Genomic DNA, 57,671 nt, shown 5'->3' with positions numbered 1-57,671 from the left:
GAAGAGAAGCTCCGAATTTTCTTTGTTTCCGTTGGTATGGCTGCGGGCGTTCTAGTTCCAGCATACAAAATGATTCAAAAACGAGCCGCATCCACGTTGACCTATGTCATAGGCTATTTTTATCTGATCATCTTTGCGTTTCTTGTAATTAGGGCTATCTGTGCCTTATTCTTCGATACATTGTTAAGCTACTATCACATTAACGGTAATCAGACGATGGTGCTGTTAGCCCAATATTTCGTTATGATTGCGGGAAATACGGGATTCTTTCTCTTGATGAAAGAACAAACAGACCAAGCCCTGCTGCGGCTAGCTAATTATGACGATTTAACCGGTACACTGAACCGCAGGACGTTCGTCTCACGTACCAATCAATACCTTGCCGCCTATACGAAGAAAAAGAAACCGATCAGCCTGCTGCTTTTTGATATCGACAATTTCAAATCGATTAATGATTCATTCGGTCACGATGTGGGAGATCGCGTGCTTGTTGATCTCACCACACGACTGAAGGAGAACTTGGGCTCAGATGATCTTTTCGCTAGATATGGCGGGGACGAATTTGCCATAATCTTGCCAGGCATGGATGAAACGGAATCATCGCGTTATGCTGAACGGCTTAGACAAGCCGCGGAGGAGGCGCAGATTCCTGGATTAGCTCTCACTTATACAATCAGTTTGGGTATTCTTACGAGTATCCCGGATGAAGAGACACATCTCGAAGAGCTTTACTCCACTTGTGACAAAGCCCTCTATCGCGCCAAAAGAAACGGTCGCAACGGCGTGCTTCGAGGATATGTGGACAGACAGGGTATGCATGCTTAAGAGCAATCATTAAATAGATTTGAAGGAAAAGGCTGTCGCTGTTGCGGTGGCCTTTTTGTGCTTCGCTCCATCATTGCCGACTAGCCTCCTCATGGAAATGCCGACGGCCTGACCGATGATTGTGACAAACTGTTTAACATTTCCTTTTTCATTAACTTGGACGACAATTTTCCTGATACTTTTCATTCCATTCTTGTTAACTTAATTCTAAACACAAATAACCCTGACAGAGAGTAGGTAGGTAAGATGATTTCTCTAAATGATAAGCCCATGTATCTAACACAATTCGCAAAGCTAATTCAGATGGATGAGCATCGGCTATTTCGCATATGCAAGGGAATCGAGGAGAATGGGTATCGATTTAACCGTAACGAACACGGGCATATCGATCTATCGGAGAATGATATTACGGTCGTGTTAAGTTTTTGTTGGTAAGGAAAACGCTCCTTGGTGCTGTGAAAAATGTAAAAGTGCATCCTTTTGCATCACATGAGCCTCCCCATCTGAAATGCTTGCAAAAGCGCAACTATTTCTGCCAGCACTCCTCATTTTGGCACCTCTCGGTCTTAAAGGATGCCTTTTTGCACTAATTGAATCATATTTAGCCGTTTCCCCCGAAAATGAGTGCGCTTGAGCATCTTTGACCATTCCCGCTTCTAGACAAATTGAAAAAAGGAGCTAAGCGCAAACACGCTCTTAGCCCCTTTTCCATGCCAATATTGGCCTTTCTTAGATTTAGACCAGTATCTTCAACATCATTTATGATCTTTCGGATCTTTCGGATCTTTCGGATCCTTTGGTTTCTTAGGCTTCTTCGGTTTCTTGTCGTGGTGCTTGTCGGTGTAGTCGACATTAGGCGCCTTCAACCCTCCAGCAAGAACAGTCTCTCTAATGTCTTCGCCGAGGTAGAAACTTAAATGCGGCGGCTGATTGTACGCTGTGTTCTGCCATGCGATGCCATTTCTGTAAACAGGGTCATGCATGAGCGTATAAATCCGGTACTCCGTTGGAATCGTCGTGCTGAAGATTCTCAGCTCCGAGCTGTCTATTGTAGGCAAAAGAACTTCTTCACGCCAGTCGCCTAAGATATCGGCCTGTAAGGTCGGAGTTGCCTTCGTTCCATTGTTGCTGACGACATCCGCGAAGCTTTTCAAAGGCTCTGCTTTCTTCGTAACTTGATTAAACTTCGTTATCGATATATTATCCAGCAATTCATTTAGCAAATCGCCGTCCCAGTGAAGGGCGAAGTTCACGGACACGCCTGCCGTTCTAAAGCTATCGGCTGCCACCTGGCCCTGTACGTTGTAAATGCCTCCGCCTGATGCTGGCGTTGTACCGCCAGTTCCCCAGAATTCAAATCCAGGGCCACCCGTAATATTAGCCGCCAGTCCACGTCCTGTATCCACGTAACCATTGTAGGACATCAGTGTTTCCCCAGTTGCAGCATCATGCAGCTCTACAGATGCAACAGATGGGACTTCATGTACCGCCATGACCTGAAGACCTTCCCGCGCAGGGTCGAATGCCCCTACATGAAGTGCGTCACCGTGTGAACCTTGTTCACGCTGCATTTCGCCATCCATTTCATACAGAATGGTGCCATCTTGGTCAAGGGTCAGCGAACCTGCAATGATTTCGTCAAAGCCGTCATTGTCCACATCTGCCGTGGCCAGATTGTGGAAGCCTAAGCCTGCGCCTCTTCCCGCTTCAGCGGAGTCAAATGTCCACTCCTCTTTGAGCTTGCCGTGTACTAAGCTGTATGCTACATACGTGGTCCGTTCATAATAGCCCCTACCGTATATGGCGCTAGGCTTCTTGCCGTCCAAATAAGCTAATCCCGCAAGGAAACGGTCCGAACGGTTATGCCAAGTGTCTCCCCATGATGCAACATCCCCTAGCGGGAATGCATAATCAATCGTGTCGATCTCCTTACCGGTGTCACCCTTGAAAACGGAAATATATTCAGGCCCGCCGAAAATATGGCCGAACTCATTCACCCATTTGCCATTATCCGTCGCATTGCCGATGACGCTAATTACCTTGCTGCTATCGAATTTCCCATCTGTTGTCCCGTAGACCGTTGTTGCATCCGCGGTTTTGATGAGGAATTCGCTTTTGCCGTCCCCATCGTAATCTGCGATGATAAATTGATGATAATGGGCTCCAGATGTGAGGTTAAGCCCCATATTCATCCGCCACAACAGCGTGCCGTCCATTTTATAAGCATCAAAAATCGTCGGCCCTGTCATCGCATTCTGTGAACTGTCGATGGCGTTGGATGGGTACCATTTCACAACAACCTCGTACTCACCATCACCGTCCAAATCTCCTACACCAGCGTCATTGACACTATACGTGTAGCTGCCCGTGGCCGTTGTTCCTCCTTCAGGCTTTTGCATCGGGATAGCAAGATAATCGGTAGCGGCTGCTACAGTTTCGTCTGTATCATCTGAAACTCCCTGAACAAGTGTCTCCACTTCATAGGTGTCCCCAGCAACGCCAGCCGTATCTGCATAGTTGGTCACAGACAATGGTGCCGCATTCAGCTTTTGCCCATTGCGATAAACATTGAATTTCACATCTCGCTGATATTCATCTGCAAGCAAGCGCCAGCTTACAAATACACCTTCGGTCGATTTGAGCGCAATTACGCCTCTATCCAACCACTCTATCTGCCGTGCCTTATCTGAAGGAGTCAGACGGTTGTAGACATATTGGGTGGCATATCTGCCAAAGCCATTCTCCAAGCTCGCAGGAACGGCAAGCTCCCCCTTAAACGTGTAAACGCCAGGTTCATGGGGATTCCAAGGCTTTCCAACGTTCACCCACTCGCTTACAGGTACATTTACCTTACTATTATTCGCTATGGTAACACTTACGGATTGCGGTAAACCGATAGAATGGATGTCCGTCGTGGTTTGATCAACATACACGGTATGATACCGTAATCTATCCACTTTCGTAATTCGATTGTCGGGAATCGGCTTATGATACACACCGAAATTATCAAGGTACGTCGTCCAGGCAATATTATTACCCGATGTCCGCATCCCCACTAATTTGACCGAGGCCACTGACCCGTCAAAAGCTACCCCATTCAATGATGACGTAAATTCTTGGCTTGTCCCGGCTGCTTTATCGGTCAGCTTGAATTTGACGACCTCATTTTCCACATCCAGATTAACCCCTACCGTATACCACGCTTGGGGATTCATAATGCCCGTGCTAGCGGCAGGCTGCTTGCCGGCAAAATATTGCAATGGCGCAAGATTCGTGTTGTTTACCGTAAATACCGTATTCCCAGTGCTATCGAGGATCCTGAACTCGCCGCCGTTCTCGCTAGGATTGCTGGCTGCTTTATCATTCACCTTCCCGGGGTACCAGTCGAATTGAACGAGAATCTGGCTGCCCTTTACTGACGTGCCAAAATTCTTCGTTGCCACACGTCCTCCGCTTTGGTTCGTCTGGGTGAACTGAAGCATCGGGGTGTTGTTCCCGGCCACTCCATATGTATTAATCGATACGGTAGCATTCGCTGTTGTAAATCCCCAGAATGCTGGGTCCAACGCAGCCGTATCCCCAAAATCACTATAATAAACACTGTCGAGATCAGCCCCAGTACTCCCCTCAGCAGCAGACGCCACCAACCCGTTCGGAATCAAGAGAGCGCTTGCAAGAAGTAACGAAACGACTTTTCTCCATGGTTTGCTAGTTCGCATTGTTATTTTCACTCCTTCTGTTTGAGCTATGAGAGGATCTTGCATACTCTCGGTAATTCCTTATCGTGCATGGTTTTGCATATCCTAAGAATCACTTTCTGCCATCCATCAGAACCGTTCCTTACCATCCCCTTCCGTCAAAAAAAATCCATTACAATGACCCGTACAGTTCATGCTTGTTGGTACGATTGGCCTGTGTACTAACTGTAGGACTTGACCGGCTGCGCCGTCTATTAGACATTTTTTCAAGAATGAAATTCTCTTGTTGAAAGCCATTTGACAGATATATGACATTTTTGACTAAACTTCTCTTTTCTTGATCCCGCATGTAAAAAAGTAATAAAACCATGAAAAATAGACCTCCTTAGCCAATGAAGGCAAGTAAGGTCTATTTCTTAGTAATCCCTAGCGACTACTTTGTATTCGCAAGCTCGAGCATTTTCCGCTGTGACTCCTTAAATATACGTACCAGCGATTGCACCTTATCAAATTCCTCGTCACCAGGACCATAGTTATCCATAAACATTTTCTTCAACAAATCTGCGTAAAAGGTAACTCTTTGCTCAAGCAAATCATGCTCAATTTGAATAATTTCCTCAATGGAATGATTACCAATGAATTCTTCGGTTTCATCGACGGGATCTTGCCATTGGCCTCCCCTGCGCTCTGCAGGATTAAACGCCCCTGGCTCTGCCAATTGTTCTAAATCAATGGAGGTTCTTAAACCCGAGAATGCTATATTTTCTTTGGCCAGCATAATTTGAAAATGTTTATTTTTAAATAGATCAATGATGACGAGTCTGCAAAGCTCACGATTATGGAGGAGGATGCCGTCAAAAGGGTGGATCGTCCAGTACCCATTTTTCAGAAATAGATTTAGCTTGAACAGTTCGCTGCCATACACATATTCAATGCTAATATTGGAATCCGAGAATATTTCAAAAGAGAATTCTAACATAGGCTAACCTCCTGAAACAATAACCTCGTGGAGCTCCGACGATTTGTTTACTTACTTGCTTTGCCCCACTTTAAACCCCAGTTATACGCTTTGTCCAACTCGAGATGCCCCTGAAAATGTCGGACGATTCTTTCAATACTAAACGTTTCGTTATTTACATTTTGGATCAAAGCAATGGCACACATCGGGAGCGAGTTGTCGTGCTCATCCAGTTTAACAATAATGTCTGGACCGCCATTTTGTTTGAGGGTGACAACCCCGTCCGCCTCTGACCATCTAGAGACACCCTCATAAATGAACGTAAAAATAAGGATACGTTTGAATTCCGAAATTTTGCTGCCATTAATCCGTATATTCTCGCCTGTTTTAATAGCACCTGTACGATCATCGCCATCGAGCGCAATATAAGGTTCTCGCGTTAATGATCCGAATGTCCCGCCAAGCGCCTGAATTAAACCTTTGGTACCATCCTTGAGCTCATATAGGCAAGCTAAATCAAGATCGGCCCCCTTAGGTGCGTTATTCCAGAATCCACGGTTCGTTGCTGTTTGTTGATTCCAGTTCAGGTTGATTAAGATTTCCCCTAGACCGCCCGATTTCTTCTCAAGGTTGATCTTATCGCCCTTTTTCGTTAATTCAATTTTGGAAAGGTTAATGACCGGTTGTACCTTTTCCTGCTTCGGCACAGGCGGAGGGATCACAACTTCTTGTGCTTGTATCGGTTGCGGCTCATCCTTCACCACAATACCGTAGCTCTCACAAAGCGCATGAAGTCCACCCGCATAGCCAGCACCGATGGCATTGAACTTCCATTCACCGTTGTATCTATATAATTCTCCGATTACGATCGCCGATTCTACGGAGAAGCTGTTTCCCAAGTCGTAACGAAGTATTTCTTGCCCTGTTGTTTGATTACTGAAACGGATATATACGTTACCGACCCTGCTAAAGTTTTGACGCCTTGCTTCACTTTCATAAATCGTAAGTGTAAAAGCAATCTTCTCGACTGCAGGCAACACGCGTTTCAGTTCGATTTGAAATTGTCTTTCATTGGCCTGTTTCTCTATGTAGGTAATAAAGCTATTGCTAGGGTTCCCGTAAAATATGAGATCGTCATCACCGCTTACCTTACCGTTCTGTGCAAGCAAAAAGGCTGAAGAATCGAGTTTAATGTCATTCGGAGCCTGCCAACCGATACTTACTGTTAGATTGGAAAGTCCTGAATGCGCTTTCGTTAGCTCTACCTTTTGTCCTTTGACAACAGCAACAACGGTCATGTTAACTTCCCCCTTCTTTCTAGCCTATTTAAACATCAAGGGGGCAACCTGAGTTCCCCCCTTACAAGATTATCTAGCTCAAGCCATAATTCGTAACCAGCGCTGCCAAGCCACCTGCGAAGCCACTGCCAACAGCCTGGAATTTCCAGTCACTACCATGACGGTAGAATTCACAGAAGACGACAGCTGTTTCGATTGAGAAATCTTCTCCCAAATCGTAGCGAAGAATCTCATTCTTATTAGCTTCATTCACTACCCTTACGAATGCGTGACTAACCTGTCCAAAATTTTGAGCACGTTGCTGCCCATCGTGAATCGTAACCGTAATGCCAATCCGAGAGATGGATGGTGGGACTTTGGCAAAATCGATGATAATCTTCTCATCATCACCATCGCCTTCACCCGTACGATTATCTCCCGTATGAACAACAGCGCCATCATAGGCTTTGAGATTATTGTAGAAAACAAAGTCCGCTGCTGATTTCGCTTTGCCATCTTCATGAAGAAGGAACGCAGAGGCATCGAGATCGAAATCTCCACCGCCATTATATTTATTGGTATCCCAACCAAGCCCTACAATGATTTTCGTTAGACCTGGGTTTGTTTTGGTTAGGTCAATTCGTTGACCTTTGGATAAATCAATCGACATCGTTATCTCACCTTTCAGATCAAATAGTAGACATGGATCATTGGCCTTAAAGCTAGTATATAGGGTTGCCTACATGATCTGCAACGATTCGACTCCTAAATATTTCCTTAAGAGGCACATGTCCGAGCCTATTGACTAATCAGCGGTCATTTCTTCCCATGCAATTATGTTTTCTTATACCCGTTTCCTGAAAAGCCGATTGTAAAAGCCAGTTATGAACTCTTTCTGTTCGTCACACGCTCGTCCCCCCGCTCGGCCATAGTGAAACTCTATCCAGTAACAGCCCATCGGATCCTTTATTTTCGCCTGTAACGAAGTCTTTCATGTAATACGAAAGGTAATCGCCATATCCACTGTCTGTTTGAGACAACAGTTCATCAACAAAATAAATACCTTTAGGAATTTCATCAAGCAGTAGTGTGGATATAGCTCCATAGATGCCGCATGCTACCTGGAAATAGGTGGCGTTCGTCTTGAACTCGGCAAATACGCTTTGATTACTCATGACGTTGTACATAAATCGTTCCTTATCTTTATACACGAGCAGTACACCTACCAAATCTTCCCCATCCAGCTCGGCTTCTGCAGGGTCTAACACCTTATGATTCCATTTCCAAAGCTCGTCAGCTTTGCTGAAATTTGCACGGAGTAATTCCGTTGTAACGTCATTCACCCGATATATAAAGCCTGCCTCCATGTCATATGCTTTTCCCAGCGTAATTACCTCTTCATGTGGCATCAAACATCCATAGAACTGTTTGTTTCCGAGAGATACCTTAAACGCCAGCTCATACACATCGTTATAAAGAAATACAGGCATATATCGCTTCATAAACATAGGATAGTTCAATATGGCTTCATCCAAGAAGCATTCAGGAGACCATGTGGTATAAATCGTTTTTTCCTGAGCTAATGACTGATCGACATAAAATGAATTATCATGCTCGACGATATAGCAGCCAAGCGGCGTTTCTTCTGGAGCTTGCTTCATCAGTTTCAAAGCCATCCATTGTACGACACCTGGATTCATGCCGGATCCGATAATCGCTTTCATATTAGTGAATCGTCCCCTATTTTCTTGAAAAATACGGTATCGTTCCAATAATGTAAATCCTTCTAGTTCTTCGGTCTCGTCCACCCATGTATTCTCTAAAGCAGAATTAATATACGGAATGCACAATTCATCGCAGCATTGCAGCATCTCAACGGTATCTGCCCACGAGATATCGATGACAAGCGTTGTCTTCGTACGGGTTAAATGCTGTCGAAACATTTTTAGACTACTTAAATCAAACTGATGTAACGTAATTGCATGGCTTAAATGGGGGAGCATTGATTCGTAATAGGTCACGTCCTTTTGCTTCACATCGATTAAATGAATGTCGCACCCACTGATAAATTGATGGATAGGGTCATTGACGTCTTGAAACGACTTATCTAATATGGCAAATACGGATTTAGCCACCCCTCCAGCGCTTCCAAGTATACTTATAGTTAATTTCTGGTTGTCCACATCTACTCATCTCCTATTTCTCCAACATACAATATAGTAACGATTACCATACGCGACCCCTTTCCTTCTATTTTTTGTGTCTATCATTGATAGAATATGTAGATTAATCATAGTTTGACAGAGTCAGCTATCTTGTAAGGGGTGTCATTCGACATGGATTTTTTATGACAAAATGTCAGTGACATACTCGTTGTCAAAAGGGGCCTTTCTACTTGTCGAGCTGATGCCGAATTGATGGGCTTTACCCGTTTGAGCTCCGAATTATCTCCTAGTGCACTGGTGCAATTTCTAAATCGTGTTTTCCTGCTGTTTGATGAGTTAATTGCTCGTTATCAATTAGAGAAAATCAAAACCATTGGCGATGCCTATATGGTTGTTGGCGGCATCCCTTATCCCTCGGCTACACAAACGAAGCGCATCGCAGATATGGCTCTAGAGATGATCGATGCCTTTCAAGCCATTTCGATGGAAATGTCCCGAACGGTAGGTATTCGTATCGGAATTCACTGTGGAACAGCCATCGCAGGGGTCATTGGTTCTAGCAAGTTCTCCTATGACATTTGGGGAGACACCGTCAATTTAGCAAGCCGCATGGAATCGAATAGTGATAGCGGAGCGATTCACGTGACAGAAGCGGTCTATCATGTGCTCAAGAATAGCTATGCATTCAAGCATCGCGGCCGTATGGAGATCAAGGGGAAGGGCGAGATGAGTACTTATTTTTTGGTGGGGAAAAAGCAATGATGAAAAGCAAAAAGCACCCCGGGCGGGTGCTTTTTCTCGTTATCGTGGTACGCCACGGTACCGCAACTACTTTTTGAGCGCTTTAACAATGGCATCGACGCCGTACGCTCTACTGATCGGACCGTAGCCAAAAGCAATCGAACCGTCAATTTTGTACACATGATTTTGCTTCACGGCTTTGAGCGATTTCCATACGTCCGATTTCTCCCATTCGTCCGCTAGAGCAGGCAGAGACTTATCCGTGTAATTAAAGTATCCTAGGAAAATATGATCCGGATTGATCTTGGTTAAGCCTTCAAGGCTAAGCTCTGCGCCCTCGCCCTTCGCTTGCTCCGGCGCCTTCAGGCCCAGCGGCTCATAGTAATGACCAGCGTATTGGGTGCCCTGCAGCCACATATTTTTTTCCCTGACCTGCGCATAGACAACGTTTCCTTCAACGCTTTTCAGCTGATCCTTTGCTTGATTGAACGTCGCTGAGAATTTATCGATCGCTTGCTTCGCAACATCCTCTTGCCCCAGCATTTCACCGAACTTCGTCATGACACCCTGCCAGTCATTCCAAACATCGATCTTCGTTTCGTCCAGAACAACCGTCGTCCCAATCTTCGACAATTGATCAATCACTTTTTTGTTAGTTTCCGTACCAGCGATAATGAGATCAGGTCCGTATTGCAGTAATTTTTCTAAATTAACTTCCGTATTCTCACCAACAATCGTCATTTCCTTGTATTTGCTCGTATACGGCTTGTACAATTCACTGCCTAATTGTGATTGCTTCTCGGTAAAAGGAAGCGCAACACCAATCGATGAGATATTAAAACTCAACAGGTCCTCGGTTAACCCCCAATGAACTAGAGCTACTTTTTCCGGCTTCTTAGTAATGGTTACTTGCCCGTTGGCACTGGCTACCGTTCTTGGAAAGCTTGAACTGGCAGGCGATGCGTTTGGTGAAGCTGTCGCGGCTGGACTAGCGCTCTCACTATTCGACTTCCCCGTACTGGAGCATGCGCTAATTAGTAAAAGGATAGCCACCAGCAAAGAAGCTGTCAGCAGTGGCATAACACGTTTTCTCATCATAATCTTCCTCTCGTTAATCCCGATATTTAAATGATAACGATTATCATTATCGAAGATAATCTTACCACCGCGATTAACTTGCGGAAATAGATAATTTCCCGATTACAGGATGGATATATTCTTCATTCACTCATCTTGAGAGAAGTCGGCGACATGCCGTAGTGCTTTTTGAACAACCTGCTAAAGTAATAGGCATCCGAATACCCCACACTTCCCGCGATGTCCCGTACCGAAAAAGGGCTCGTCATCAGCAACTCATGAGCCACCTTCATGCGGTATTGAATCAAATAATGGATAGGGCCTGTCCCTGTGTACTTCTGAAAGATGTGCGAAAAATATTTAGCTTTCATCTGATGCTGCTCTGCCAAGCTTTCCAACGTGATCGGCTCCATATAATGCTGCCGAATGTACTCGATCGTCTGCTCCATCATCGAATGACTTTCGCTATTTTGCAAATAGCGTTCATATGTCAACGTCCTATTCACCAGCTGGTAGAATAACGTTTTCTTCTCAAGCAGCTCAATATGACCCAGCTCGGTCGCATACCTCCTCAATTGCTTCATGACTTGCAGCAGCGTTGCGTCCAACTCGATATGAAGCAGATGGACCTCCCTTACAAGCAGCGACTGCCCCTGATCATGGGCTACCGGCAAATAATGAACAAGAAAATACTCAAACTCGGCAGTATGTACGAACATCTCAAAATGACGATTATACCCACCGATCATCGCCTTGCCCGGGCTCATCGTATAGCTGATGCCGTCGTATATAAAATCAGCTTCGCCCTTTAGGGCGATAAGTATCGCGCTTTTGGTCGTAGGCTGCGACTTATGTCCTTGATGCAAGCCTTCCCGAACAACGGATTGGTATACACCGTGTATATCTATAGGCACCTGCAGGAAAAAGGCGGCTAACGCATCGTATTGATTTTCCATACAGTCCCCCCTCTAATTGAGCGTTTATTTCCTTATTGTAAACTAGAAGTGGGGGTTGCTCAATGTTGGTTTGGGGTCTCTTTTGCCTTATGGGATAAACGATTCATTTCCAAGATAAATAACTGAAAGACTCGCGGCATGCCAAAAATCACAAAACCAAAAATAATAAATGGTTCAAGTGCTAGCGAGTCGCTTGCTTCACCGGCTTGGGTTACATATAACTGTTGGGCAACGAACCACGTCACATATCCCCAATAGAGGAAAAGTCGTCCCACTCCTGCTCCACCCGTGCGCTTTTTAAATGATAGAAGATCCCATACAAGTGCAACTGCAATTACTACATTTCCAACCAGATTCGCTATATCAACAGGAATATTCAAATGCCACACACTCTGAATCAAAATACCTACTACCACAAGTAATAAAAGATAGCTCGGCCATGCAGGCTTCTTCTTAAAGATGAGCTGACGAACAAACAGATATATCATCGCTTGTAGGAACAAGTAAAGATCCGCCACGGCAATCTTGTGGTTCATGAATAGATCCAGCACATATCCGCAATTCAAAAAGAAAGTCACTGTAAGCGCAAGTGATATAAATCTGGAGGTTTTTCTTTTAATTAAAAGATAACTACTCCATACGACAAAGAGGACCGCCATTCCAGCGTCCAACTCCCATAGATCAATGCCCTGCCCCTGATGTCCCAACACCAGTGAACTTAAGGATGTAACACCTAGGCTTAGTAGAACCCAACTTCCAGATAGTGCTGCGAAAAATGCAAATTTATACGCTTTGAAAACAAGTGCTAGGATGACAGCCGAAATAAGCCAAATCGGGCCTATGGAACCAAAGAGAATCTCTCCTATTATTTTCCCATCGATAGATCTACCAATAATTCCAATCATCATGATTGCAAAAGTAGGAACAAGCAGTATAAGGCCCGCGAGGAGGAGCCAATGCTTAAATTGAGGGGAGAAATCAAGTAAATGTCTGGGGATGAACTTCACACAACCGATCAGAACTATAAGGAACAGGACCAATGCAATCCAACTACTATCCAGAATGAGTTTACCCTTCCCGCTCCTCCAAACGTAATATCCTACTTTCATTAGAGAAACCGCTAAAAGAACAATAACAGCCCATCGATCACCTATTTTTGTAATAGTTGCACTGAGCTTGCTAGAGATCGTCTCGGATACTTCTGCGAGGTCTAGTCCGGATAGTAATAATAGAGGTACTGTCAAAAAAATAGTTTTAAAAATTAAATGATTGCTAAGGAAGTATAACCCCCGAAAGTTGCCTAAGCTTAGAGATCGTATTTCGAATACTGTCACCAAAAACCCAGCAGCAAGTACGCAAAGTGTAATAATCAAAATATGTTTATATTCAGGGAATTGCTGCCTCGTTTTTTTTCCACGCCAAAACAGCCAGTGCCAGACCTTACTGCACATTACTCCCGCTAAGATATAGATAATTGCGCTGATTAACAGATAAGTCATCAATACAATAATGGATGGTGAGTGGCTGATTTCATGGTTCTTGCTAAATAATGAAAGAGAAATACGTCCCCCAGCTCCTCCAACAAAAGCGGAAAGGATCATGCAGACCACTAACTGAATAAGTCCGTATATCAAAAGTAAACGATGATGTTTATGCAAGGAGGAAAACATTTGAAGCAACCTCAAGCTTCTTTCATTCGGCGTATCCTGATCCATATGAACCCCCCGCATACTCATTAAGTTCAATAAACTAATATTCGTTTCGAAGAGAATCTATTCCTTAACCTGCAGAGGCACAAGTGAGGGGAGTACACCCTTGAGGGTTCAACTCCCTGCTCACACACCAAAAACAAGAGACACCCGAAAGGGTGTCTCTTGTTTTTCAGTTTAATCTGCTAAAAGAGCATTGGCAATCAGTCTGTCGAACTTGCGGATATCTACACCTTTTTGCAACTTCACTTTGATATGACCTGCCCTTGTCCACAACTCAACCTCAGCATTGAAATCAAGAAAGCCACCAGCGTTCTCTGTGGACCACATATTGATAGAGGAGTAAGGCAAGGAGTATATCTCCACCTTTTTGCCTGTAAGACCTTGGGCATCTCTCACAATCAACCTTTTATTAGTGAAAATTGCACTGTCCCGAAAGGTTTTATAAGCAGCTACTGCTACTTCCCCAGTAACCAATAAAGCTTCAACATCTTGCGGAATAGGACATTCCGATACCAATGTCCATTCCAACATACTTTTAGTTTCTGCCGCCATCCAAATTTGCCTCCCAATGATCTGATGCTATAACAACTAATTATTCAACATTTTACCTAGTTTTCCTTTTTTTAAAATTTTCACTGTTACGAAGAAGCACCCTCAACGGGTGCTTCTTTCTCTTGTATGGAGGTGAGGGGAGTATTGAAATGTCCATTTAACTTACTAACGATGCCTATTCATCGATGACTACCCTAGCGGTACATTTCAATGCCGTGCTCCCTCCGCTCACGCTCCAGTCCGCGCGGGCGAACCTCGAGGGGGTCAACTCCCTGCTTTCATCTCCATACAAAGAAAAAAGCACCCTTAACGGGTGCTTCTTTCTCTTGTATGGAGGTGAGGGGAGTCGAACCCCTGTCCGAAAATATTGCCACACAGGCATCTACGGGTGTAGTCACAGTTTTGATGTCACCCGAGCATCGCCCCGTAACCGGCTATGCGTTGGGTCAGCCTGATTGTCTTCCTACGTCCGACCCCAGGCGGAGACCAAACGTCGTATCCCACTATAGTTGAGCCCCTATCCCAGTCACATGGGCGATGCTGAGTAGAAGCACGCTAACAGGTTATTAAGCTGCTAAAGCGTAGTTGTTTTGTGTTTTGCCATTTAATAGGCTTTAGCGTTTTATAGTGGACGCGGCCCCACTACCCGCAACCCGCGCTCAAACTATCCCCGTCGAATCCAAGAACACCCCCGGATTGCCTTCGTAACCGCCAGAGACGGTGAAGGTTAAAAGGACAAGCTGTAGAGCCAAGTTACACTTGAAATCTCTTCGTTACAGTTATTAGTATACCATAAGTACGAGAAATATGAACCCTAGGTTCATGGAAGACAAGGTGTTACCTTCCAATACAACCAAGCTATCTAGCAATCTTCTGCTTCTCACGCAATGCGCGTTGGATATCGCGTTGTGCGTCTTTCTTCGCAGCGGATTCGCGCTTGTCGTATTGTTTCTTCCCTTTACCAATACCAATCAATAGCTTCGCATAACCATTCCGGATGTACACCTTTAATGGAACAACGGTATACCCTTCTTGCTTAGCCTGACCTAATATCTTGGCGATTTGCACCTTTTTCAACAAAAGCTTTCGCGTCCGAGTTGGATCTTCCGGATTGCTGCGATTGCCTTGTTCGAAAGGGCTAATATGCATATTGTGTACAAAAGCTTCGCCATTCCGAATCGTCGAAAAGCTATCGCCAATATTGGCTTTACCTGCCCGTAAGGATTTGATCTCCGTGCCGGTCAGGACAAGACCGCATTCATACGTATCTTCAATGAAATAATCGTGTGAAGCCTTTTTATTCTGGGCGAGTAGTTTGCCATCGGCCTTCTTAGTTGCCACGTGAGATCCTCCTCCCGCACGCGAAAATGCAGGTAAATCTTGCTACAATGTGCAACCTATTGTAGCAAGATCAAGCCCGAAAAGCAAGAACCGGCGACTATCTCCGCCGCTTCTTGCTCCCATCGCCGTCGTCACTCCGACGACGACCACCCTTGGCGAGCGCGTTAACGCCGCTCGCCCAATCCATGCCGCTGCGCTCCGCAGCAGCGCCGGTACCACCGCCCGCTTGGGCTTCGCCCCCAAGCGAAACCCCACGGCTGCGCTCGCCGCCGCGCCCCGCACCGCTGTCAGTCCGCCCTGCGCCGACTGCCTGCAATCGCTGGCTTAAGCTGCCGCCTTCGCCAATCTTTCCGCCTTTGCCGCGTTTGTCGCTCCAAGGCTTACTGCCACCCTTGCCACGGCGCGACTTCCCTTGACCTTCTCCCGTTCCTATGCCGGCAATGTTCTCTGCCTTACTATCTCCGCCTCCAGCAAAGCCATCAGCTCTACCTTGGCCTTGACCTTGCCTTTGTCCTTCACCTTGGCCTTGCCCTCTGCCTCTAGATCTTCTACGGCCTTGCTCTGTTCCTGCCGATCCTTCTGTTCCAGCAGTACCTTCAGACTTCCCGCGAGCCGCCATCTCAATTCGACGAGCCGCACCGCTATCGGCACGCCCACGTTTCTTCCCTTGATCTGTCCCTGAGCCTCCACGTTCTTGCCCTTGAGTTCCCTCGCCTTGCCCCACTGCAGGCTGCGCCTTGGCAAAGCCGCCTCTCCCTTTGTAACCGCCCTTGCCTTTCTCCGCTCTACCCCTGCCTTTATCGGATCCGCCCTTATCTTTTCCTCCAGCACCAGGCTTGCCACGGAAACCTTTAAACCCGCCTGCGCCGTTGAACTTGCCTCCACCACCGCCGCCGCGGCTATATCCGCCCTCTTTACGAGGCTTCATATCCAGCAACTCAAAATCAATCGTATGATCATCCATATTCACGCGAGCAACCCGCACCTTAATGCTGTCACCTAGTCGATAGATTTTGGAGGTGCGCTCACCAATTAACGCATGCTGCTTCTCGTGATGATTGTAGTAATCATCGGTCAAATCACTCAGACGAATTAAGCCTTCAACCGTGTTGTCTAATTCAATGAACATCCCAAAACCCGTTACGCTCGAGATAATACCCTCGAACTCTTCGCCGACTTTATCAAGCATATACTGTGCTTTCTTCAACGCCTCTGTCTCGCGCTCCGCATCAACAGCAATACGTTCCCGTTCAGAGGATTGCTGCGCGATATCATTCATGCGCGAAGCCAAATAATCGTGACGTTGATCCGACAACGTACCGCCATTCTCCAGCACTTCACGAATCACACGATGAATAATTAAATCCGGATAGCGACGAATCGGTGAGGTGAAATGAGAATAATACTCCGCCGCTAGGCCGAAATGGCCCAAACTTTGCGCATCATACTTAGCCTGCTTCATCGAGCGCAGCATCACTTTACTAATCACCGTTTCTTCTGGCGATCCCTTGATATCTTCTAATAACGCCTGCAAGGAACGTGCATGGATCGCTCCCCCCTTGCCTCCTCGCATCGCATAGCCGAACGTAGTTACAAACTCCATGAAATTCATCAATTTCTCGGAATCCGGGTCTTCATGCACACGATACAGGAAAGGAACTTTTAGCCAAGTGAAATGCTCCGCAACGGTCTCATTCGCGGCTAGCATGAACTCTTCGATCATCATTTCCGCGACAGAGCGCTCTCTTTTCACAATATCGGTAGGCTTACCGTCAGCATCTACAAGGATCTTGGACTCTTCAAAGTCAAAATCAATTGCTCCACGCTTCATCCGTCTTGAACGCAGCCTGGCTGCGAGCTCCTCCATGCGTTTGAAGTCTTCCATTAAATACGCATATTTCTCCACGATTTCTGGTTCTGCCTCACCTGTCAGCAGCTTGCGTACGTTCGTATAGGTCATTCGTTCACTTGTTTTGATCACACTGGTGAAAATCTCATGATTAACGACCTTCAAATCCTGATCGAATTCCATCTCACAAGACATCGTCAACCGGTCTACACGCGGGTTTAAGGAACAAATCCCGTTGGAGAGACGGTGCGGCAACATCGGAATCACACGATCGGTCAAATACACCGAGCATCCGCGGTTATACGCTTCAATATCAAGCGCGGTACCTTCCCGCACATAGTAGCTCACATCGGCAATATGCACGCCAAGTCGAACGTTTCCATTTTCCAACAGCTCCACATTAACCGCATCATCCAAATCCTTGGCATCTTCACCGTCGATGGTCACAATCGTTTTCGAACGAAGATCACGACGACCTTGACCGATGATTTCTTCTTCCGTTATCGAATCTGGTGCGGCTTCTCCTTCCGCTAGAACCTCCGGTTGAAAAGCCTCTGGCAACTGGTGTTTACGTATAATGGCCAAAATATCTACACCCGGATCATCTTTATGACCCAGAATCTCAATAATTTCACCCTCAGCCGCGGAACGGCCTTCTGGATAGTTTACGATCTTCACAACAACCTTTTGGCCCGAGACGGCTCCCATAAAAGCATGCTGCGGAATGAAAATATCACGATTCATCCTTTTATCATCTGCAATAACGAAGGCGTACGTTTCTTGGCTTTGGAAAACCCCCACCACTTGCGTATTCGCCCGCGTGATGACACGCACAACTTCGCCTTCCAGACGGCCGCCGCCTTGGCTTCGCGCTGTAACCTTCACGAACACAATATCACCGTTCATTGCCGTATTCAGGTCGTTCGCATTGATGTATACGTCCGGATGCTCGCGATCTTCAGGAATGAGGAAAGCAAAACCCTTCGCATGGGCCTGCAGCTTGCCTCGCACCAAATTCATCCGTTCCGGAACGCCATAACGATCATTGGGGCTCCGTACGATATGGCCGCTTTCTTCTAATTTATTAAGCATTTTGATAAAATCTTTAAACTCATTCGCGCTTCCAATCCCAAAATGCTTCTCAAGCTCTTTATAGGACATAGGCTTATACGCCTCTTCTTGCATCAAACTTACAATTTCATTCTCTTTTATCATGAATCCATTCACCTTCTTGTTGTTGTTCTAGTCCGCCGTTCTCAAGTCCCTTACTCCATAGTATGCCACTTGCAGCGAAAGGATAAACGCAGAAATATCCGCATAAATCTGCTCCCGCTCTTGATCCAGCAATAAACCATGGGAGGATTCCTTATAAAAATGCAATTCCGATACCTGTGATCTTACGCTATTCTGAATAAACGCTGCGCTGCTAGGATGGACGACGCCATCCTTATTCCCCTGCCCGATCCAGATCGGGGCATCTACCCGAGGCAGCAACTTCTTTACTTCTTTAACTAGCTTTCTTAAGCTGACGACACAGCGAATCGGCGTTTTGGTATATGCACATGACTCGTCTAACAATGTGGAGATCTTCTTGGGTTTTTTCTCTATGTATGGCATGACATACTGCATAACCCCAGCTAGCGCCAATTTCCTTGTCGTAAAGAAAAACGGTGTAGCCAGTGAGATAATGCCCGCCGCAGCGCGCTCTCCACCCAACTTCAAAGCGAGCAGTCCGCCCATGGAATGCCCCATGATAACAACTCGCTTACAACGAGCGGCAAGCTCATCGTAACTCTCCAGCACATGCCCATACCAATCCGTCCATCCGGTGCGTCTCATATCCTCAGGCGAAGTACCATGCCCTGGCAACCTGACCGCTTGAATCGTGTACCCCTCATCTCGCAAGGTGTAGCCAATTCTTCTGAATTCCGAAGGAGAGCCTGTGAAGCCATGAATCATCAAAATGCCAGTTCCTTGGTTCTCTCCATGACCGTTCCAGTAGAAGGGCTCTGTCGACTTATAAATCCGTTCTTCGATAATGATGACTCATCCTTTCACCAACACTTGTACAAAAATGAAAAAACAGCAGGAGTATAGTTCCCCTGCTGTTATCGTTTTATGTGTGTTAGCTTTTCACTACGTAGGCTACGACAATGGAAAGAATAAAGAATGCAGCAGCAAGACCCATTGTTGCGCGCGACAAAAATAGTTCCAAACCACGAGCTTTTTGTTTACCAAATAAGTGCTCTGCGCCACCGGAAATGGCACCGGACAAGCCTGCGCTTTTCCCTTTTTGTAAAAGGACAATCGCGATTAATCCAACCGAAGCTATGATTAACAAAATTTTCATAAAGATTAACATATTAGCACCCCAATTGCCTATTCTTTGCCTTATACAACTAGCATGAGTATTTTAACATAGTTCGTCCACGAATACAACCAGAAGGCCTAATCGATGCCTCCGGTACTAATCGCGATATGATCCCAACGCAGTAGGTCCACTTGCACGTCTAGCTCTCTTGCTTCGCCCTAAGAAGGCACCAACCGCTCGCTTCGCACACCACAGCGCAAATAGCGTAAACCCGATCGCCCACACAATAGCGGGTATTCCCGTGTGGTTCGCCAGATTAGTCGCGTCACCAGCGCTCCGACTGTTTTGCAGCGCATATACGATCAATGACGCCGGACCAAACACCGACTCCTCCAAACATAAGAAGGCAAGCAGCAGGTAGTAGAAGTCACGCAGCCATTTCGGTGTTAGCGCCAGCACGACAACCGTCAGAACAATAAAACCAACCAAAAACATAACACCAAACCCATTACGTACGAATAGTACCAAGGACAGAATAGACACGGCAGCCGTCACCTGCAAGCCAAGCCGTTGCTTCCCTCTTGCGTAGGCCGAGAATAGAAACCAAGCAAATACGGAAGCCGTCATATAGCCTGCCAAGGATACGGGGATGACTGCCCATGACTTCGTCATTGTAGATAAAGTAACGCCGCTATGATCCCTATACAGCTCAATATACATAACCTTACCAGACAGCGCCAAGGTAGCCACCGCGTGCCCGAACTCATGCACCATCGTGTCAAGGTTCCGAAAAAAGGAAGAAGGGAGCCAGTGCGTGAGCACCGCAGAACCTATCAAAAATAAAATAGTTTTCACCCAGTTGCTCATACAGCCGACGCCCCCTTGATTACATAAACGAGCAGGTGACTGAATCACCTGCTCGCTAATGATCTTATTTAATTAGTAATACGAACCAACTTACTTGAAGTTTCTCAAGTTGTAGAATGCTTTTTTACCAGCGTATTGAGCTACAGTGAACAACTCGTCTTCGATACGAAGAAGTTGGTTGTATTTCGCTACACGGTCCGTACGGGACGGAGCACCTGTTTTGATTTGACCAGCGTTCGTAGCAACCGCGATATCAGCGATTGTGCTGTCTTCGCTCTCACCGGAACGGTGGGAGATAACTGCTGTATAACCAGCGCGTTTTGCCATTTCGATCGCATCAAAAGTCTCAGTAAGTGTACCGATTTGGTTAACTTTAACCAAGATGGAGTTACCGATGTTTTCTTCGATTCCGCGGGATAGACGCTCAGTGTTCGTAACGAACAAGTCATCACCAACGAGTTGAATTTTGTTACCCAATTTCTCAGTAAGCAATTTCCAACCTTCCCAATCGTCTTCGGAGCAGCCATCTTCAACTGTGATGATTGGGTATTTATCAACCCATGCAGCCAAGAAGTCAACCCACTCAGCGGATGTGAAGGATTTGCCTTCGCCTTCAAGGTGGTATTTACCATCTTTAAAGAACTCAGTGGAAGCAACGTCCATACCCAAGAATACGTCAACACCTGGTTTGTAACCAGCGTTTTCGATAGCTGTAAGGATTGTAGTGATTGCTTCTTCGTTGGATTTGAAGTTAGGAGCGAATCCGCCTTCGTCGCCAACTGCTGTGTTAAGGCCTTTTTCTTTCAATACGGATTTCAAGCTATGGAAAATCTCAGCGCCGATGCGAAGAGCTTCTTTGAAAGTTGGAGCGCCTACAGGAAGAACCATGAACTCTTGAACGTCAACATTGTTGTCAGCGTGTGCCCCACCGTTGATGATGTTCATCATTGGAACTGGAAGCGTTTTGGCGTTGAATCCACCAAGGTAAACGTATAATGGCACGTCTAGAGCGTCAGCAGCTGCGCGAGCAACAGCCATGGAAACAGCTAGAATCGCGTTAGCGCCTAGTTTAGCTTTGTTAGGAGTACCGTCAAGCTCGATCATTTTGTTGTCGATGCCAACTTGATCAAGCGCGTCTAGACCAATGATTTCAGGAGCGATGATTTCATTTACGTTCTCAACAGCTTTCAGAACGCCTTTACCAAGGTAACGGCCTTTGTCACCATCACGAAGCTCAACAGCCTCGTATGCGCCTGTGGAAGCGCCTGAAGGGACGATAGCACGGCCGAATGCACCGGACTCTAGGTATACTTCTACTTCAACAGTCGGATTACCGCGGGAATCCAATACTTCGCGTGCGTAAACATCAGAAATAATTGTCATTGTGAAAAACACTCCTTTAATAATATGAATTTAGTTTTTTATTTCTTAAGGATTGTTGCACCAGTCATTTGCTCCGGTTGCTTCACTTCTAAGAAGTCTAGCATTGTTGGTGCAATATCTGCCAGAATACCGCCATCTCTTAGTGTAACAGATTTGTCTGTCACAATAAAAGGAACCGGATTCGTTGTATGTGCTGTGTTGCGTGAGCCGTCTGCATTCGTAACCACATCTGCGTTGCCGTGATCCGCTGTGATGCAGACTACGCCGCCTTTGGCTAGGACCGCTTCTACCACTTTACCAAGACACTCATCTGTCGCTTCGATCGCTTTCACCGTTGGCTCAAGCAAACCAGAGTGACCTACCATGTCAGGGTTAGCAAAGTTCAAAATGATAACATCATGACGCTCCGCTTCTACTTCTTTAACCACTGCATCCGCTAATTCATAAGCGCTCATTTCCGGTTGCAAATCGTACGTCGCAACTTTCGGTGAAGGAATCAGCAAGCGAGTTTCGCCTGGTAACTCAGCATCACGACCACCGCTGAAGAAGAAGGTTACGTGTGGATATTTCTCGGTTTCAGCTGCACGAAGCTGTTTCAGACCGTTCTGAGCTAGCACTTCGCCAAGCGTGTTATCGAGATTTTTTGGTTTGTACGCTACGAAACCGTCTACAGACTCGCTGAACAGAGTCAGACACACGTAATACAGGTTCTTAGCCACTTTAGGACCACGATCGAAGCCGCGGAAGTCTTCATTCGTGAAGACTTGGGACAGCTGAATCGCGCGGTCTGGACGGAAGTTGAAGAAGATCACCGCATCGCCTGATTCTACAAGTCCTACCGGCTGACCATCGTCACCAACAATAACTGTTGGCATAACGAACTCGTCGTAGACGGATTTCTCGTAGGATTCAACGATCGCTTTCATCGGATCCGTGTAGGTTGGACCATCGCCATACACCATGGCGCGGTAGGATTTCTCCGTACGCTCCCAGCGCTTGTCGCGATCCATCGCATAATAGCGGCCTTGTACAGTCGCAATTTGGCCTACGCCGACTTCTTTGATTTTGTTCAGAAGCTCTTCCATGTACCCCTTCGCAGAATCCGGAGCCACGTCGCGGCCATCTAGAAATGCGTGGATGTACACATCATTGAATTCTTCTTTTTTCGCCAAGTCCAATAGAGCAAATAAATGCTTAATGTGACTGTGTACGCCGCCGTCCGAAAGCAAACCGTACAGGTGAAGCTTCTTGCCGTTCTCTTTGGCATGACGCACAGCGCCTACAATCGTTTCATTATCGTAAAATTCACCATCACGAATGGATTTCGAAATCCGCGTTAGATCCTGATACACGATACGGCCTGCGCCGATGTTCAGGTGACCTACCTCAGAATTCCCCATTTGACCTTCCGGCAAACCTACAGCCTCACCGCAAGCCGTGAGGGTTGTATGAGGAAACGTTGACCAGTAACGGTCGTAGTTCGGCTTTTTAGCATGAGCAACCGCATTCCCCTGCTCTTCTGAGCGGAGTCCGAAGCCATCGAGAATGATGAGTGCTACCGGTTTCGGTCTGGACATGTTACTTCGCCCCCTGGACGAGTTGGATGTAGGAAGCTGACTCTAAGCTCGCTCCGCCTACAAGTGCGCCATCGATGTCAGGCTGTGCCATGTACTCAGCAATGTTGTTCGGCTTCACGCTGCCGCCGTATTGGATACGAACGACATCAGCCACTGCTGCGCCGTAAAGTCCGCTCACCAATGTACGGATGTAACCGATCACGTCTTGTGCATCTTCCGCAGTGGAGGATTTACCTGTACCGATCGCCCAGATTGGCTCATAAGCGATTACTACTTGTGCCGCTTGCTCTGCGCTAAGACCAGCAAAAGCAGCTTCTGTTTGTACTTTACAAACGTCTTTCGTTTGACCCGCTTCACGCTCTTCCAACTTCTCGCCTACGCAAAGAATTGGTTTCAAGCCGTGTTTGAAAGCCGCAACGACTTTCTTGTTTACGATTTCGTCGGACTCAGCGAAGTAAGCTCTACGCTCAGAGTGACCGATGATGACATACTCAACGCCAAGGTCTTTCAGCATCACGCCGCTGATTTCACCTGTGAACGCGCCATTATCTTCAAAGTGAAGGTTTTGTGCGCCAACATGAACGTCTGTACCTTTTGTAGCTTCAACAAGCGCAGGAAGGTTCGTGAACGGGGAGCAAATTACGCTCTCCACGCCATCAACTGTGCTGCCTTTTACTTCGTTTACGAAGCTGATCGCTTCGGAAACCGTTTTGAACATTTTCCAGTTACCCGCGATAATCGGTGTTCTGCTCATAGTTAGACTCCTTTTTATGAAAAAATAATTTCTTATTTGTCGTTTAGTGCTACTACGCCTGGCAATGCTTTACCTTCCATAAACTCCAAGGAAGCTCCGCCGCCTGTGGACATGTGGTTCATTTGCTCAGCCAAATGGAATTTCTCCGTTGCTGCAGCAGAATCGCCACCGCCGATAACGGTGTAACCCTCAGTTGTAGCACAAGCTTGTGCTACAGCGCGAGTACCATGGGAGAAAGGCTCAATTTCGAATACGCCCATCGGTCCGTTCCAAACTACTAGCTTGGATTTCGCGATAACGTCGGCATAAAGCTCACGTGTTTTCGGTCCGATGTCAATGCCTTCCCAATCAGCAGGAATGCTGTCGATGTCAACGATTTGTGTGTTCGCATCTGCGCTGAATTTATCCGTAACTACGATATCTACTGGAAGAAGGAAGTTCACACCTTTTTCTTTTGCTTTTGCAATAAAGCTAAGCGCTAGATCAAGTTTCGAGTTATCCAAAAGTGATTTACCGATTTCATAACCTTGTGCTTTCAAGAATGTATAGGACAGACCGCCGCCAATCAAGACGTTGTCTGCAATGTTCAGGAGGTTTTCAATCACGGCAATTTTATCTTTTACTTTGGATCCGCCAACGATCGCTGTGAAAGGACGCTCTGGGTTGTTCAACGCTTTCCCTAGTACATCAAGCTCTTTCTCCATCAATAGACCGGAAACAGCTGGAATATACGCTGCAATGCCTGAAGTCGAAGCATGTGCACGGTGAGCAGCACCGAAAGCATCATTTACGAACAGATCAGCTAGATCAGCGAAAGCCTTGGACAACTCAGGATCATTCTTCTCTTCACCTTCGTTGAAACGAACGTTTTCAAGCAAAAGTACATCGCCATTTTCAAGCGCATCCACTTGGGCTTTCACGATTTCACCAACGGATTGATCCGCTTTGATCACGTTTTGACCAAGAAGCTCAGCCAATTTCGCAGCAACTGGCGTCAAACGAAGCTCTTCAACCACTTGTCCGTTAGGACGACCGAAATGGGCAGCTAGAATAACTTTAGCGCCTTGCTCTACTAAGAATTTAATCGTAGGAAGCGTTTCTCTGATACGTGTATCGTCGGTGATTTGACCGTTTTCTACAGGCACGTTGAAATCAACGCGAACAAATACTCTTTTACCAGCTACTTCAACATCGCGAACACTTTTCTTATTCATCGTAAAAGCCTCCTAAAAGTTTTCGTCAGAAAACTGACTTCGTAAGCATAAGCTCTCTGGCATGTATGATTTTCTTCCGGTTCTATCCTTTTACTGGGTAAATCGCACATAAAGAGGAGAATCGCTTCTCCCCTTCATGTGGTTTTCCAGTTGATGCTTTATGAAATTACAGACCTTTTTTCGCGATGAAAGATACCAAGTCAACAACACGGTTGGAGTAGCCCCACTCGTTATCGTACCAGGAAACAACTTTCAACATGTTGTCGCCAACTACCATTGTGGACAAAGCGTCGATTGTGGAAGAAGCTGGGTCACCATTGAAGTCGCTGGATACAAGAGCATCTTCTGTGTAGTTAAGAATGCCTTTAAGAGGGCCTTCGGAAGCTGCTTTCAAAGCTGCGTTTACTTCGTCAACAGTTACGTTAACTTTCAACTCAACAACCAAATCAGTTACGGATACGTTAGGTGTAGGAACACGCATAGCCATACCGTTCAATTTGCCTTTAAGCTCAGGAAGAACTAGACCGATTGCTTTTGCTGCGCCAGTGCTGGAAGGAATGATGTTCTCAGCTGCTGCACGAGCACGACGAAGGTCTTTATGTGGAACGTCAAGTACGGATTGGTCATTTGTGTACGAGTGAACAGTTGTCATCATACCTTTTACGATTCCGAAGCTATCGTTGATAACTTTCGCGAAAGGAGCTAGACAGTTCGTTGTACAAGAAGCGTTGGAGATGATTGTGTGTGCAGCTGGATCGTATTTGTCTTCATTAACACCAAGTACGATTGTGATATCTTCGTCAGAAGCAGGAGCGGAAATGATAACTTTCTTAGCTCCACCTTTCAAGTGAAGAGCTGCTTTTTCTTTTGCTGTGAAAATACCAGTGGATTCGATTACGATTTCAGCGCCTACAGAAGCCCATGGCAGGTTCCCAGGGTCACGCTCAGCAAAAACCTTGATGGAACGACCGTTAACGATCAATTCGCCTTCGCCAGCTTCAACTGTAGCGTCTAGTTTACCGTGAGTAGTGTCATATTTAAGCAAGTGAGCCAATGTTTTAACGTCTGTCAAATCGTTTACTGCCACGATTTGTACATCTGCGTTGTTCAATGCTGCGCGGAATACGTTACGACCAATACGTCCGAAACCGTTAATACCTACTTTTGTTGTCATAGTCAGTTCCTCCTAAGATTACTTGCATATTTTTATATTTCAAAACGCAGCCGATAAGGGCAAACGTTATGATGTCTAACTTCTTCGTTATACATGCTTCATAATTTCTAGGGCTGCTGCTTCATCTGTTACAAGCACGTCTTCTTGTCCATGTCTCAGTACCGAAGCGATCGCTTCACCCTTGCTCTTCCCGCCAGCAACACCAATCACAACCTCAACACGCTGCAGATCTTCCAGCCGTAGTCCGACTGTCGGCATCTTATGAACCACATTCCCTTGACGGTCAAAATAATACCCAAGCGCCTCAGCAAGTGCCCCATCGGCTCTCAGACTGCCCGTAGTCTCCGCATCTACTTTACGTCTGCGTGCCATGACCATAGCATCTCCGATACCATGTACAACAATGCGACAACTGCGCACTGCGTTCACAACTTCTTGAATCTGCGGATCTTGTATCAGCGATTGATACGCCTCTTCCCCAAGATGATCTGGCACATGCAGCAGTCGGTATTTCCCGCCTGTTTTCTTGGCCATAATGGAAGCAATCGTGTTCGCTTGCATATCCACACTTTCGCCAAGTCCACCGCGTGCAGGGACGAACCAGCTGCCTTTCATCGAAGAAGATATCGCCAAGTTATTGGCAATCTGCGCCATGGTCGATCCACCCGTTACCGCGATGATATCATCTTTGGCGACATATTTACGTAAGGCGGCCGCACCAGCGCGTCCAAGCTCTTTTTTCGTAAATACCGAAGTGTCGGAATCTCCAGGGACGATAATCACATTTGAAAGGTGAAAAGCCTTAGCAATGCTGTCTTCCAAATCCGTCAGGCCAAACGCCATCTTAATGATCGGCTGCATATCCTCCAGCAGCTGACGACCAGACTCGCTGATCTTCATTCCGCTTGCGTCAGATTCTAGAAGCCCTAGCTCCTTCAGGAAATCGACTTCACCGCGGAGTACGCGCTCCGTCATATCGAGCGAGGATGCTAGCGTCCTTCGTCCGACAACGCCGGAAACCAAGATGTGCTGCAGAATCGAGTAGCGTTTCTTCATGATGTCCATTAGATCAGGCATGAGCTGTTTCTGAATATCTAGAATCTCTCTCATAGGACGACTTTTAACGCTCCCGATCCTTTTGTAGGACGTTTTATGTCCCGGGTATACATTTTACGTCCCACCCAGGTGAAAAAAAAGTTCCTTACGCAAATCATATTTTTGTTTCTCATTTACATTTCTTATTATAACCATTTTCTTCTCAACATTCAACATTTGTTCAAACATTTTTCTCCAAATTGGACTGAAAGGGCTTACCATCTTGCTTTTTCTGGATAGCTGACATATAATAACCCTTGCTTCTCTTTTTCTAAACTATGCGCCCGTGGTCCAATGGATATGACGTAGGCCTCCGAAGCCTGAGATAAAGGTTCGATTCCTTTCGGGCGCGTCCAGTAAAACAGCTACATGACATACAGCTTAAACCTCGAATCAGCTCATCGGCTGATTTTTTTTGTGTTTAGTTTGACCTTTCTTGACCTTCGGAGGTTTTTTCGTTATCATACTTGTAGATACTGTAAATAGTATGTAACCCAATAGTAGGTAACCCAACCCCAAGGAGGTCATTCTCATGAGTTTTATTCCTATGGTCGTCGAACAGGACGCGCGCGGTGAAAGAGGATATGACATCTACTCTCGCTTGCTGAAGGACCGCATTATATTCTTAGGCACGGGTGTCAACGATGTTGTGGCGAATTCCATCATTGCTCAGTTGCTCTTCTTAGCCGCTCAAGATCCTGATAAAGATATCTCGCTTTACATTAACAGCCCAGGCGGCTCTATCACAGCCGGTATGGCGATCTTCGACACGATGCAGTTCATCAAACCAGACGTATCCACGATCTGTGTTGGTATGGCCGCTTCGATGGGCGCTTTCTTGCTAACCGCAGGTGCCAAAGGCAAACGTTACGCGCTTCCGAACAGCGAAGTCATGATTCACCAACCGCTCGGCGGTGCAGAAGGTCAAGCCTCTGATATCGAAATTCGCGCGAAGCGCATTTTGAAAATGAGAGACAACCTGAACACTATCCTTGCAGAGCGCACTGGACAATCGTTCGAGCGCATCGAGAAGGATACGGACCGTGATAACTTCATGAGTGCTAAAGAAGCAGCCGAATACGGACTCATCGATAAAGTCATCGAGCGCGTCTAATTTTATACAATAAAAAACCAGCCTGATCTTCCTGCTCATCCGAGCGCCGAAGATCGGCTGGTTTTTTTATTTTAAATCTTCCAATGGGTAGAAAATCAAATCAATCGGGAACGCCGAGCCCGCTGGAGGCGTGAACTCAATATCCAACGCATCTTCTGTGCCTGTCGTGCGCGCTAGTACTTGATAACCATCAAATGCCGTAATGACACCAGATAACGGTACAGGAATGATTTCACCGTTGATTTTAAACGGCCCCTTGAACACGCCGCCTCTAGCCATGATCATCACAGCCATTTTGCGTGGCTTATCTGCATGGATTTTGTAGACTACGCCATAATTTCCGCCATTCTCCACATTCATCTTTCGCATTACGTCGTAGCCTTTGACGAATGGGTCCGTCTTATTATCACCGATCGTTAATACGGAGGATTTCGTGAAGCTCGTGGCATCAATTTTCCACTGAATTTCTGAAACGGGGAAAGTCCCTCGAACATGGCCGTTAAAGGAGAGTAAAGGCAGCTCCTTCACTGTCGTTGACGTCAGCATTTTGTCCGTTGCAACAAAAGACATTTGCAGCTCGCCGTTCGTTTCGACATCATAGAATAAATTGACGCCTTGCCCAGGATAGAAATCAGGCAGGTTAGCATACACATAGCTTTCGTGAGGCTTAACGGTCATTTCATCTGTGTATACATTCTCTAGAAGGAAATCTACTGACGCTTCACTGCCGATTAAGTTCGCATAAACAGAAGGAAATACCTCACCTTTATTCGTCGTTTTGATCGTAATCGGTTTATCTGTGTTATTCGTTGCGAAGATCGCCATCGTCATCTTCTTTTGCGTGCCATTGATATGGTCCGCATACAAGCGCGCTTTGCCGTTAATATTGTCTTGATACAAAATACCGCTCGATGTAAACTCTTCCGGGCTGTCACTCACAAGCAGCGTACGCCCTTGCACTTCGTTGACTTCCCTAGGAAGCATAGGTAATTCATTGAAATGCGACCAAATGGTCGACCAGTTCGTTTTGATGAACCCGCCAACCGGCTTCATGTAAATCGGGTACTCCACTTCAGATAAATAGGGTTCATTTACGACAGTTACGAAGCTTTTGAACAATTTACTCACATGACCATGACGATCCTTTACCGTTAACGTAACCGGATAGGAACCCGCTTTGAAGAATGCCTCTTGCTTCCCTGTCCAGTCGTAGGAGGCAATCCCTTCCGCATCCGGATCATAGCTCAGATCTAAATATTTAACAGGCTCACCAAGCCTGTAAGTAGGCTTCGCCGTGCTAAATTTGGCAACAGGACGAGAATTACTATCTTGATCAATGTAGATGCCCTCAGGCGCCTTAAAATGTACAATCTCTACACGTCTCAGTTCATTGTTATACGTGTACTTCGCACCCATGTAATCAGCTAACCAAGTCAGCTTCACCAGCAACTTGCCATTCAGGATAGCGGCTACTGAATTAAAGGGTACATCCACCCCATTCGTGGTTACCGTCTTGTGATCAGAATCAAGCACAATATTATAACCTGGAGGTGTCATTTGAATCGTACGGGATAAATCATTCCACTCCACCTTGAAGCCTAATGTATCACCTAAGAACTTGGCTGGAACGTAAGTGCTTCCATTAATAATGGTCGATGGAGATTCGAGATGAACTTGCTCCTGATTCACGAAAGCTTCTGACTTATCGATATAAAGTAGAATAAAGGACGAGCTTGTTGATACCGCATGCGCGGCTGGTGCTGTTATCGTACTGACTAGAAATACGAGTAACGCCAGTAGGGCAATCATTTCTTTCTTTACTACACTCATTTCACTTCGGCTCCTTCTTCAAGCTTTGGATAGGCTCGTTACTTAGAAATACAAATAGCCTTATCCATCATGACTACGTTTATTAGACGTAGCCAAGCGGAAAAGGTTGCCCCATGCCACTAAATGTTAACAAATTTGACACTTTTAGACGAGTTGCGATTTACTTCGATAAATTGCAAAAAAGCCCCCTCGAAAGGTAGGCTTTTAAAGAATTATTGGTTTTCCAATTCTTCCTTACTGACTAATGTGACTAAAGCGTTTACAGCCTGCTCTGCATCCGAACCTTCTGCACTTATGAAGACTTCGGTCCCTGTGCTGATCGCAAGACTCATAATTCCCATGATGCTTTTCGCATTCACTTTCTTCTCATCTTTCTCAACAAAGATCTCGGATGAAAACTTATTCGCCTCTTGAACAAACAATGCCGCAGGTCTGGCATGAAGTCCTGTTCTCAACTTCACAACGACTGGACGTCTGGACATGGAACTAATTCCCCCTAGTGTGGAGCTTATATGGATTACTATTAATAACAGCGTTTACCTTATGTTTTAATATTATAGCATTTTTCCTTCAAGTACACTAGAAAAAATGCGAAAAACTTATACAAACGTTGTACAGCCCTAACTTATCTAAGAATTTCGGTGTTTTTCAGCCAATTCGTCTATTTTCCGCAGACGATGATTCACGCCTGACTTGCTGACACTGCCCGAAAGCATGTCGCCAACTTCCTTTAAATTCAAGTCCGGATGCGCCAATCTAATCTCGGCAACCTCTCTCAACTTCTCAGGTAAGCTATCGAGACCGATCTCTCGCTGCAGCAATCGAATATTTTCGATTTGTCTGACAGCTGCTCCGATCGTTTTGTTCAAGTTCGCCGTTTCACAGTTAACGATACGATTAACGGAATTTCTCATATCCTTCATAATACGGACATCCTCGAAACGCAGAAGCGCTTGATGAGCCCCAATGATATTGAGAAACTCGATAATTTTCTCGCCTTCTTTGATGTACAGCACGAACCCCTTCTTGCGCTCAATGAAACGCGCGTTCAAGTCAAACTTGTTCGCGAGCTGTGTCAATGCTTTACAGTGCTCTTCATAAATTGAAGCGATTTCCAAATGATAGGAAGATCCCTCCGGATTATTGACAGAACCGCCAGCCATGAAGGCTCCGCGAAGATAAGCACGCTTACAGCAATTGCCGCGAATAATGTCCTTATTAATTCCCGTCGTGAAAATAAAACCCTCAGAGACGATTTTCAAATCACTGAGCAGCTCCTGTACTTGACCGGGCACCCTAACAATGTACACATTATTCTTCTTGAGACGCATTTTCTTACGTACAAGCAGCTCCGTATGTGTATTATACGTCTTCTTGATCAGCGAGTAAATTCGCCGTGCAATCGCTGCGTTCTCCGTGGATACGTCCAACACGACACGCTGACTTGTTAATTGAACAGCACCATTCATGCGAATGAGGGCGGATAGTTCCGCTTTTTCACAACACGACTCTGAATCATTGATTAAGGTTAATTCTTTTTTTGTTGTTGCCGCAAAGGACAAGGGACTCACTTCTTCCTTAACAGCCAGCTTTCGACGAGCTGATAGATATGGTCACTCAATTTCTCTGCATCATGACGAAGATAGGTACGGAATAGAACAAGTCGATCTGCTATGACCCGATATCCTCTTTTCGTCACTTCATCCAAATCTAAATGGACCGCTTTTGAACCTTTTTCCGCATATTTGGCTTGCACCTGCGGTGGAATTTCACCATTATTCACGATCACATAATCGAACAAATGCTTACCTAAGTGATCGTAAATCGCATCTAGATGATCACTGACAGAATAATCATCGGTTTCCCCTGGCTGTGTCATGACATTACAGATGAACATTTTCACAGCATGAGATGCAACAATCTCCTCAGCAATCCCTGGAACAAGCAGATTCGGCAGCAAACTTGTATATAAACTGCCCGGGCCGCACAAGATGGCATCTGCCTCGCGTATTGCTTGAACCGCTTCTGTGAGTGGTGTCACACCCGCTGGTTCAATGAACACTTGCTTGATCCGTCCATCAGCCTTCGGTATTTTGGACTCTCCAACAACTAGAGTCCCATCCTCCATAATGGCTTTCAATACAATGGCCTGATTCGAAGCTGGAAGCACTCTCCCGCGAACAGCGAATACGCGATTCATCTCTTGCACGGCAGTAACAAAATCACCTGTAATATCTGTTAGTGCAGCTAGTATTAGATTTCCCAGACTATGCCCGGCTAAACCTGTACCGTTTTGAAATCGATACTGAAGCATTAAAGATAATAATGGCTCAACATCAGCTAATGATGTTAACACATTTCGAATATCTCCCGGAGGCGGCATCTGCAGCTCACTTCGCAAGATGCCGGAACTCCCTCCATCGTCTGCAACGGTCACGATAGCTGTGATATCAACCGGCTTTTCTTTCAGTCCTCTCAGCATGACCGAGAGCCCTGTGCCACCGCCAATAACGACTATTCTGGGCTTACGTTGTAATTGACCAAGCTCCATACTTCTTTCACCCTCTTAATGGCATAGCCGCCTATAAACGGTCCCGCTCGGCATCCCGATGACTTAGTCGCACGGTCTCGGTCTCGCTGTTCCCCATGACCTTACCTAGATATTCCGTAATCGCAACCGATCTATGTTTGCCTCCTGTACAGCCAATACCAACAACAACCTGGCTCTTACCTTCCTTCTTATACTGAGGCATCAAGAAATTCAGCATATCCAGAAGCTTCGTCAAGAATTCTTGTGTCTCCGTCCATTTCATCACGTAGTCATAGACATCTGGATCTTGACCCGTTTGGGGACGAAGCTGCTCAACATAGTGGGGATTAGGCAAGAATCGCACATCAAAGATGAGATCAGCGTCAATAGGGACACCATACTTGAAACCAAAAGAGATGACATTTATAGATATGCGATTAGATTCTAGATTGGTGAACCGGGAAATGATTCTTTCCTTCAATTGCACGGGCTTCAAGCTGCTGGTGTCAATCACCTGCGTAGCCAGACCCTTGAGTTCCTCAAGCAGCTTGCGTTCAAGACCAATTCCTTCAAGCGGTGCCCCGTCTGGTGCTAATGGATGGCGACGACGGCTCTCTTTGTAGCGCTGAACCAGCGTCCCATCTGTAGCGTCCAAGAACAGGATTTCGTAGCTTAGCGTGTAATTTTCTTGGATGTAACGCAAGGATTCTTGGAGCGCAGTGAAAAATTCACGTCCGCGCAAATCAATAACCAAGGCAACCTTGCCGATTTTACCCATCGATTGCACGATTAATTCGGCAAACTTCGGAATTAGAACGGGTGGTAAGTTGTCAACGCAGAAGAATCCTAAATCCTCCATGCTTTGAACAGCTATTGTCTTGCCAGCACCCGACATCCCTGTAATAATGACCAGTTTCGCTAAAGGGTGGTTTTCTTCCATGAATGACACCTTCCTTTGGGGTGCTTTCGCAGATCAGATCTCTTCTGTTCATCTGCGAACCCGGTCTAGCCTTCTATCGCAAATTCAGACCTGCCGCTCCTACAACACCTGCATCATTGCCCAATGTAGCAGCAACAATTTCAACGCCTTCAGCAGCTGCTTCTGGTGTGAACTTGATGAACGTTTCACGAATTGGCTGGAATAGAATTTCTCCGGCTTTCGATACACCACCGCCAATAATAAAGCGCTTAGGGTTAATGACAACAGCTAGTGCCGCCATCGAGCGACCGATATAATAAGCAGCACGATTCACGATACGCAATGCGACTTCATCGCCACTTTTCGCATCATCAAACACATGCTTAGCTTCAATTTTCTCATGAAGGGCAAGTGATGTACGCTCACCGCGTTCCACTGCTTCCTTCGCCATACGAACGATGCCTGTCGCGGAGGAAACTGTTTCAAGACAACCCATTTGACCGCATCCACACTGAATCGCTTCAATGTCAGGTACGATGGACATATGTCCAAGCTCGCCAGCCATACCGGCGGAACCTTGATAAATTTTACCGTTAATAATGATACCGCCGCCAACACCTGTGCCAAGTGTATAGCACACACAGTTCGGAATACCCGCTCCAGCGCCTGCCCAAGCTTCGCCTAGCGCAGCTACGTTCGCATCGTTATCAATTTTAACTTGTTTACCCAGAAGTGCTTCAAGCGTCTTCTTCGCCGGAACGTTATGCCATTGGAGATTAGGAGAGAACTTCACGAAACCTTCTGGAATATCCATAAATCCAGCTAGCCCTGCGCCAATTCCTGCTACTTGCTCCCATGCATAATCAGATTCTTCGACAATTTGACGTACATACTGCGCAATACGTTCAAGGACCGACTCTGCACCTAGTTCTGGTGAAGTTGGACCTTCTAACGTTTTAAGCAGCTTACCTTGCTCATCACAAATACCTACTTTAATATTCGTGCCGCCTAGATCTACACCGATATAAATTTGATTGGACATTACAAGGTCACCTCATGAATAATCATAAAATTTTCGGGCATATGCTCCTGTTCCCACTATAAGACAACCCTGCCGGGAGGTCAAGATTCATCCATACCCTGTTTAAATGAGAAAACGTGGAAAGCGTAGCCCTCCACGTTAACTGAAATGCCATTACGATTTACAACGAAATACTCCAGTCGTGTACGCTGTTACCCTCAAGGAACTTCTCTGCTTCCAACGCTGCAGCACATCCGCTTCCAGCAGCCGTAATCGCTTGACGATACTTCGTATCTTGCACGTCACCACAAGCGAATACACCTGGGATGTTCGTTTCTGTTGTACCTGGCTTCACGATGATGTAGCCATGTTCATCTGTGTCGATTTGTCCACCGAGGAACTTCGTATTCGGCGTATGACCGATGGCAACGAAGATACCGTCCGTTTCGAGGATTTCATCTTCACCTGTTTGGTTATTTTTCACTTTAAGGCCTGTAACACCTTTATCACCCGCTACAACTTCTAACGGCGTGTTATTCAGCGACCACTTCACCTTCTCGTTGCCACGAGCGCGGTCTTGCATAATCTTGGAGGCGCGAAGCTCATCACGGCGATGAACCAAACGTACTTCCGAAGCGAAGCGAGTCAAGAAGTTAGCCTCTTCCATAGCAGAGTCACCGCCGCCAACGACGATAATCTTTTTGCCGCGGAAGAAGAAGCCATCACACGTTGCACACGTGCTTACACCGCGTCCGATGTTTTCTTTCTCATTCGTGATGCCAAGCAATCTAGCAGATGCACCTGTTGAGATAATCAGTGTTTCTGTTTCGATTTCGCCTAGACCTTCTACTTGCAATTTAAATGGACGGTTCGTCAATTCAACAGAATTAACCCAACCTGTTTTGAATTCAGCGCCAAAGCGTTCTGCCTGCTTGCGCATGTTCTCCATTAGTTCAGGTCCCATAATCCCTTCGGGAAATCCTGGAAAGTTCTCTACTTCGGTAGTCGTCGTTAATTGTCCACCTGGTTCTGGTCCTTCAATAACAAGCGGGCTTAGGTTCGCGCGCGCCAAGTAAATAGCCGCTGTTAGACCGGATGGTCCTGTTCCTACTACAACTGATTTATACATATGATTTCCCTCCTAGGTGCTTTCCTGAGGAAAGCTATCTTTACTGAGCATGTCATCTTGATTGTTCCTCGGTTTACCCCGAGAAGCAATCAGTTCATCTATATGTATGAAAGCCGAGACTTTCATATTGCTTCAAGCTCGGCTATCAAAGACTCGTAAACTTATTGAAAATCGCATCCATTTTCTCACGCAAGCCGCAGGTATCGTCGATCAGCTTCACATGCCGACTGACCGTGGAAACCGTGACGCCATAGCGTGTCGCTACTTCCTGATAGGAAATCGTACGACGATGCATTTTGGCAATCAAATATTCTAACGCTGCTGCCCAGCCTTCTGATTTGTGAATCTTAGGCACATTCGGGTACACCTTCGTCAGAAATTCAACCCAAAGAATTTCTAAGTCATACTGTTGAACCATATCGTAACGCTTGTGCATATGCGATAGCGCCGTTTCCATAACTCTCTGCCAGCTTGCATCCCACACGGGAAGATGAGGCGAGTACGGAGAAGCTTCTACCATGATGTCCTTATTCTCGAGATAGGCAGGAAGGGACTCGCGAATGCCCATGCTTCGCAGCACGAAGATGGCAACCTTCTTCAAGTAGTCATCCTCTTTATGATCCAGAATGAAATCCTGAAGGGCATCTCTCACTTCGTTGTCTGCAATCAAGCCAAAGGCTTGAATGACTTGAAGCTTCGTCTCCACATCGCCATGACGTAACGCCCAGAAGAAGGATGACCGCACAAGCGGGTCTTTCTTCAATTGATCCGGGATCCCTTGCGTAGATTTCTCAAGCGCGCGGAACTGCTCTTCAAACGGCAAATGATAGTGATAGCTCCAAGTAAGCGGAATCGCTGACTTCTCTCTTACACGCAACTGCTCTAAGTAGAACTTGGAAATTTCAGCACCTGGATCCAGCTTCTGAACCTGCTTCCATAAGCGGTGCGCTTCAGCGAAACGACCAATATGGCACGCAGCCACAGCCGCATAATGATACAGGCAAGGATCTGTGCCTCCGTCACCTGCCTTCAGCAGACGCTTAAACAAATGGTACGCTTTCTCATGCTGAGCAAGAATACCCATGGTCGTGGCCAGCTTGAAGACGTGCTCCTGCTGGAACGGAAACGTCTTGCCTAACAGCGAGGTAAGCTCCGCAAGTTCCTTCTTATTGCCGAAATGCTGATGGAAAATCGCCATATTGCAGAGTGCATGCAGATTACCGGGATCGATAACCAGCACTTCTCGTATCGTTTCCATCGCCTTCTCGAATTGACCCATATAATAATAAGCCAATGCTAGATTGTTCCGAGCGGCTGTGAAGTCAGGCTGATTCTTCACCAGCTTCTCCAGCTGCCTTACAGCTTCTGCAAACTTACCTTCCTCCAGCAACGCACGCGCTTTATCATGCTCGAACAGCCCTTCTCGACTCTTGATGCTAGTGAGAGGGGCGGGACGATCAAGCTCGTAGCTCAGCATTTCCATCATCTCTTCGGATTCGTCCATGAATTGCCCTGTCGGGTCATTCTCCAAATACCGAACCAATGCCTGTTCTGCCTGCTCGAAGTTTTCCATGTTGGCATAGTTGTTTGCCATATAAAAGTGACATTCCGTCATCTCGGGATCAATGGTTTCAAGGATATGCTGCAAAATTTGGTTCGACTCGTCATAATTGCCCACTTCGGAGAGAACACCTGCGAGATTGCAGTGATTCACAGGATTATCCTGCTCATACTCTGCAGCCCGCCGGAAATATTTCAATGCCTTATCATAATGAAACCGATCCAAAGATTGAACCGCTCTCTCGAAAAAGAAGGCGGCATCCATGTTAATTGAAATAACTTTTGGTTTTGGCGCTTCGGATATGCGCTTTTTCTTTTCCATAGCAAGACACCTCCGGCAATTTGATTACACTCAAATTATACCATAGATCGCTAAGAAGCCAAAAACATTATCCAAAGGTAAGATATGGTCTTGTAAATTGCCTCTGATCCTGTTCCAATAAAGACTTATACGCCGCCGTATTTGAATAGGGAGGATAGGGAACCACCATCGGTAATAATCCGGATAGCATCGGACAACAACGGTGCTACTGAAAGCACATTAAACTTAGGGGAATGGTCCTCTGGAATTGCGATGGAATCTGTAATAATAACTTCTTTAATGCTCGGGTGATCCAAGCGTTGCAATGCTGGTCCAGAGAATACAGGATGCGTAGCACAGATGTAAACATCAAGCGCACCGCGTTCTTTAAGACTTTCCACGACGTTAACGATCGTAGTACCTGTATCGATCAAATCCTCAATAATGATTGGCGTACGACCAGCAACATCACCGATCACGTGAGTAATCACAGACTCGTTGTGCTCTGGGCGTTTCTTAATCATCATCGCGAACGGCGCATCGAGAATGTTAGCCATTTTCTCAGCTGTCGTTGCGCGACCTGCATCTGGAGATACGATAATTGGGTTTGGCAAATTCTTTCTTTTGATGCAATCACTAATCAGATCAAGCGCTGTCAAGTGATCCACCGGGATATTGAAGAAGCCTTGTATCGCTGGCGCATGTAAGTCAATCGTAACAACACGAGTTGCACCTGCCGCACCGAACAAGTCCGCGACTAATTTAGCTGAAATCGGCTCACGCGGAGCTGCTTTGCGTTCTTGACGAGAGTAACCATAGTAAGGGATGACAAGGTTGATCGTTTTTGCAGATGCTCTTTTCGCCGCATCCATCATGACCAAAAGCTCCATCATATGCTCATTAATCGGATGGGAGAAGGTTTGTACCAGGAACACGTCACAGTTACGAATGGTTTCTTCGTAAAGGCAATAAATTTCTCCGCTTTTAAAACGCGATAATTTAATTTGTCCTAGCGGCTGGCCGAGCTCTTTACAAATACTTTCCGCAAGCTTCGGATTCGAAGATCCGGAAAAAATTTTAACATTGTCGCTATGCATGGTTAATGGTTACCTCCGAAGGTTCATTAAATAGATTATATAGTCCTACTCATTATACATGATATGTGTCGAATTTAAAAAGTCACAAGATGTCGTTTTCGAGCAGAAAATGTGGCTATTTCGTTAAATCCAATCGTTTTTAATAGCTCTCTGGCCTCATCCAAATACTGAGACAACCGTTCCGGCTGGTGCGCGTCCGATCCTAGCGTCACTGGAATTCCCACCTTATGGCAATATTCCAGCATACGGCGGCTCGGAAACATCTCTTTACACGGATGACGCAGGCCCGATGCATTCAACTCAATCGCAAGCCCATACTCTTTTACGGTATCCAACGCAGCTTTCTCCAATTCCCACGTATCGCGATCCGGCACGTAACCAAATCGTTTGATCATATCGATATGACCGATATAGTCATACAGTCCGGTTCGGACTGCTTGCTTCACTGCCTCGTAGTATTGGGTATAAACAGCAAAAATATCCTTACCTTCCCAACCTGCCAGCTGTCTAAAATCAGAAATATCCCATTCGCCCAGAAAATGCACCGAACCAATCACATAATCCCAGGGGTAAGCGTTAATAATGGCCGCAATCTCCGACTCGTGACCTTCAATATAATCGCCTTCCAAGCCCACGCGAATATCGATCTGCTCCTTATATTTCTCCTTGAGAAGAAGGCACTCTTCCACGTAACGAGGAAGCTCTTCCATCGGCATTGCCATTTCCGGCCAATACGTTTGCGGGTCGACATGCAAAAGCGGCATATGATCAGAAAGCCCCAACTGGGTAAGCCCGATCTCGATGCCGCGTTTGACGTATTCCTCCAGTTCCCCAGAGGCATGACCGCAGCGCACATGATGTGTATGATAATCAATCAACATCGTGAATTCACTCCAGGTCGTTTACTTATTTTTTGACGTGCCGATTAGCCAGCTCTTTCATAATATCATCCAATGGCAATTTATTATTACGTAAAAGCACCATTAAGTGAAAAATAAGATCGCTCGCTTCATAACGAAGCTCTTCATTGTCTTTATTTTTAGCTGCAATAATAACTTCTGCCGTTTCTTCGCCAACTTTTTTGAGGATTTTATCGACCCCTTTTTCGAAAAGGTAAGTCGTATACGCACCCTCAGGACGCTCCGCGTCACGTGAAGCAATAACCGCTTCAAGCTCAGCTAGAATAGCGAAACGATCGCCGCCAGTAACTGCAGGTGCAGCTTCTTCGGCAATACCTTCCACTGCAATAGTTGCTGTGAAGCAAGTGTATGTGCCATTGTGACAAGCAGGTCCCACTTGCTCAACAAGAACAAGAAGCGTATCCGCATCGCAGTCGTAGCGAAGTGCTTTTACTTTTTGCGTATGACCGGAAGTTGCCCCTTTATTCCAAAGCTCCTCACGCGAACGGCTCCAGAACCACGTGTCCCCCGTTTGAATCGTACGCTGCAAAGACTCGCTGTTCATGTAAGCCAGCATCAGAACTTCTTTACTTACCGCATCTTGGACGATAGCAGGTACAAGCCCCTGCGCGTCATATTTAATTTGATCCACTGAAAATGTCATCGAATTTCAACCCCTTTACCTTTCAGGTCTGCCTTGACCCCGTCTATCGTTAACTCTTTATAGTGAAAAATCGTCGCCGCCAGCCCTGCATCGGCCTTGCCTTCGGTAAATACATCGTAGAAGTGTTCCGCTTTTCCCGCTCCGCCAGAAGCAATCACAGGAATCGTCAACAGCTCGGATACCGCACGTGTCAGCTTCAAGTCAAAGCCATCCTTGGTTCCGTCCGCATCCATGCTCGTCAGCAAGATTTCGCCTGCCCCCAGCTCTTCCACACGTTTCGCCCATTCCAATGTCTTAATGCCCGTCGGTTTGCGTCCACCATGGGTATATACTTCCCACTCGCCCCACTCGGGATTGAACTTCGCGTCAATGGCCACCACGATACACTGGGAGCCAAACTTCCGCGCGCCATCCGATACGAGCTGAGAATTGAGCACAGCTGCCGTGTTAATGCCAATTTTGTCCGCACCTGCGCGAAGGAGGCGTTTCATATCCTCGACACTCGAAATCCCGCCGCCTACCGTGAACGGAATCGTAATCTCGCCAGCCGTTTGACGGACAACCTCGACCATCGTCGCGCGCCCTTCAACCGAAGCGGAAATGTCGAGAAACACGAGCTCATCCGCACCTTCTTTATCATAAATCGCCGCAAGCTCTACGGGATCACCGGCATCACGTAAATTCACGAAATTTACGCCTTTCACCACTCGGCCATCCTTGACGTCGAGACAAGGGATAATTCTTTTGGCTAACATGCTCAGCACCTCCTTGAGACTATCTATTGCTTTATTTACAAAGGGTCAAAAAGTTCCCAAGCAGCTTCATACCTATATCTCCGCTTTTTTCAGGATGGAACTGCATGCCGTAGATGTTATCACGACCTACAATTGCCGTTACTGGTTGATAGTAGTCCGTCACTGCCAACAGATCGCTTTCCCGTTCCGGCTTCGCATGGTAGGAGTGCACGAAATACACATGCCCTTCCTCCATGCCTTTGAAAATAGGACTCTCAATCTGCTTAAAGCTGATACGATTCCAGCCCATATGCGGGACCTTGTAGTCTCCGCGGAAACGCACGACCGACCCAGGCAGCAGCGCTAGCCCATCATGTTGTCCATGTTCTTCACTGCTTGAGAACAATAGCTGCATCCCTAAACAAATGCCTATCAAGGGCTTCCCAGACGCCGCATACTGCTTCACAACCTCATCCAGACCCGATTCACGCAGATGCTCCATCGCATCACCGAACGCGCCTACACCAGGAAGGATCGCGCCTTCTGCCGCCAAGATTTGTTCCGGATCTCCCGTAACAATTGCTTCATAGCCGAGTCGCTCAACCGCTTTGCTCACGCTATGTAAATTACCCATTCCATAATCAATAATGGCGATCATGCCTACAGCACTCCCTTCGTCGAAGGAACCCCCTGCACACGAGGATCAATCGAAGTTGCTTCATCCAGCGCACGAGCTAACGCTTTAAACACGCCTTCAATCATGTGATGTGTGTTTTGTCCGTAGTGAACGATAACATGCAAAGTAATACGTGCTTCAAGCGCAAACTTCCAGAGGAATTCATGCACTAGCTGTGTTTCGAAGCTGCCAACGTTCAAAGTCGGATACTGAGCACGGTATTCAAAATGCGGACGGTTGCTGATATCAATCACAACTTGAGCTAATGCTTCGTCCATCGGGACGAATACGCTCGCATAGCGTTTGATTCCGCGTTTGTCACCGAGCGCTTCGCGCAGGGTTTGACCTAGACAAATCCCGATATCCTCTACGGTATGGTGGTCATCGATTTCGATATCGCCCTTCGCATCCACTTTCAAATTGAAGTGACCATGCTTGGTGAACAAATCTAGCATATGATTCAGGAAGGGAACATCTGTTTGGATCTCCGAAATACCTGTACCGTCTACTTCAAAAGAAAGTTTAATGTCCGTTTCATTCGTCCTACGGGCTACACTTGCTGAGCGAGTTCTTACTTGATCCTGTTCCGCCATCTAGGTCAACTTCCCTTCTTTTTTGAGTCGTATCTCTACCGCACGCGCATGACCTTCCAGCCCTTCATTCCGAGCCAACGTCATAATCATGTCTCCGTTCGCTAGTAATGCTTCCTTGCTATAGTGAATGACGCTTGATTTTTTGAGGAAATCGTCCACATTCAGTGGCGATGAGAATCGTGCTGTGCCATTTGTCGGCAGCACATGGTTCGGACCGGCGAAATAATCGCCGACAGGCTCTGTGCTGTAAGCGCCTAGGAAAATGGCACCTGCATTTTCAATACGCGGCAGCCACGTGAAAGGATCCTGCACCAGCAGCTCGCAATGCTCTGGCGCCAAGCGATTAACGACGTCCACGCCTTCGTCCAGTGAGTCGACAAGCAAGATCGCGCCTTTTGTCGCTGTCGAGACGGCGGCAATGGCTTTCTTCGGCAGCACATCCAGCTGCCGCCATAACTCTAGCCGAACCTCTTCGGCTAGCTCGCGGGATGGTGTCACCAGTATCGACGGTGACATCTCATCGTGCTCGGCCTGCGCCAGCAAATCGGCCGCGACGTACTCAGGATCGGCGTGCTCGTCAGCGAGCACGACAATGTCCGTTGGTCCGGCGATCATGTCGATATCGACGACGCCGAACACAAAGCGCTTCGCCAGCGCGACGTAGATGTTGCCGGGGCCGACGATTTTGTCGACCGGCGCGATCGACTCTGTCCCGTAGGCCAGCGCGGCAATCGCCTGCGCCCCGCCTACGCGGTAGATCTCTTTCACACCCGCTTCGGCTGCTGCCACAAGGATATGCGGGTTAATGCCTTCTTCGCCCGCGGTGGACGGTGGCGTCACCATCGCGATCTCTGGCACCCCTGCGACGATCGCAGGGATGGCATTCATAAGCACGGAGGACGGGTACGCCGCCTTCCCTCCAGGCACGTACAATCCGACCCGCTTCAGCGGTCGGATGATTTGGCCCAGCAGACTGCCATCCGGCTGCAGGTCCATCCAGGAGTTGCGTTTCTGCTTCTCATGAAACGCACGAATGTTAGCGGCGGCTTGACGAAGCGCCGCTAGGAATGCGGCGTCGACTTGCGCGTACGCCGCTTGGATCTCTTCGTCGCTGACGCGAAGCTCAGCGACGTCAACGCCGTCGAACTGCTTCGCAAGGCTGCGCAGCGCGGCATCCCCGTCCTTCCGCACCTCATCGATGATGCGGCGGACGGACTCATTTTGCTCAGGTGAGCCGTATTCGACCTCGCGGTTTAATTGAAATTCGGAGGCGGGCATAATCCGCATCTTCATCTTCCTCTCATCGTCGTTCTACTTACTTTGCTCTATAGCTTCACTGTCGGCAATACTGCCTGCAGCATATCACACAACCGTTGGATGGAGTCATTCTTCATCCGATAACTCACACGATTCGCAATTAAGCGGCTCGTGATCTGAAAAATTTCCTCTTGCTCCACAAGGCCATTCTCTTTCAAAGTCTGACCAGTTTCCACCATATCTACGATGCGGTCAGCTAGTCCGATCAGAGGAGCCAGCTCGATGGAGCCGTTCAGCTTGATGACTTCAACTTGCTGTCCCTTCTCGCGGAAATACTGAGAGGCTACATTCGGATACTTGGTCGCAACACGCGGGTTGATAACCTGTTTCCAATCCGGCAGTCCAATCACCGACATACGGCATCGTGCGATCCCTAGATCAAGCAATTCGTAAACATTCCGATTTTCTTCCATTAGAACATCCTTGCCTACAACCCCGATATCGGCAACGCCATACTCTACATACGTAGGAACATCCACTGGCTTGGCTAAAATGAACTCCATTTTCGCCCCGGGCACAGGGATAATTAATCGGCGTCCTTCTTCCAAATCCTCAGGAATGGGCAATCCTGCTTGTGTAAACATTTTCGCCGCTTGTTTATAGATACGGCCTTTCGGCATCGCTACTTTAAGAATGTCATCCACCGTTCCAACCTCCTCCAAACTTCCCTCATCTCGCTGTGAGGTTATCCCTTGATCAAGCGAATTACTTCATCATATCCCACTGTAGAAGGTTCGTTGATCGTATCATCCGTTATGAGCTGCGTAATGACCACAAGCTCTTCATCCCCGCTTCTCTTCGTCTTCGCCAGCTGCAGCGCTTCCTCGCGATGCTCCGCATCGTAAGCAATGAGCAGACGACTAAGTTGTTTCACCTGCTCCTTGCCTGTTACTTCAAGGATCCGATTCGTTTTCAACGCAAACCCTGTTGCCGGCGCAGGACGTCCAAACTGACTCAGTAAATTATCGTAACGACCTCCGCTGCAAACAGGGAAGCCCAAATCAGCCGCATATCCTTCGAACGTCATACCTGTATAGTAGGAGAAATCTCCAATCATCGTTAAGTCAATTACAACATGCTCACTCACACCATACGCTTTTAGAACATCCCACACTTCGCATAGATGTCGAATGGCATCCTGTGCGATTGGATGTTGGGAAACCATCCGAGCTTGCTCGCAGATCTCGTCGCCGCCACGTAGTCTTAACACACCGTTAAGCTCACGTTCAACGTCAGGTGCTAGGGATAGTGTCTTAATCGCTTCCCGGTACCCGACGTAATCACGGCTGAGCAAATGCTCCTTCAAGGCAAGTTGAGCATCCGTGCGCCCATCTAGTGTTTCTTGGAATAAACCGTTCAGGAATCCAACATGGCCTAACGCAATCTTGAATTTCTCTACGCCTGCTGCTTGAAGCGAGGCAATTGCTAGTGCCACTACCTCTGCATCAGCTTCAGATGAAGCGTCCCCGATCAACTCAACGCCTGTCTGATAGAACTCGGAATCTCTGCCCGCTTCTTCTTCAATCGAGCGGAAAACGTTCGAATGATAGGAAAGTCGTAACGGAAATGCTTGTTCCTTTAAAAGCGAAGAAGCTACACGCGCGATTGGCGCTGTCAGCTCAGAACGCAGGACGAGTGTTTTCCCCTTGCGGTCTAATAACTTAAACAGCTTCTTATCTTCTGTGGAGCTAGCAACCCCAACTGTATCGTAATATTCAAGTGTAGGTGTAATAATCTGGTTGTAGCCCCAGCGTCCCATACAGGCCAATACACGGAATTCTATATTTCTGAGTTTCGTCACCGCATCAGGCAAATAGTCTTTCGCGCCTAACGGTTTTTCAAATACTTTTGGCTTCGACACCGTCTCACCTCAATAAGTAGGAGTATAATCTGTTATTATTAATTTATTATCAAATCACTTTAGTGCATTAACGTGCTACCATACTACCAAAATAAAGAATGTACGGCTATTTTAACACGTATCCTATGGACCGTCAATCCATCTTAACCCTGTCCGAAGCCCCATTTATAGGATCGTATTAGACACGATTGATAATGAAATTCGTTTTAAGAATGGCATATAAACCCATATGACGTCAACTCAATTCGGAGAAGTGAAAAGGCATGCTGTCGCGGCAGCATGCCTTTTTCGGATGAATATCTAGATCTAGTCTTCCTCGACCTGCCCATTCGGCGTTTTACCGCCATTTGGTGCCTGACCTCCATTTAGTCCATTACCATTACCGTTACCGTTACCGTTGCCGTTACCATTTCCATTAGGTGCCTGCAATTGACCATTGCCATTTCCGTTTCCATTCGGTCCGGGTTTTTGTCCGTTTTGGCCGTTGCCATTAGGTGCAGGCGCTTGTCCATTACCATTACCATTACCATTGCCGTTTCCATTTCCATTTCCATTAGGTGCTGGCGTTGCTCCGCCATTAGGTACTAGCTTTCCTCCACCATTCGGTGCCGGTGTTTGACCGCCACTTGGACCTTGGCCACCTTCCTCGCCTTGGCCCTTGCCTCCGCCGGTGCCTTTACCGCCACCTTGGACCTTGCCTCCGCCTTCGCCTTTACCGCCACCTTGACCTTGGCCTCCAGCTCCGCCTTTACCGCCACCTTGACCTTGGCCTCCAGCTCCGCCTTTACCGCCTTCCTGACCTTGGCCTCCGGCACCGCCTTTACCGCCTTCCTGACCCTTGCCTCCACCGGTGCCATTACCGCCACCTTGGCCTTGGCCTTCGCCGGTGCCTCCACCGCCGCCTTTACCTCCGCCATGCCATTTACCCTTGCCTTTGCCGCCGCCTTGACCCTGACCGACACCCTTAAGCTTCATATAGCCATAAGTAATCGACTCGAGCGTACGGCTATCTACTGCGCCTGTTACCGGCAGCCCATGCTTCTTCTGAAAATATTTTACACCTTGAACCGTTGCATCATCGTAGTAACCGTTAATCTCACCAGAATAACTGCCTAGTGATTTCAGCATCCCTTGGATAACATACACATCGGGTCCCTGGGCTGGTTTACCGACAGCCAAGCTTGTTGTTGGCAAGGACAAAAGCAGCATGAGAGCTACTACTACGACCCACACACGCTTTCCTATAGCCCTTCCAAAGTTACCTTTTTTCACTTCTGCGATTTTACTACGATTCCATTGCTGCACTAACCGACACCTTCCCTTTTCCTATGATTTCACTGCGTCTTTACTATTCCCAATATGCCATTTGTATTAGTCGCTTTTCGCAGAATCTGTTTCCTTTACACAACAAAAAAATGGACCCAACATCACAATGACGTTGAGCCCCTCTTATTTGCCTTACTCCTACTTTGGACTACCCGAACGAATAACTTGCAAGGGATTACCTGCCACAAAGCTGTGTGGTGCCACATCCTTATGAACAACAGATCCTGCGCCAATAATCGCATAATCTCCAATTGTTACACCTGGCAGTATCGTCGTATTAGCCCCGACCATCACATGGGATCCAATTCGTACGTCTCCTAGTCGATATTCTTTCGTTAAATACTCATGCGCTAGTATCGTTGTGTTATAGCCGATAATCGTATTGCTGCCAATATGAATCCTCTCTGGAAAAAACACATCCACCATGACCATCAAAGCAAAAGCAGAGTGCTCACCAACCGTCATGCCAAGAACACGACGATAAATCCAGTTCTTCAATCGCAAGGAAGGCGAATATCGCGTAATTTGAATAAAAACGAAATTCCGCATGGCCTTCCACTTACTTACGGTTTGGTAGATTTGCCATAACGCGTTCGGGCCATCTACGGGATACTTCTCTGTCTGCCTCAATCAGCCTTCACATCCGACGATATCCCAACTAACGGCAGCAGATCAAACATATCGTCGACAATATGATCCGGGTTGTACTGCTCCAAATAGGAGCGCCCCTTCCAAGACCAGGATACACCAACAGAGGTAACACCTGCATTTTGGGCAGCTTCAATATCATAATGGCTATCGCCCACCATCATCGCTTCTTCAGTCGAGCTTCCTAGCTCTTTCAACGCTGCGATAATGCCCTCAGGACTCGGTTTTGGCTCCTTGACATCGTCTACCGTCACAATAGCACTCACATACGAATCTAAGCCACAAAGTTTTAGACCCATCAATGTAGTCAATCTAATTTTGCTAGTAACAATACCGATCTTAATACCCTTCTCATGAAGCTTCGCCATCACCGTACGTACGTTCGGAAATTCCTTGACAAGCTCATCGTGTTTAGATAGGTTGAACGTACGATACTTCGTTATCAGCGCTTCAACTTCTTTTCTACCTGTAAAAAACTCCATTTGTTCCACTAACGGACGCCCCATATTGGGGATAATAAGCTCCCGACTAACAGGCTCCGGTGTTTCACCTTCCAAGCTATGCAAGAACGATTGTACAATCAACTCATTCGTATCTACAATCGTGCCATCCAAATCAAATAGTACCGTTCGAATCATAGTTGACTCCTTTATCTGTCTCTTCCTCTTTGACTACTTTGTTTTTCTCAACCGCCAGCGTGGATACAATCGGGTCTGCATACTTCTCGTTGGCGTAACCTTTTTTCCTTCTAATGAGAATCATGATCACAGCCGCAATGACGATCAGCAGTGCAAGTAATTGGGAGAATCGAATATTCCCTCCATACGTCAACACCCCTGGCTCAAACACAACTTTCATTGGTGACCATAACGCATTCATCAATGAAGCTAACCAAGCTGGCCCATTGATGTCCAAGCTGTCCGTACGAATCCCTTCAATGAAGAAGCGTCCGATGGAATACCAGATGAAATAACTTAGAAATAGCTCGCCTGCCCTTAGGAACGGTCTACGGCGAAGCCAGAATAAAACCAGCAGCCCTACAAAGCTCCAAATCGACTCATACAGAAATGCTGGATGGTAGAACGTGCCTTCAATATTCATTTGGTTCACGATAAAATTCGGCAGATGCAAGCTGTCTCTCAGAAACGACTCCTCTACCGGACCTCCATGAGCTTCCTGATTCATGAAATTGCCCCAGCGGCCAATCGCTTGTCCGACAATCAAACCTGGTGCGAGAATATCCGCAATCCGGAAGAAGTTGTATCCCTTTGCCCGAATGTAGAAAGAAGTACCGATAATCGCTCCGATCAGCGCACCATATATCGCAATCCCACCGTGCCATATCATGAATACTTCCCATAAATTATCTTTATAATCGTCCCATTGGAAGGCAACATAGTAAATTCTTGCACCAATAATGGCAGAAGGAACCCCAATTAACAATAAATCCATGAAAAAGTCTGGTACGATTTTGAATCGCTTTCCTTCTCTGATCGCCAACATTAAGCCCACTAATGCAGCTGTTCCCAAAATAATGCCATACCATCGGACGTGAATCGGTCCTAGGGAGAACGCAACGCTTTCTAACATAGTTCCACTCCTTCATTTTCTGAGCTAAGCATCTCTCTCAATCAAAATCCTCAAAATCTTCATTCAACGATTCCGTCAATTTATTCGTAAACTGCAGCGCCGCGTTGTAGCCCATTCGCTTTAAGCGATAATTCATCGCCGCAACCTCGACGATGACCGCTAAGTTTCGCCCTGGTCGTACAGGTATCGTAACTAGCGGCAAATCAGTATCGATAATCCGCGTTAGCTCCTCATCCAAGCCTAAACGATCATATTGCTTCTCTTGCTGCCAATTTTCCAACTTAACAACAACCGAAATCTTCTTCACATTACGGATTGCGCCCGCACCGAATAACGTCATGACATTAATGATGCCTACGCCGCGGATTTCAAGCAAATGGCGAATCAATTCAGGCGCATTCCCCGTCAGTACTTTATCGCCGTTTTGTCTGATTTCTACCGCGTCATCCGCAATGAGTCGGTGGCCCCGTTTCACTAGCTCCAGCGCAGTCTCACTTTTCCCGATCCCGCTGCTTCCAGTAATCAACATACCTACCCCATACACGTCAACAAGTACACCATGGATAGTCGTGCTCGGAGCAAGCTTATTTTCGAGAAAGCCCGTTAACCGACTTGCAAAAATCGTTGTCGATAGCTGTGTTCGAAGCACTGGTAAATCACGCTTTGTTGCTTCTTCCAGCAATTCAATGGGAACTTCCAGTCCACGAGTTACAATAATACAGGGTGTTTCCTCTGGCGCACATAGCTGCTCAACCCGATTTCTCCGAACACCTGTCGTTAACATCTCGATAAACGTAATTTCTGTTTTACCCAGCATTTGAATACGCTCTTTGGGATGATAGTTAAAATATCCCGCCATCTCCAGGCCAGGACGATACAAATCGCCTGTTGTGATTGGACGCTTCAACCCGCCCTCACCTGCTAACACTTCCATATGTAGCTGTTCCATCATTTCGGAAACCTTTACTTTTTTGGCCATTGTCATAGCTCCTTCGAATTTGCTTATGTACCATGTGCTTATTTAAGCTGCACGCAGGCTTCCAATAGTTTCATCGTAATAGAATACCTAGTTGAAATCAACTACTGTGTTTATATACAAAAAGACCAGCCGATAACGGCTGGCCTTTCAGTACAATCCTATAGGTTTGGATTAACCAAAATGGATAGTGTTGTTTCTTTATCGAAGAAATGAACTTTGTTCATGTCTAGTGCCAATTTAACGTTTGTACCTTCTTTGATTCCGGAACGACCGTCAACACGAGCGATTACTGTGTTAGCGCCGATACCGTTCAAGTACAAGTACATTTCGTGACCCAAGTTCTCAGTCAATTCAACGTTAACGTTGAATACTGTGTTCGGGGAAGCTTCCAAGAATACTGGCTCTTCGTGAATATCTTCTGGACGAACTCCCAGAATCACTTCTTTGCCAACAAATCCTTTGTCTTTAAGAACTTGTGCTTTACCTGCTGGAACTTCTACGTTTACGGATCCAGCTTTGAAAAATACGCCGCCGCCTTCGGAAGCCAATGTTCCGGACATGAAGTTCATGGATGGGGATCCGATGAATCCTGCAACGAACATATTAACTGGGAAGTTGTAGATTTCTTCTGGTGTAGCAGCTTGTTGAATGATACCTTTATCCATAACAACGATACGATCGCCCATTGTCATAGCTTCGATTTGGTCATGCGTTACGTAGATTGTTGTAACACCAAGACGTTTTGTAAGCTTAGTGATTTCCGCACGCATTTGTACACGAAGTTTCGCATCCAAGTTGGAAAGCGGCTCATCCATTAAGAATACTTGTGGCTCACGAACAATCGCACGACCCAAGGCAACACGTTGACGTTGACCACCAGAAAGTGCTTTTGGCTTACGATCAAGCAAGTGAACGATATCTAGAATTTTCGCTGCTTCGCGAACGCGAGCATCGATATCAGCTTTTTTGAATTTACGAAGTTTCAATCCGAATGCCATGTTTTGATAAACTGTCATATGCGGATAAAGGGCGTAGGATTGGAATACCATCGCGATATCGCGATCTTTTGGAGCTACGTCATTTACAAGGCGGTCTCCGATGTAAAGTTCACCTTCAGTGATTTCCTCTAAGCCTGCGATCATACGAAGAGTTGTGGATTTTCCGCAACCGGATGCACCAACAAGAACTACGAACTCTTTGTCAGCAACTTCAAGATGGAAATCTTTAACTGTTGATTCTTCTGCACCAGAATATCTTTTAACGATATGATTTAAACGTACGCCTGCCATGATTTCATTCCCCCTACAAATTATCATTCAAATGCTTTTCTCATCAACATTTCTATATACACATCTTACCCTACGAACGGCGGACTGACTATGCACAATCCCTACAAAAAAATCACTTTCTTTTCGTTACTTTGTACAATAGCAAGGCCAGACGTACCAAAACCGCATGATTAAACGTTCTTACATCCAGTCCAGTCTCGTTTTTGAACTTGTCTAACCGATATAGCAATGTATTTCGATGAATATATAGCTTCTTCGCCGTTTCACTGACGTTACAGTCTAGTGTGAAGAAATGCTCCAGCGTCGTTACCGTCTCGCTATCCAGCACATGATCCGTGCCGCGGAGCACCTGCTCGAGGAATTCGGTTTTCTCCTCTTCCTCAATGAGATGCAGCAGCTTCTCAAGACGAAGCTCCCAGCGAAGATGAATAAAGCTGCCTACGTGGAAGGAGCGGCCCAGCATGATGGTCTCACGCAGCTTGAGCACAGTGGCGAACATGGACTTCGCAGGCTTCACTGGGAAATCTATGGCTAAGTGGCATTCGCCAACCCACTCATTCGCCAGCATTTCATACAATCCTGAGCCTAGGGCATCGAGCGTCTGTTCAACACTTTCTTCCTCGTCTCCATCGCGTTCCTCACTACCACTAGTAATAAGGACTTCAGGCGCTAAAATCAGCCACTCCTTCTCTAGCAAAGGAATCAGAATAATCTCCGCTTCGAAAAACGATTCCAACAGCTTCTTAAGCTCCGTATAGGAAACGCGTTGATTCTGAGGATAATCACCATACAGTAGCAGCGGAATTTTCGTTGAATACAACGAAGATTGTGAAGCAAGCGCATCGGGCAGCTCAGCATGGCTCGTACCACGTTCCATTTGCAGAAGGAGCCATTCTCTCAATTGGTTCGACTTTCTTTCATCTTCAGATAGATAAGAGCCGAATTGCTTCTTCTCTAATGTTTGTTTGGATTCAATTGTGAGTTCGACTAGCTTGCGTTCAGAGACAGACAGTATACTCCCATCCACTTGCAGGACACGAACCTCTCTATGTTCTTGAGAAACAAAGAAAAGAACCTCCTGGCCTCGGTTAACACTTCGACTGAATCCTTCCTGACGCTCTCCCTGATCCTCCACAAGCTGGTGCCATTCGGACTCAGGTATCAGGCTTATCTGTACTGGCGACTGTAAAACCGCTTCCAATCGCTCCTTGACATGCTCCCAAATCATCTGCCTTCACTCCTTATTGCCTATAGCATCTTCTATATTTTTCTCTCTATTGTACCATATGTATGCCCATTCCTGTGAATCGAAAGGAACCCTCCTGTCTTAATTGACAAGAGGGTCCGCATGGAAGAGGTTCTATTTGATTACGCGGCGAGCCGTCACGTAGTGATCTGCCCACCATTCTTTATTAATCGAGGTGAATTTGACGCCACCTTCACCATACGTATGAATCATCATGCCGTTACCAACATAAATACCGACATGTCCAATGTTTTTACCGGAATCAGGCGTTGTAAAGAAAACCAAGTCGCCAGTTTGCAAATTGCTTTTGCTAACAAAAACGCCTTCCTTAGCTTGATCACGGGAAACACGCGGCAGCGTCATCCCATATGCAGCAAATACCGTTTTGGTAAATGATGAACAATCCATTGTCTTCGTTTGACCATATTTGGCTCCAAATTCGTATGGAACTCCAAGGTATTTCTGTGCAGTTAGAATTAGCTCAGCTTTCAAGCTATCCTTAGATGAAAGAATGCTTCTTCCGCCAATAAAACTCCCCTTAAGCTCACTTACCTTACGGGTGACGACTTCGTCTCTACTCTGGGATGCCATGACCATTTTCCCTTGGCCCACATAGATCCCGGCAAACGTTGGCTTGGAGCCACTACCAAAGAACAAGACGTCACCTGGCTCTGCTTTATCTATGTTCGTAATTTTCGTTGATTTCATGTTGAATTGCTCGATTAATGTTCTAGGTACATTATAATTTAATGTTTCATACACGTAGTGGATCAATCCAGACGAATCAAACCCTGCGGACGGTGTTTCGTCACTTTTGGAGTAATCAACGCCAACCATTTTTTTAGCCAAAGAAACGGCATCCATATCATCATTTGCGGCATAGGCGGAAACGGCAGTTGTCGCTGATAGTGCGATTGTGATCGCAGCTGTAATTCCTAATGTACGGTGTGCAAGACTCTTTATCATGGTATTTCCTCCTGTAAGTGCACTCTTAGTTGAATTGGGTAAAATGGAAAACTTCTCAGTAGCTAGTACAAGATTACCATGGTAATGAAAAGTCTTTCATTCCTAAAATATTTCCTATCAACCTTGACATTGCCAATGATGCCAATTCCTTCATTACATTGCTCCCTTATTTACTAATTTCATAGGAAAAATACAACTTCATAACCAATACCCTCATATTCTTCATTGATTTGGCAATAATTGTAGTAGCACTTTTGGGATTGTATTCTCGTTAGCTATGGGGGTGACTAGCATGAAAAATCATAATCATTATCCAACCTACGATGTCATGGAAGAAAGTAAGCATTGGGATGCTCACACCAGATCTATTGTGAACGCTCGTATAATACGTGAACATGCTTACGGATATTTAACATTCGTTGAGGCGGAAACGCTTCGGGCTTGGTGTGCACTGCTTATGGACGACCATCGTGGGGAAATCATTCAATACATTATTAACCATATTGATCAAGTACTATCGGAAAATAAAGGGGAAGGCCACCGCAAGGCAGGCACGCCTCCACTTCGAATACTTATACGCCAGGGACTGAAAGCGATCGACGAAACCGGCTGGTTCGCCAATAGTCAGCCTTTCTTCCAATTGGATGAAACGAATCAACGGAACATTATGCTCCAAATCAGTGATAACAGCTATCCAACAACAAAGAATTGGGACAGTATTGCTCCCAAAACCTTATTTCAGAAACTCCTTCAGCTTAGTGTAGAAGCTTACTACGCTCATCCTTTAGTTTGGTCCGAGATTGGTTTCGGAGGACCTGCTTATCCGAACGGATATACACTTAACACTCCTGGTCAACTAGAATCCTGGGAGGCTGCGAAACGATCATGAAATGGCGCTATGAAGATGAAACAGTTGACATCGTCATCGTAGGGGCAGGTGCCGCAGGAGGGGTTCTAGCTAAAGAGCTCAGCGAAGCAGGGCTCGGCGTGGTCGTCATTGATGCTGGACCTTGGCGTGATCCTGAGAAGGATTTTGCGAGTGATGAGTTGAGTATGAAGCGCTTAGGTTGGGAGGATACACGCCTAGTTGATGCTGCCCAGCCATTCGTTAACGGAAAGCATCAATCAGGCATGGGGATTGGTGGAGGAACTCAAAACTTTACCGGCGTTTTTCTGCGATTTCATGAATCTGATTTCAAAACAAAAGCCATTGATGGCGTTGGAGAAGATTGGCCCATTCATTATAAGGACTTGGAGCCTTACTACACGAGAGTCGAAAAAGAAATCTCAGTATCCGGCCCTAAGCACTTCCCTTGGGGAAACTTTCAGGGTCCCTATCCCTTTCCAGAGTTAGATTCCCTTAGCCCCAATGCTCAGCTTTTTCACAAAGGATGTAAATCTCTAGGTATTCAATCTGCCCCTACACCATTAGCTATCCTATCTTCGCCTTTAGATGGGCGCTCTGCCTGCACAAACCGGGGTTTCTGCCTGCAAGGATGTATGCCTAATGCGAAATTCAGTACTTTGATTGTGCACGTTCCTAAGGCGGTTCAGGCTGGCGCAGAAATTCTCCCGGATTGCAGAGTCACTCAAATCGAAGTAAATGAATATGGACATGTTTGCGGGGTTCTCTTCGTCCACGAAGGCACCACTTATCGACAACGGGCCAAAACCGTTATCCTAGCTGCTCATGTTGTGGAAACAGCTCGTCTGCTGCTTCACTCGGCCACACCTCAGTTCCCTGATGGATTAGCCAATTCCAGCGGTTGGGTAGGCAGGGCCATTATGACGCATAGCAGCAATGACGTTTACGCCAAGTTCGAAGAGGAAGTTCGTTTGTACAAAGGGACACCAGTGCTAGCATCCACCCAAGATTTCTATGAGACAGATCCACGTAGGGGCTTTGTCCGCGGGTATACCCTACATGCTCACGGCTCAAGACCTATCGAGATGGCAGAAGGCATCCGTAAAGCCACTGAAGCCCCATTATGGGGTACGTCATTCAGACGAGCGATGCAGGATTACAACTTCTATGGCCGTCTCAGAATGGTAGGAGAGGTGCTCCCAGCTTGGAACAATTACATAGCACTTTCGGATGAAAAAGATGAATACGGCGTTCCTATGGCTTCCCTGAACTTCACTTATTGTGACAACGATCTCAAGCTACTTGATCATGCTGTTGAAAATATGAAATTGATTCTCCGCGCTGCTGGCGGAGAGATCTCCTATGTTGTTCCCGATACACAACATCTGATGGGTGGCTGCCGGATGGGGAATGACCCCACAACATCCGTAGTGAATTCCTTTGGTCAAAGTCATGACATTCCGAACTTGTTCATATGCGATGCTAGCTTATTTGTCACCTCTAGTGGTGGCAACCCCACGCATACTGTCATGGCACTAGCAGCGCGAACAGCCGATTACATCATTGACCTTGCAAGCTCCTGATTGTTATCCTTAACAGAAAGCATATTAACGAAGGAGCCTGTGATCCCAATGGCCATTGCTGAATTCACGATCATTCCCATCGGAACAGCCACAACCAGTCTGAGCGGCTATGTCGCTGATCTCCATAAAGAATTAGAGCGACATGCCGATATCCGCTTTCAAATGACACCCATGGGCACCATCCTGGAAGGTCCCTTAGATCGCTTATTCGAGGTTATACGTGCCGTCCACGAAGTGCCCTTCCTACATGGAGCTGCGCGTGTATCCACGTCCATCAAAATCGATGATCGCCGCGACAAACCCGCCTCTATGGAACAGAAAATGCAGTCTGTTGCAGACAAGCTCTGAACAGCAAAAAAGCATCCTACACTAGGATGCTTTTTCTTTATATATAATGGAAACAAAAAAAGACCCTACGGTCTTGTATGTTTGTTTATAAAAGTGAGTCATGTAGGATTCGAACCTACGACACCCTGATTAAAAGTCAGGTGCTCTACCAACTGAGCTAATGACTCGTAGGGAAAATGGAGGCTGATGGATTCGAACCACCGAACTCGAAGAGAGCAGATTTACAGTCTGCCGTGTTTAGCCACTTCACTAAGCCTCCAGATACGAGATACCCGTACTGCCAAAGCAATACAACCATCTCAATGGCTTTGGACGGAATCGAACCGCCGACACGAGGATTTTCAGTCCTCTGCTCTACCGACTGAGCTACAAAGCCAAATGATTATTTATAGCATGTCCTACATTAATTGTAAAAGAAATGGCGGAGCTGACGGGATTCGAACCCGCGGTCTCCTGCGTGACAGGCAGGCATGTTAGGCCACTACACCACAGCTCCATGCTACAAAAAGTTAAACCATAAAAATGGTGCCGTCGAGAGGACTTGAACCCCCAACCTACTGATTACAAGTCAGTTGCTCTACCAGTTGAGCTACAACGGCGTAAAGATGGTGGAGGCTGACGGGATCGAACCGCCGACCCTCTGCTTGTAAGGCAGATGCTCTCCCAGCTGAGCTAAGCCTCCATCTGGTGTTTTGGTTTTATGGTAGCGGCAGAGGGGCTCGAACCCCCGACCTTACGGGTATGAACCGTACGCTCTAGCCAGCTGAGCTACGCCGCCACATAAAAGTGTATATATATTTGGAACTGGCGGAGAGAGAGGGATTCGAACCCTCGCACCACTTACGCAGTCTAACCCCTTAGCAGAGGGTCCCCTTATAGCCACTTGGGTATCTCTCCAAGATATATATACGATTCAGGAATAGTATTCCCTGAAAACTAGATACGAAACTCACGTAAAGTTAGATTACTTAGGAATTTTGGTTAAGCCCTCGACCGATTAGTATTCGTCAGCTGCATACGTTGCCGCACTTCCACCTCGAACCTATCAACCTCGTCGTCT

51 protein-coding genes, 9 tRNA genes, 1 rRNA gene and 1 other RNA gene (1 of these 62 running past the window's edge) are annotated in these 57,671 nt (G+C 46.6%); 7 read left to right on the top strand and 55 right to left on the bottom strand.

Features of this window, described 5'->3' with window-relative positions; all coding sequences use genetic code 11:
* Positions 1-825, top strand: the 3' portion of a protein-coding gene (locus AC58QO_RS29495; RefSeq protein WP_497271885.1) for a GGDEF domain-containing protein. It extends 357 nt beyond the left edge of the window; the window shows 825 of its 1,182 coding nt (coding positions 358-1,182); its start codon lies off the left edge, out of view; the stop codon is at positions 823-825.
* 755 nt (positions 826-1,580) lie between these two features.
* Here the strand turns inward: AC58QO_RS29495 and AC58QO_RS29490 are convergent.
* The 5 genes from AC58QO_RS29490 to AC58QO_RS29470 all read right to left on the bottom strand — a co-directional run bounded on the left by AC58QO_RS29490 (position 1,581) and on the right by AC58QO_RS29470 (position 8,941).
* On the bottom strand, positions 1,581-4,544 hold the full coding sequence (locus tag AC58QO_RS29490; protein WP_497271883.1) for a rhamnogalacturonan lyase: 2,964 nt from the start codon (positions 4,542-4,544) through the stop codon (positions 1,581-1,583).
* 412 nt (positions 4,545-4,956) lie between these two features.
* A complete protein-coding gene (locus AC58QO_RS29485) occupies positions 4,957-5,502 on the bottom strand; it encodes a hypothetical protein (protein WP_497271881.1) in 546 nt (181 codons plus the stop codon).
* 47 nt (positions 5,503-5,549) lie between these two features.
* Positions 5,550-6,779 (bottom strand): TerD family protein, encoded by a 1,230-nt coding sequence (locus tag AC58QO_RS29480; protein ID WP_497271879.1) that lies wholly within the window; start codon positions 6,777-6,779, stop codon positions 5,550-5,552.
* A gap of 73 nt (positions 6,780-6,852) precedes the next feature.
* Complete coding sequence (locus tag AC58QO_RS29475; protein WP_497271878.1) at positions 6,853-7,428, bottom strand: TerD family protein; 576 nt, start codon at positions 7,426-7,428, stop codon at positions 6,853-6,855.
* A 232-nt stretch (positions 7,429-7,660) separates the two neighbouring features.
* Complete coding sequence (locus tag AC58QO_RS29470) at positions 7,661-8,941, bottom strand: S-adenosylmethionine decarboxylase related protein (RefSeq protein WP_497271876.1); 1,281 nt, start codon at positions 8,939-8,941, stop codon at positions 7,661-7,663.
* Positions 8,942-9,175: 234 nt separating this feature from the next.
* Here AC58QO_RS29470 and AC58QO_RS29465 point away from each other — a divergent pair, with 234 nt between their 5' ends.
* Complete coding sequence (locus tag AC58QO_RS29465) at positions 9,176-9,685, top strand: adenylate/guanylate cyclase domain-containing protein (RefSeq protein WP_497271874.1); 510 nt, start codon at positions 9,176-9,178, stop codon at positions 9,683-9,685.
* Positions 9,686-9,751: 66 nt separating this feature from the next.
* Here the strand turns inward: AC58QO_RS29465 and AC58QO_RS29460 are convergent, their stop codons facing one another.
* The 16 genes from AC58QO_RS29460 to AC58QO_RS29385 all read right to left on the bottom strand — a co-directional run bounded on the left by AC58QO_RS29460 (position 9,752) and on the right by AC58QO_RS29385 (position 27,541).
* Positions 9,752-10,762, bottom strand: coding sequence for an ABC transporter substrate-binding protein (locus tag AC58QO_RS29460; RefSeq protein ID WP_497271872.1), 1,011 nt, complete (start codon positions 10,760-10,762; stop codon positions 9,752-9,754).
* A 122-nt stretch (positions 10,763-10,884) separates the two neighbouring features.
* On the bottom strand, positions 10,885-11,697 hold the full coding sequence (locus tag AC58QO_RS29455) for a helix-turn-helix domain-containing protein (protein WP_497271870.1): 813 nt from the start codon (positions 11,695-11,697) through the stop codon (positions 10,885-10,887).
* A 59-nt stretch (positions 11,698-11,756) separates the two neighbouring features.
* Complete coding sequence (locus AC58QO_RS29450; RefSeq protein WP_497271868.1) at positions 11,757-13,412, bottom strand: hypothetical protein; 1,656 nt, start codon at positions 13,410-13,412, stop codon at positions 11,757-11,759.
* A gap of 171 nt (positions 13,413-13,583) precedes the next feature.
* Entirely contained in the window at positions 13,584-13,961 is a 378-nt protein-coding gene (locus AC58QO_RS29445) for a PH domain-containing protein (protein WP_497271866.1), read from the bottom strand.
* 328 nt (positions 13,962-14,289) lie between these two features.
* Positions 14,290-14,654, bottom strand: a transfer-messenger RNA (tmRNA) gene (ssrA, locus tag AC58QO_RS29440).
* Between the two features lie 165 nt (positions 14,655-14,819).
* Complete coding sequence (gene smpB, locus AC58QO_RS29435) at positions 14,820-15,302, bottom strand: SsrA-binding protein SmpB (protein ID WP_028555549.1); 483 nt, start codon at positions 15,300-15,302, stop codon at positions 14,820-14,822.
* A 97-nt stretch (positions 15,303-15,399) separates the two neighbouring features.
* Entirely contained in the window at positions 15,400-18,366 is a 2,967-nt protein-coding gene (gene rnr, locus AC58QO_RS29430; protein ID WP_497271865.1) for a ribonuclease R, read from the bottom strand.
* Between the two features lie 27 nt (positions 18,367-18,393).
* Positions 18,394-19,176, bottom strand: coding sequence for an alpha/beta hydrolase (locus AC58QO_RS29425; RefSeq protein WP_497272034.1), 783 nt, complete (start codon positions 19,174-19,176; stop codon positions 18,394-18,396).
* 100 nt (positions 19,177-19,276) lie between these two features.
* A complete protein-coding gene (gene secG, locus AC58QO_RS29420) occupies positions 19,277-19,513 on the bottom strand; it encodes a preprotein translocase subunit SecG (protein WP_056611230.1) in 237 nt (78 codons plus the stop codon).
* A 105-nt stretch (positions 19,514-19,618) separates the two neighbouring features.
* A complete protein-coding gene (locus tag AC58QO_RS29415; RefSeq protein WP_497271863.1) occupies positions 19,619-20,329 on the bottom strand; it encodes a M50 family metallopeptidase in 711 nt (236 codons plus the stop codon).
* A gap of 90 nt (positions 20,330-20,419) precedes the next feature.
* Positions 20,420-21,712, bottom strand: coding sequence for a phosphopyruvate hydratase (gene eno, locus AC58QO_RS29410; protein ID WP_056611239.1), 1,293 nt, complete (start codon positions 21,710-21,712; stop codon positions 20,420-20,422).
* 38 nt (positions 21,713-21,750) lie between these two features.
* The gene (gene gpmI / locus AC58QO_RS29405; RefSeq protein ID WP_497271861.1) at positions 21,751-23,289 is read right to left on the bottom strand and encodes a 2,3-bisphosphoglycerate-independent phosphoglycerate mutase; all 1,539 of its coding nucleotides are present in this window, start codon (positions 23,287-23,289) and stop codon (positions 21,751-21,753) included.
* Position 23,290: 1 nt separating this feature from the next.
* Positions 23,291-24,043: a triose-phosphate isomerase gene (gene tpiA, locus AC58QO_RS29400; protein WP_497271859.1), complete on the bottom strand. Its 753-nt coding sequence runs from the start codon at positions 24,041-24,043 to the stop codon at positions 23,291-23,293.
* Positions 24,044-24,075: 32 nt separating this feature from the next.
* A complete protein-coding gene (locus AC58QO_RS29395) occupies positions 24,076-25,257 on the bottom strand; it encodes a phosphoglycerate kinase (protein ID WP_497271857.1) in 1,182 nt (393 codons plus the stop codon).
* A gap of 166 nt (positions 25,258-25,423) precedes the next feature.
* On the bottom strand, positions 25,424-26,431 hold the full coding sequence (gene gap, locus AC58QO_RS29390; RefSeq protein ID WP_497271855.1) for a type I glyceraldehyde-3-phosphate dehydrogenase: 1,008 nt from the start codon (positions 26,429-26,431) through the stop codon (positions 25,424-25,426).
* Between the two features lie 87 nt (positions 26,432-26,518).
* The gene (locus AC58QO_RS29385) at positions 26,519-27,541 is read right to left on the bottom strand and encodes a sugar-binding transcriptional regulator (protein ID WP_497271853.1); all 1,023 of its coding nucleotides are present in this window, start codon (positions 27,539-27,541) and stop codon (positions 26,519-26,521) included.
* Positions 27,542-27,806: 265 nt separating this feature from the next.
* On the opposite strand from AC58QO_RS29385, the gene AC58QO_RS29380 reads away from it, so the two are divergent.
* Both AC58QO_RS29380 and clpP read left to right on the top strand, forming a co-directional pair.
* Positions 27,807-27,878: transfer RNA gene (locus AC58QO_RS29380), tRNA-Arg, on the top strand.
* 180 nt (positions 27,879-28,058) lie between these two features.
* The gene (gene clpP, locus AC58QO_RS29375; protein ID WP_065851305.1) at positions 28,059-28,640 is read left to right on the top strand and encodes an ATP-dependent Clp endopeptidase proteolytic subunit ClpP; all 582 of its coding nucleotides are present in this window, start codon (positions 28,059-28,061) and stop codon (positions 28,638-28,640) included.
* A 66-nt stretch (positions 28,641-28,706) separates the two neighbouring features.
* Here clpP and AC58QO_RS29370 read toward each other — a convergent pair whose 3' ends face one another.
* From AC58QO_RS29370 to AC58QO_RS29250, 25 genes are all read right to left on the bottom strand, one after another.
* Positions 28,707-30,470 carry a copper amine oxidase N-terminal domain-containing protein gene (locus AC58QO_RS29370; RefSeq protein ID WP_497271851.1) on the bottom strand — a complete coding sequence of 588 codons (1,764 nt, stop codon included), beginning with the start codon at positions 30,468-30,470 and terminating at the stop codon, positions 28,707-28,709.
* A gap of 212 nt (positions 30,471-30,682) precedes the next feature.
* Complete coding sequence (locus tag AC58QO_RS29365; protein WP_028555561.1) at positions 30,683-30,952, bottom strand: HPr family phosphocarrier protein; 270 nt, start codon at positions 30,950-30,952, stop codon at positions 30,683-30,685.
* A 147-nt stretch (positions 30,953-31,099) separates the two neighbouring features.
* On the bottom strand, positions 31,100-32,032 hold the full coding sequence (whiA, locus tag AC58QO_RS29360) for a DNA-binding protein WhiA (protein WP_056611259.1): 933 nt from the start codon (positions 32,030-32,032) through the stop codon (positions 31,100-31,102).
* Positions 32,033-32,037: 5 nt separating this feature from the next.
* Positions 32,038-33,021, bottom strand: a complete 984-nt coding sequence (locus AC58QO_RS29355; protein WP_497271849.1) for a gluconeogenesis factor YvcK family protein — start codon at positions 33,019-33,021, stop codon at positions 32,038-32,040.
* Positions 33,022-33,052: 31 nt separating this feature from the next.
* The gene (rapZ, locus tag AC58QO_RS29350; protein WP_497271847.1) at positions 33,053-33,940 is read right to left on the bottom strand and encodes an RNase adapter RapZ; all 888 of its coding nucleotides are present in this window, start codon (positions 33,938-33,940) and stop codon (positions 33,053-33,055) included.
* Between the two features lie 73 nt (positions 33,941-34,013).
* On the bottom strand, positions 34,014-34,961 hold the full coding sequence (locus AC58QO_RS29345; protein WP_497271845.1) for an ROK family glucokinase: 948 nt from the start codon (positions 34,959-34,961) through the stop codon (positions 34,014-34,016).
* A 160-nt stretch (positions 34,962-35,121) separates the two neighbouring features.
* Entirely contained in the window at positions 35,122-36,069 is a 948-nt protein-coding gene (gene trxB, locus AC58QO_RS29340) for a thioredoxin-disulfide reductase (protein ID WP_497257850.1), read from the bottom strand.
* A gap of 145 nt (positions 36,070-36,214) precedes the next feature.
* Positions 36,215-37,951: a tetratricopeptide repeat protein gene (locus AC58QO_RS29335; RefSeq protein WP_497271843.1), complete on the bottom strand. Its 1,737-nt coding sequence runs from the start codon at positions 37,949-37,951 to the stop codon at positions 36,215-36,217.
* Positions 37,952-38,076: 125 nt separating this feature from the next.
* Positions 38,077-39,027 (bottom strand): ribose-phosphate diphosphokinase, encoded by a 951-nt coding sequence (locus AC58QO_RS29330; RefSeq protein WP_497271841.1) that lies wholly within the window; start codon positions 39,025-39,027, stop codon positions 38,077-38,079.
* Positions 39,028-39,101: 74 nt separating this feature from the next.
* On the bottom strand, positions 39,102-39,908 hold the full coding sequence (gene hisJ, locus AC58QO_RS29325; RefSeq protein WP_497271839.1) for a histidinol-phosphatase HisJ: 807 nt from the start codon (positions 39,906-39,908) through the stop codon (positions 39,102-39,104).
* Positions 39,909-39,933: 25 nt separating this feature from the next.
* On the bottom strand, positions 39,934-40,590 hold the full coding sequence (gene hisIE, locus AC58QO_RS29320; protein ID WP_497271837.1) for a bifunctional phosphoribosyl-AMP cyclohydrolase/phosphoribosyl-ATP diphosphatase HisIE: 657 nt from the start codon (positions 40,588-40,590) through the stop codon (positions 39,934-39,936).
* Positions 40,587-41,345 (bottom strand): imidazole glycerol phosphate synthase subunit HisF, encoded by a 759-nt coding sequence (hisF, locus tag AC58QO_RS29315; RefSeq protein ID WP_497271835.1) that lies wholly within the window; start codon positions 41,343-41,345, stop codon positions 40,587-40,589. The genes hisIE and hisF overlap by 4 nt, the downstream gene beginning before the upstream one ends.
* Before the next feature lie 31 nt (positions 41,346-41,376).
* Entirely contained in the window at positions 41,377-41,982 is a 606-nt protein-coding gene (hisH, locus tag AC58QO_RS29310) for an imidazole glycerol phosphate synthase subunit HisH (RefSeq protein ID WP_497271833.1), read from the bottom strand.
* Between the two features lie 2 nt (positions 41,983-41,984).
* On the bottom strand, positions 41,985-42,593 hold the full coding sequence (hisB, locus tag AC58QO_RS29305) for an imidazoleglycerol-phosphate dehydratase HisB (RefSeq protein ID WP_497271831.1): 609 nt from the start codon (positions 42,591-42,593) through the stop codon (positions 41,985-41,987).
* A complete protein-coding gene (hisD, locus tag AC58QO_RS29300; RefSeq protein ID WP_497272032.1) occupies positions 42,594-43,880 on the bottom strand; it encodes a histidinol dehydrogenase in 1,287 nt (428 codons plus the stop codon).
* Positions 43,881-43,918: 38 nt separating this feature from the next.
* Complete coding sequence (hisG, locus tag AC58QO_RS29295) at positions 43,919-44,554, bottom strand: ATP phosphoribosyltransferase (RefSeq protein WP_497271829.1); 636 nt, start codon at positions 44,552-44,554, stop codon at positions 43,919-43,921.
* Positions 44,555-44,595: 41 nt separating this feature from the next.
* Complete coding sequence (locus AC58QO_RS29290) at positions 44,596-45,771, bottom strand: ATP phosphoribosyltransferase regulatory subunit (protein WP_497271827.1); 1,176 nt, start codon at positions 45,769-45,771, stop codon at positions 44,596-44,598.
* 306 nt (positions 45,772-46,077) lie between these two features.
* A complete protein-coding gene (locus AC58QO_RS29285; RefSeq protein ID WP_497271825.1) occupies positions 46,078-47,076 on the bottom strand; it encodes a peptidoglycan-binding domain-containing protein in 999 nt (332 codons plus the stop codon).
* 159 nt (positions 47,077-47,235) lie between these two features.
* Entirely contained in the window at positions 47,236-47,727 is a 492-nt protein-coding gene (locus AC58QO_RS29280) for an acyltransferase (RefSeq protein WP_497271823.1), read from the bottom strand.
* Positions 47,724-48,383 (bottom strand): pyrophosphatase PpaX, encoded by a 660-nt coding sequence (gene ppaX / locus AC58QO_RS29275; RefSeq protein WP_497271821.1) that lies wholly within the window; start codon positions 48,381-48,383, stop codon positions 47,724-47,726. The genes AC58QO_RS29280 and ppaX overlap by 4 nt, the downstream gene beginning before the upstream one ends.
* Positions 48,361-49,335 (bottom strand): prolipoprotein diacylglyceryl transferase, encoded by a 975-nt coding sequence (lgt, locus tag AC58QO_RS29270; protein ID WP_497271819.1) that lies wholly within the window; start codon positions 49,333-49,335, stop codon positions 48,361-48,363. The genes ppaX and lgt overlap by 23 nt, the downstream gene beginning before the upstream one ends.
* A 37-nt stretch (positions 49,336-49,372) precedes the next feature.
* The gene (hprK, locus tag AC58QO_RS29265; RefSeq protein WP_497271817.1) at positions 49,373-50,314 is read right to left on the bottom strand and encodes an HPr(Ser) kinase/phosphatase; all 942 of its coding nucleotides are present in this window, start codon (positions 50,312-50,314) and stop codon (positions 49,373-49,375) included.
* A gap of 158 nt (positions 50,315-50,472) precedes the next feature.
* Positions 50,473-51,603, bottom strand: coding sequence for an ABC transporter ATP-binding protein (locus tag AC58QO_RS29260; protein ID WP_497257876.1), 1,131 nt, complete (start codon positions 51,601-51,603; stop codon positions 50,473-50,475).
* Positions 51,604-51,715: 112 nt separating this feature from the next.
* Complete coding sequence (locus tag AC58QO_RS29255; RefSeq protein WP_497271815.1) at positions 51,716-52,831, bottom strand: PucR family transcriptional regulator; 1,116 nt, start codon at positions 52,829-52,831, stop codon at positions 51,716-51,718.
* A gap of 132 nt (positions 52,832-52,963) precedes the next feature.
* Entirely contained in the window at positions 52,964-53,815 is an 852-nt protein-coding gene (locus AC58QO_RS29250) for an NlpC/P60 family protein (protein WP_497271813.1), read from the bottom strand.
* A 292-nt stretch (positions 53,816-54,107) separates the two neighbouring features.
* On the opposite strand from AC58QO_RS29250, the gene AC58QO_RS29245 reads away from it, so the two are divergent.
* The 3 genes from AC58QO_RS29245 to AC58QO_RS29235 are packed head-to-tail and all read left to right on the top strand — an operon-like array spanning position 54,108 to position 56,611.
* The gene (locus AC58QO_RS29245; protein ID WP_497271811.1) at positions 54,108-54,704 is read left to right on the top strand and encodes a gluconate 2-dehydrogenase subunit 3 family protein; all 597 of its coding nucleotides are present in this window, start codon (positions 54,108-54,110) and stop codon (positions 54,702-54,704) included.
* Entirely contained in the window at positions 54,701-56,263 is a 1,563-nt protein-coding gene (locus tag AC58QO_RS29240; protein ID WP_497271809.1) for a GMC family oxidoreductase, read from the top strand. Before AC58QO_RS29245 ends, AC58QO_RS29240 begins: the two co-directional genes overlap by 4 nt.
* Positions 56,264-56,311: 48 nt before the next feature.
* Positions 56,312-56,611 carry an MTH1187 family thiamine-binding protein gene (locus AC58QO_RS29235; protein ID WP_497271807.1) on the top strand — a complete coding sequence of 100 codons (300 nt, stop codon included), beginning with the start codon at positions 56,312-56,314 and terminating at the stop codon, positions 56,609-56,611.
* 94 nt (positions 56,612-56,705) lie between these two features.
* Here AC58QO_RS29235 and AC58QO_RS29230 read toward each other — a convergent pair.
* The 9 genes from AC58QO_RS29230 to AC58QO_RS29190 form a co-directional block, all read right to left on the bottom strand.
* A tRNA-Lys gene (locus tag AC58QO_RS29230) sits at positions 56,706-56,778 on the bottom strand.
* 10 nt (positions 56,779-56,788) lie between these two features.
* Positions 56,789-56,870: transfer RNA gene (locus AC58QO_RS29225), tRNA-Tyr, on the bottom strand.
* A gap of 44 nt (positions 56,871-56,914) precedes the next feature.
* Positions 56,915-56,987: transfer RNA gene (locus tag AC58QO_RS29220), tRNA-Phe, on the bottom strand.
* Between the two features lie 43 nt (positions 56,988-57,030).
* Positions 57,031-57,107, bottom strand: a tRNA-Asp gene (locus tag AC58QO_RS29215).
* A gap of 27 nt (positions 57,108-57,134) precedes the next feature.
* Positions 57,135-57,210, bottom strand: a tRNA-Thr gene (locus AC58QO_RS29210).
* 7 nt (positions 57,211-57,217) lie between these two features.
* Positions 57,218-57,293: transfer RNA gene (locus AC58QO_RS29205), tRNA-Val, on the bottom strand.
* A 19-nt stretch (positions 57,294-57,312) separates the two neighbouring features.
* Positions 57,313-57,389: transfer RNA gene (locus AC58QO_RS29200), tRNA-Met, on the bottom strand.
* A gap of 27 nt (positions 57,390-57,416) precedes the next feature.
* A tRNA-Ser gene (locus AC58QO_RS29195) sits at positions 57,417-57,508 on the bottom strand.
* Between the two features lie 80 nt (positions 57,509-57,588).
* Positions 57,589-57,671, bottom strand: a 23S ribosomal RNA gene (locus AC58QO_RS29190); the annotation flags it as partial.

Source organism: Paenibacillus sp. J31R30 (assembly GCF_059692115.1).
The sequence above is the reverse complement of the archived record's forward strand: the minus strand, read 5'-3'. Positions and strand labels throughout refer to the sequence as shown.

Bases quoted from the DNA above. Each gene is read 5' to 3' on its own strand.
- AC58QO_RS29330 (WP_497271841.1), bottom strand. From the start codon at position 39,027: ATGCATAGCGACAATGTTAAAATTTTTTCCGGATCTTCGAATCCGAAG.
- hisH (WP_497271833.1), bottom strand. From the start codon at position 41,982: ATGATCGCCATTATTGATTATGGAATGGGTAATTTACATAGCGTGAGC.
- ppaX (WP_497271821.1), bottom strand. From the start codon at position 48,383: ATGATTCGAACGGTACTATTTGATTTGGATGGCACGATTGTAGATACG.
- AC58QO_RS29480 (WP_497271879.1), bottom strand. From the start codon at position 6,779: ATGACCGTTGTTGCTGTTGTCAAAGGACAAAAGGTAGAGCTAACGAAA.
- AC58QO_RS29475 (WP_497271878.1), bottom strand. From the start codon at position 7,428: ATGTCGATTGATTTATCCAAAGGTCAACGAATTGACCTAACCAAAACA.
- AC58QO_RS29345 (WP_497271845.1), bottom strand. From the start codon at position 34,961: ATGTCCAATCAAATTTATATCGGTGTAGATCTAGGCGGCACGAATATT.
- hisB (WP_497271831.1), bottom strand. From the start codon at position 42,593: ATGGCGGAACAGGATCAAGTAAGAACTCGCTCAGCAAGTGTAGCCCGT.
- trxB (WP_497257850.1), bottom strand. From the start codon at position 36,069: ATGTATAAATCAGTTGTAGTAGGAACAGGACCATCCGGTCTAACAGCG.
- lgt (WP_497271819.1), bottom strand. From the start codon at position 49,335: ATGTTAGAAAGCGTTGCGTTCTCCCTAGGACCGATTCACGTCCGATGG.
- AC58QO_RS29335 (WP_497271843.1), bottom strand. From the start codon at position 37,951: ATGGAAAAGAAAAAGCGCATATCCGAAGCGCCAAAACCAAAAGTTATT.
- AC58QO_RS29450 (WP_497271868.1), bottom strand. From the start codon at position 13,412: ATGGATCAGGATACGCCGAATGAAAGAAGCTTGAGGTTGCTTCAAATG.
- eno (WP_056611239.1), bottom strand. From the start codon at position 21,712: ATGACAATTATTTCTGATGTTTACGCACGCGAAGTATTGGATTCCCGC.
- AC58QO_RS29255 (WP_497271815.1), bottom strand. From the start codon at position 52,831: ATGATTTGGGAGCATGTCAAGGAGCGATTGGAAGCGGTTTTACAGTCG.
- AC58QO_RS29355 (WP_497271849.1), bottom strand. From the start codon at position 33,021: ATGGAGCTTGGTCAATTACAACGTAAGCCCAGAATAGTCGTTATTGGC.
- hisJ (WP_497271839.1), bottom strand. From the start codon at position 39,908: ATGTTGATTGATTATCATACACATCATGTGCGCTGCGGTCATGCCTCT.
- AC58QO_RS29485 (WP_497271881.1), bottom strand. From the start codon at position 5,502: ATGTTAGAATTCTCTTTTGAAATATTCTCGGATTCCAATATTAGCATT.
- AC58QO_RS29365 (WP_028555561.1), bottom strand. From the start codon at position 30,952: ATGTCCAGACGTCCAGTCGTTGTGAAGTTGAGAACAGGACTTCATGCC.
- AC58QO_RS29245 (WP_497271811.1), top strand. From the start codon at position 54,108: ATGAAAAATCATAATCATTATCCAACCTACGATGTCATGGAAGAAAGT.
- AC58QO_RS29395 (WP_497271857.1), bottom strand. From the start codon at position 25,257: ATGAATAAGAAAAGTGTTCGCGATGTTGAAGTAGCTGGTAAAAGAGTA.
- AC58QO_RS29445 (WP_497271866.1), bottom strand. From the start codon at position 13,961: ATGGCGGCAGAAACTAAAAGTATGTTGGAATGGACATTGGTATCGGAA.
- AC58QO_RS29370 (WP_497271851.1), bottom strand. From the start codon at position 30,470: ATGAGTGTAGTAAAGAAAGAAATGATTGCCCTACTGGCGTTACTCGTA.
- tpiA (WP_497271859.1), bottom strand. From the start codon at position 24,043: ATGAGCAGAACACCGATTATCGCGGGTAACTGGAAAATGTTCAAAACG.
- clpP (WP_065851305.1), top strand. From the start codon at position 28,059: ATGAGTTTTATTCCTATGGTCGTCGAACAGGACGCGCGCGGTGAAAGA.
- secG (WP_056611230.1), bottom strand. From the start codon at position 19,513: ATGTTAATCTTTATGAAAATTTTGTTAATCATAGCTTCGGTTGGATTA.
- AC58QO_RS29235 (WP_497271807.1), top strand. From the start codon at position 56,312: ATGGCCATTGCTGAATTCACGATCATTCCCATCGGAACAGCCACAACC.
- hprK (WP_497271817.1), bottom strand. From the start codon at position 50,314: ATGGCCAAAAAAGTAAAGGTTTCCGAAATGATGGAACAGCTACATATG.
- AC58QO_RS29260 (WP_497257876.1), bottom strand. From the start codon at position 51,603: ATGGCAGGCGTACGTTTAAATCATATCGTTAAAAGATATTCTGGTGCA.
- AC58QO_RS29455 (WP_497271870.1), bottom strand. From the start codon at position 11,697: ATGGAAAATCAATACGATGCGTTAGCCGCCTTTTTCCTGCAGGTGCCT.
- hisIE (WP_497271837.1), bottom strand. From the start codon at position 40,590: ATGACATTTTCAGTGGATCAAATTAAATATGACGCGCAGGGGCTTGTA.
- AC58QO_RS29465 (WP_497271874.1), top strand. From the start codon at position 9,176: ATGGGCTTTACCCGTTTGAGCTCCGAATTATCTCCTAGTGCACTGGTG.
- hisD (WP_497272032.1), bottom strand. From the start codon at position 43,880: ATGCGGATTATGCCCGCCTCCGAATTTCAATTAAACCGCGAGGTCGAA.
- AC58QO_RS29415 (WP_497271863.1), bottom strand. From the start codon at position 20,329: ATGAGCAACTGGGTGAAAACTATTTTATTTTTGATAGGTTCTGCGGTG.
- gap (WP_497271855.1), bottom strand. From the start codon at position 26,431: ATGACAACAAAAGTAGGTATTAACGGTTTCGGACGTATTGGTCGTAAC.
- AC58QO_RS29490 (WP_497271883.1), bottom strand. From the start codon at position 4,544: ATGCGAACTAGCAAACCATGGAGAAAAGTCGTTTCGTTACTTCTTGCA.
- rapZ (WP_497271847.1), bottom strand. From the start codon at position 33,940: ATGGAAGAAAACCACCCTTTAGCGAAACTGGTCATTATTACAGGGATG.
- gpmI (WP_497271861.1), bottom strand. From the start codon at position 23,289: ATGTCCAGACCGAAACCGGTAGCACTCATCATTCTCGATGGCTTCGGA.
- AC58QO_RS29250 (WP_497271813.1), bottom strand. From the start codon at position 53,815: ATGATAAAGAGTCTTGCACACCGTACATTAGGAATTACAGCTGCGATC.
- rnr (WP_497271865.1), bottom strand. From the start codon at position 18,366: ATGATAAAAGAGAATGAAATTGTAAGTTTGATGCAAGAAGAGGCGTAT.
- hisF (WP_497271835.1), bottom strand. From the start codon at position 41,345: ATGTTAGCCAAAAGAATTATCCCTTGTCTCGACGTCAAGGATGGCCGA.
- AC58QO_RS29385 (WP_497271853.1), bottom strand. From the start codon at position 27,541: ATGAGAGAGATTCTAGATATTCAGAAACAGCTCATGCCTGATCTAATG.
- AC58QO_RS29240 (WP_497271809.1), top strand. From the start codon at position 54,701: ATGAAATGGCGCTATGAAGATGAAACAGTTGACATCGTCATCGTAGGG.
- AC58QO_RS29460 (WP_497271872.1), bottom strand. From the start codon at position 10,762: ATGATGAGAAAACGTGTTATGCCACTGCTGACAGCTTCTTTGCTGGTG.